59 protein-coding genes, 1 pseudogene and 1 riboswitch (1 of these 61 only partly in view) are annotated in these 57,240 nt (G+C 40.6%); of the genes and pseudogenes, 13 read left to right on the top strand and 47 right to left on the bottom strand.

Annotated elements, in window-relative coordinates; translation table 11 throughout:
• Positions 1–514, bottom strand: the 5' portion of a protein-coding gene (gene hprK / locus P7J36_RS04895; protein ID WP_408551420.1) for an HPr(Ser) kinase/phosphatase. 419 nt of this gene lie to the left of the window's left edge; only the first 514 of its 933 coding nucleotides appear in the window; its start codon is at positions 512–514; its stop codon lies beyond the left edge, outside the window.
• A gap of 221 nt (positions 515–735) precedes the next feature.
• Here hprK and manA point away from each other — a divergent pair, with 221 nt between their 5' ends.
• Complete coding sequence (gene manA / locus P7J36_RS04890; RefSeq protein ID WP_408551419.1) at positions 736–1,677, top strand: mannose-6-phosphate isomerase, class I; 942 nt, start codon at positions 736–738, stop codon at positions 1,675–1,677.
• A gap of 42 nt (positions 1,678–1,719) precedes the next feature.
• On the opposite strand, the gene P7J36_RS04885 is transcribed toward manA, so the two are convergent.
• From P7J36_RS04885 to P7J36_RS04855, 7 genes are all read right to left on the bottom strand, one after another.
• Complete coding sequence (locus P7J36_RS04885) at positions 1,720–1,992, bottom strand: PspC domain-containing protein (RefSeq protein WP_029185971.1); 273 nt, start codon at positions 1,990–1,992, stop codon at positions 1,720–1,722.
• Positions 1,982–2,743: a hypothetical protein gene (locus P7J36_RS04880; protein WP_408551418.1), complete on the bottom strand. Its 762-nt coding sequence runs from the start codon at positions 2,741–2,743 to the stop codon at positions 1,982–1,984. Before P7J36_RS04880 ends, P7J36_RS04885 begins: the two co-directional genes overlap by 11 nt.
• Positions 2,744–2,984: 241 nt before the next feature.
• A complete protein-coding gene (locus P7J36_RS04875; RefSeq protein WP_408551417.1) occupies positions 2,985–5,207 on the bottom strand; it encodes a TIM-barrel domain-containing protein in 2,223 nt (740 codons plus the stop codon).
• 8 nt (positions 5,208–5,215) lie between these two features.
• On the bottom strand, positions 5,216–5,836 hold the full coding sequence (locus P7J36_RS04870) for a DUF624 domain-containing protein (protein WP_408551416.1): 621 nt from the start codon (positions 5,834–5,836) through the stop codon (positions 5,216–5,218).
• 65 nt (positions 5,837–5,901) lie between these two features.
• Positions 5,902–7,464: a type 2 periplasmic-binding domain-containing protein gene (locus P7J36_RS04865; protein ID WP_408551415.1), complete on the bottom strand. Its 1,563-nt coding sequence runs from the start codon at positions 7,462–7,464 to the stop codon at positions 5,902–5,904.
• A 17-nt stretch (positions 7,465–7,481) separates the two neighbouring features.
• Positions 7,482–8,366, bottom strand: a complete 885-nt coding sequence (locus P7J36_RS04860; RefSeq protein ID WP_172017734.1) for a carbohydrate ABC transporter permease — start codon at positions 8,364–8,366, stop codon at positions 7,482–7,484.
• Between the two features lie 9 nt (positions 8,367–8,375).
• Positions 8,376–9,299, bottom strand: a complete 924-nt coding sequence (locus tag P7J36_RS04855) for an ABC transporter permease (RefSeq protein ID WP_408551414.1) — start codon at positions 9,297–9,299, stop codon at positions 8,376–8,378.
• A 368-nt stretch (positions 9,300–9,667) separates the two neighbouring features.
• On the opposite strand from P7J36_RS04855, the gene P7J36_RS04850 reads away from it, so the two are divergent.
• On the top strand, positions 9,668–11,362 hold the full coding sequence (locus P7J36_RS04850; RefSeq protein WP_408551413.1) for a sensor histidine kinase: 1,695 nt from the start codon (positions 9,668–9,670) through the stop codon (positions 11,360–11,362).
• Positions 11,343–12,887, top strand: coding sequence for a response regulator transcription factor (locus tag P7J36_RS04845; protein ID WP_408551412.1), 1,545 nt, complete (start codon positions 11,343–11,345; stop codon positions 12,885–12,887). The genes P7J36_RS04850 and P7J36_RS04845 overlap by 20 nt, the downstream gene beginning before the upstream one ends.
• A gap of 163 nt (positions 12,888–13,050) precedes the next feature.
• On the opposite strand, the gene P7J36_RS04840 is transcribed toward P7J36_RS04845, so the two are convergent.
• The 4 genes from P7J36_RS04840 to P7J36_RS04825 all read right to left on the bottom strand — a co-directional run bounded on the left by P7J36_RS04840 (position 13,051) and on the right by P7J36_RS04825 (position 17,182).
• Complete coding sequence (locus tag P7J36_RS04840) at positions 13,051–13,485, bottom strand: SprT family protein (RefSeq protein WP_408551411.1); 435 nt, start codon at positions 13,483–13,485, stop codon at positions 13,051–13,053.
• Positions 13,472–15,628 carry a Tex family protein gene (locus P7J36_RS04835; RefSeq protein ID WP_408551410.1) on the bottom strand — a complete coding sequence of 719 codons (2,157 nt, stop codon included), beginning with the start codon at positions 15,626–15,628 and terminating at the stop codon, positions 13,472–13,474. Before P7J36_RS04835 ends, P7J36_RS04840 begins: the two co-directional genes overlap by 14 nt.
• Positions 15,629–15,708: 80 nt before the next feature.
• Entirely contained in the window at positions 15,709–16,551 is an 843-nt protein-coding gene (locus P7J36_RS04830; protein WP_408551409.1) for an aldo/keto reductase, read from the bottom strand.
• Positions 16,552–16,666: 115 nt separating this feature from the next.
• Complete coding sequence (locus tag P7J36_RS04825) at positions 16,667–17,182, bottom strand: QueT transporter family protein (protein ID WP_408551408.1); 516 nt, start codon at positions 17,180–17,182, stop codon at positions 16,667–16,669.
• Positions 17,180–17,282: riboswitch (PreQ1 riboswitch) on the bottom strand. (Overlaps the previous gene by 3 nt.)
• 28 nt (positions 17,283–17,310) lie before the next feature.
• Here P7J36_RS04825 and P7J36_RS04820 point away from each other — a divergent pair.
• Positions 17,311–17,748: a GtrA family protein gene (locus P7J36_RS04820; protein ID WP_024384996.1), complete on the top strand. Its 438-nt coding sequence runs from the start codon at positions 17,311–17,313 to the stop codon at positions 17,746–17,748.
• 18 nt (positions 17,749–17,766) lie between these two features.
• Here P7J36_RS04820 and P7J36_RS04815 read toward each other — a convergent pair whose 3' ends face one another.
• From P7J36_RS04815 to P7J36_RS04775, 9 genes are all read right to left on the bottom strand, one after another.
• A complete protein-coding gene (locus tag P7J36_RS04815) occupies positions 17,767–18,690 on the bottom strand; it encodes a YihY/virulence factor BrkB family protein (RefSeq protein WP_398591512.1) in 924 nt (307 codons plus the stop codon).
• Positions 18,691–18,737: 47 nt separating this feature from the next.
• Positions 18,738–19,598, bottom strand: coding sequence for a methionyl aminopeptidase (locus P7J36_RS04810; protein WP_408551407.1), 861 nt, complete (start codon positions 19,596–19,598; stop codon positions 18,738–18,740).
• Positions 19,595–20,167 (bottom strand): GNAT family N-acetyltransferase, encoded by a 573-nt coding sequence (locus P7J36_RS04805; protein ID WP_408551406.1) that lies wholly within the window; start codon positions 20,165–20,167, stop codon positions 19,595–19,597. Before P7J36_RS04805 ends, P7J36_RS04810 begins: the two co-directional genes overlap by 4 nt.
• 95 nt (positions 20,168–20,262) lie before the next feature.
• Positions 20,263–21,522, bottom strand: a complete 1,260-nt coding sequence (locus P7J36_RS04800; protein ID WP_398582228.1) for a UDP-N-acetylglucosamine 1-carboxyvinyltransferase — start codon at positions 21,520–21,522, stop codon at positions 20,263–20,265.
• A 466-nt stretch (positions 21,523–21,988) separates the two neighbouring features.
• Positions 21,989–22,600 carry an NAD(P)H-dependent oxidoreductase gene (locus P7J36_RS04795; RefSeq protein WP_408551405.1) on the bottom strand — a complete coding sequence of 204 codons (612 nt, stop codon included), beginning with the start codon at positions 22,598–22,600 and terminating at the stop codon, positions 21,989–21,991.
• A 30-nt stretch (positions 22,601–22,630) separates the two neighbouring features.
• Positions 22,631–23,821 (bottom strand): methionine adenosyltransferase, encoded by a 1,191-nt coding sequence (gene metK, locus P7J36_RS04790; RefSeq protein ID WP_014638423.1) that lies wholly within the window; start codon positions 23,819–23,821, stop codon positions 22,631–22,633.
• A gap of 287 nt (positions 23,822–24,108) precedes the next feature.
• Positions 24,109–24,576, bottom strand: a complete 468-nt coding sequence (locus tag P7J36_RS04785; protein WP_172081498.1) for a deoxycytidylate deaminase — start codon at positions 24,574–24,576, stop codon at positions 24,109–24,111.
• 16 nt (positions 24,577–24,592) lie between these two features.
• Positions 24,593–25,330: a hypothetical protein gene (locus P7J36_RS04780; RefSeq protein ID WP_408551404.1), complete on the bottom strand. Its 738-nt coding sequence runs from the start codon at positions 25,328–25,330 to the stop codon at positions 24,593–24,595.
• A 1-nt stretch (position 25,331) separates the two neighbouring features.
• Entirely contained in the window at positions 25,332–26,366 is a 1,035-nt protein-coding gene (locus P7J36_RS04775) for a M42 family metallopeptidase (protein ID WP_408551403.1), read from the bottom strand.
• 64 nt (positions 26,367–26,430) lie between these two features.
• Here P7J36_RS04775 and birA point away from each other — a divergent pair, with 64 nt between their 5' ends.
• Positions 26,431–27,387: a bifunctional biotin--[acetyl-CoA-carboxylase] ligase/biotin operon repressor BirA gene (gene birA, locus P7J36_RS04770; protein ID WP_408551402.1), complete on the top strand. Its 957-nt coding sequence runs from the start codon at positions 26,431–26,433 to the stop codon at positions 27,385–27,387.
• Here the strand turns inward: birA and P7J36_RS04765 are convergent.
• From P7J36_RS04765 to udk, 6 genes are all read right to left on the bottom strand, one after another.
• Entirely contained in the window at positions 27,353–27,541 is a 189-nt protein-coding gene (locus P7J36_RS04765) for a DUF3272 family protein (RefSeq protein ID WP_408551401.1), read from the bottom strand. The two genes, birA and P7J36_RS04765, sit on opposite strands and share 35 nt — an antisense overlap.
• A gap of 191 nt (positions 27,542–27,732) precedes the next feature.
• A complete protein-coding gene (dnaX, locus tag P7J36_RS04760) occupies positions 27,733–29,400 on the bottom strand; it encodes a DNA polymerase III subunit gamma/tau (protein WP_408551400.1) in 1,668 nt (555 codons plus the stop codon).
• On the bottom strand, positions 29,400–29,897 hold the full coding sequence (locus P7J36_RS04755) for a GAF domain-containing protein (RefSeq protein WP_408551399.1): 498 nt from the start codon (positions 29,895–29,897) through the stop codon (positions 29,400–29,402). The genes dnaX and P7J36_RS04755 overlap by 1 nt, the downstream gene beginning before the upstream one ends.
• Before the next feature lie 64 nt (positions 29,898–29,961).
• A complete protein-coding gene (locus tag P7J36_RS04750; protein ID WP_408551398.1) occupies positions 29,962–30,231 on the bottom strand; it encodes a DUF1294 domain-containing protein in 270 nt (89 codons plus the stop codon).
• Between the two features lie 87 nt (positions 30,232–30,318).
• Positions 30,319–30,858 (bottom strand): PadR family transcriptional regulator, encoded by a 540-nt coding sequence (locus P7J36_RS04745; protein WP_024376722.1) that lies wholly within the window; start codon positions 30,856–30,858, stop codon positions 30,319–30,321.
• A 1-nt stretch (position 30,859) separates the two neighbouring features.
• Positions 30,860–31,489 (bottom strand): uridine kinase, encoded by a 630-nt coding sequence (gene udk, locus P7J36_RS04740; protein ID WP_002940213.1) that lies wholly within the window; start codon positions 31,487–31,489, stop codon positions 30,860–30,862.
• An 82-nt stretch (positions 31,490–31,571) separates the two neighbouring features.
• Between udk and P7J36_RS04735 the strand changes: the two genes are divergently transcribed.
• On the top strand, positions 31,572–32,558 hold the full coding sequence (locus tag P7J36_RS04735) for a Gfo/Idh/MocA family protein (RefSeq protein WP_408551397.1): 987 nt from the start codon (positions 31,572–31,574) through the stop codon (positions 32,556–32,558).
• Positions 32,548–33,630, top strand: a complete 1,083-nt coding sequence (locus P7J36_RS04730; RefSeq protein ID WP_408551396.1) for a DEAD/DEAH box helicase — start codon at positions 32,548–32,550, stop codon at positions 33,628–33,630. The genes P7J36_RS04735 and P7J36_RS04730 overlap by 11 nt, the downstream gene beginning before the upstream one ends.
• Before the next feature lie 66 nt (positions 33,631–33,696).
• On the opposite strand, the gene P7J36_RS04725 is transcribed toward P7J36_RS04730, so the two are convergent.
• The 3 genes from P7J36_RS04725 to P7J36_RS04715 all read right to left on the bottom strand — a co-directional run bounded on the left by P7J36_RS04725 (position 33,697) and on the right by P7J36_RS04715 (position 36,568).
• Positions 33,697–35,094 carry a polysaccharide deacetylase family protein gene (locus tag P7J36_RS04725; RefSeq protein ID WP_408551395.1) on the bottom strand — a complete coding sequence of 466 codons (1,398 nt, stop codon included), beginning with the start codon at positions 35,092–35,094 and terminating at the stop codon, positions 33,697–33,699.
• A 292-nt stretch (positions 35,095–35,386) separates the two neighbouring features.
• Complete coding sequence (gene gloA / locus P7J36_RS04720; protein WP_012027559.1) at positions 35,387–35,770, bottom strand: lactoylglutathione lyase; 384 nt, start codon at positions 35,768–35,770, stop codon at positions 35,387–35,389.
• 105 nt (positions 35,771–35,875) lie between these two features.
• On the bottom strand, positions 35,876–36,568 hold the full coding sequence (locus P7J36_RS04715; protein WP_408551394.1) for a phosphoglycerate mutase: 693 nt from the start codon (positions 36,566–36,568) through the stop codon (positions 35,876–35,878).
• A gap of 224 nt (positions 36,569–36,792) precedes the next feature.
• Here P7J36_RS04715 and P7J36_RS04710 point away from each other — a divergent pair, with 224 nt between their 5' ends.
• The 3 genes from P7J36_RS04710 (at position 36,793) to P7J36_RS04700 (ending at position 40,481) form a co-directional block, all read left to right on the top strand.
• Entirely contained in the window at positions 36,793–37,977 is a 1,185-nt protein-coding gene (locus P7J36_RS04710; protein WP_408551393.1) for an acetyl-CoA C-acetyltransferase, read from the top strand.
• 28 nt (positions 37,978–38,005) lie between these two features.
• Positions 38,006–39,160, top strand: a complete 1,155-nt coding sequence (locus P7J36_RS04705) for a hydroxymethylglutaryl-CoA synthase (protein WP_408551392.1) — start codon at positions 38,006–38,008, stop codon at positions 39,158–39,160.
• Between the two features lie 61 nt (positions 39,161–39,221).
• Complete coding sequence (locus tag P7J36_RS04700; RefSeq protein WP_408551391.1) at positions 39,222–40,481, top strand: hydroxymethylglutaryl-CoA reductase, degradative; 1,260 nt, start codon at positions 39,222–39,224, stop codon at positions 40,479–40,481.
• A 20-nt stretch (positions 40,482–40,501) separates the two neighbouring features.
• Here the strand turns inward: P7J36_RS04700 and P7J36_RS04695 are convergent, their stop codons facing one another.
• The 17 genes and pseudogenes from P7J36_RS04695 to P7J36_RS04615 all read right to left on the bottom strand — a co-directional run bounded on the left by P7J36_RS04695 (position 40,502) and on the right by P7J36_RS04615 (position 53,689).
• On the bottom strand, positions 40,502–40,969 hold the full coding sequence (locus tag P7J36_RS04695) for a GNAT family N-acetyltransferase (protein ID WP_205029265.1): 468 nt from the start codon (positions 40,967–40,969) through the stop codon (positions 40,502–40,504).
• Between the two features lie 664 nt (positions 40,970–41,633).
• Entirely contained in the window at positions 41,634–41,909 is a 276-nt protein-coding gene (locus tag P7J36_RS04690) for an HU family DNA-binding protein (RefSeq protein ID WP_024385016.1), read from the bottom strand.
• Positions 41,910–41,998: 89 nt separating this feature from the next.
• On the bottom strand, positions 41,999–42,595 hold the full coding sequence (locus P7J36_RS04685) for a YpmS family protein (protein ID WP_408551390.1): 597 nt from the start codon (positions 42,593–42,595) through the stop codon (positions 41,999–42,001).
• On the bottom strand, positions 42,567–43,400 hold the full coding sequence (locus P7J36_RS04680) for an SGNH/GDSL hydrolase family protein (protein WP_408551389.1): 834 nt from the start codon (positions 43,398–43,400) through the stop codon (positions 42,567–42,569). The genes P7J36_RS04685 and P7J36_RS04680 overlap by 29 nt, the downstream gene beginning before the upstream one ends.
• On the bottom strand, positions 43,393–44,226 hold the full coding sequence (locus P7J36_RS04675; protein ID WP_408551388.1) for a DegV family protein: 834 nt from the start codon (positions 44,224–44,226) through the stop codon (positions 43,393–43,395). Before P7J36_RS04675 ends, P7J36_RS04680 begins: the two co-directional genes overlap by 8 nt.
• 93 nt (positions 44,227–44,319) lie before the next feature.
• Positions 44,320–45,981: a DNA repair protein RecN gene (gene recN / locus P7J36_RS04670; RefSeq protein ID WP_408551387.1), complete on the bottom strand. Its 1,662-nt coding sequence runs from the start codon at positions 45,979–45,981 to the stop codon at positions 44,320–44,322.
• A gap of 2 nt (positions 45,982–45,983) precedes the next feature.
• The gene (locus P7J36_RS04665; RefSeq protein WP_002942941.1) at positions 45,984–46,409 is read right to left on the bottom strand and encodes an arginine repressor; all 426 of its coding nucleotides are present in this window, start codon (positions 46,407–46,409) and stop codon (positions 45,984–45,986) included.
• Complete coding sequence (locus tag P7J36_RS04660) at positions 46,402–47,223, bottom strand: TlyA family RNA methyltransferase (RefSeq protein WP_044683494.1); 822 nt, start codon at positions 47,221–47,223, stop codon at positions 46,402–46,404. Before P7J36_RS04660 ends, P7J36_RS04665 begins: the two co-directional genes overlap by 8 nt.
• Positions 47,216–48,085 carry a polyprenyl synthetase family protein gene (locus tag P7J36_RS04655; RefSeq protein ID WP_408551386.1) on the bottom strand — a complete coding sequence of 290 codons (870 nt, stop codon included), beginning with the start codon at positions 48,083–48,085 and terminating at the stop codon, positions 47,216–47,218. Before P7J36_RS04655 ends, P7J36_RS04660 begins: the two co-directional genes overlap by 8 nt.
• Positions 48,085–48,300 (bottom strand): exodeoxyribonuclease VII small subunit, encoded by a 216-nt coding sequence (locus P7J36_RS04650; protein WP_002936269.1) that lies wholly within the window; start codon positions 48,298–48,300, stop codon positions 48,085–48,087. The genes P7J36_RS04655 and P7J36_RS04650 overlap by 1 nt, the downstream gene beginning before the upstream one ends.
• On the bottom strand, positions 48,275–49,618 hold the full coding sequence (gene xseA / locus P7J36_RS04645) for an exodeoxyribonuclease VII large subunit (protein ID WP_408551385.1): 1,344 nt from the start codon (positions 49,616–49,618) through the stop codon (positions 48,275–48,277). The genes P7J36_RS04650 and xseA overlap by 26 nt, the downstream gene beginning before the upstream one ends.
• A 284-nt stretch (positions 49,619–49,902) precedes the next feature.
• Positions 49,903–50,064, bottom strand: a pseudogene (locus tag P7J36_RS04640) (helix-turn-helix domain-containing protein); the annotation flags it as partial.
• A gap of 111 nt (positions 50,065–50,175) precedes the next feature.
• The gene (locus P7J36_RS04635) at positions 50,176–50,592 is read right to left on the bottom strand and encodes a YSIRK-type signal peptide-containing protein (RefSeq protein ID WP_408551384.1); all 417 of its coding nucleotides are present in this window, start codon (positions 50,590–50,592) and stop codon (positions 50,176–50,178) included.
• 242 nt (positions 50,593–50,834) lie between these two features.
• Positions 50,835–51,683, bottom strand: coding sequence for a bifunctional methylenetetrahydrofolate dehydrogenase/methenyltetrahydrofolate cyclohydrolase (locus P7J36_RS04630; RefSeq protein ID WP_408551383.1), 849 nt, complete (start codon positions 51,681–51,683; stop codon positions 50,835–50,837).
• Positions 51,684–51,916: 233 nt separating this feature from the next.
• Entirely contained in the window at positions 51,917–52,651 is a 735-nt protein-coding gene (locus tag P7J36_RS04625) for an amino acid ABC transporter ATP-binding protein (RefSeq protein ID WP_002943067.1), read from the bottom strand.
• Positions 52,644–53,333: an amino acid ABC transporter permease gene (locus P7J36_RS04620; RefSeq protein ID WP_002938702.1), complete on the bottom strand. Its 690-nt coding sequence runs from the start codon at positions 53,331–53,333 to the stop codon at positions 52,644–52,646. Before P7J36_RS04620 ends, P7J36_RS04625 begins: the two co-directional genes overlap by 8 nt.
• Positions 53,334–53,458: 125 nt before the next feature.
• On the bottom strand, positions 53,459–53,689 hold the full coding sequence (locus tag P7J36_RS04615; RefSeq protein WP_029943265.1) for a DUF1797 family protein: 231 nt from the start codon (positions 53,687–53,689) through the stop codon (positions 53,459–53,461).
• 223 nt (positions 53,690–53,912) lie between these two features.
• Between P7J36_RS04615 and P7J36_RS04610 the strand changes: the two genes are divergently transcribed.
• The 3 genes from P7J36_RS04610 (at position 53,913) to P7J36_RS04600 (ending at position 57,150) form a co-directional block, all read left to right on the top strand.
• Entirely contained in the window at positions 53,913–56,141 is a 2,229-nt protein-coding gene (locus tag P7J36_RS04610) for an ATP-dependent Clp protease ATP-binding subunit (protein ID WP_015646546.1), read from the top strand.
• A gap of 184 nt (positions 56,142–56,325) precedes the next feature.
• Positions 56,326–56,787 carry an NUDIX hydrolase gene (locus P7J36_RS04605; RefSeq protein ID WP_002938708.1) on the top strand — a complete coding sequence of 154 codons (462 nt, stop codon included), beginning with the start codon at positions 56,326–56,328 and terminating at the stop codon, positions 56,785–56,787.
• A gap of 54 nt (positions 56,788–56,841) precedes the next feature.
• Positions 56,842–57,150 carry a DUF1827 family protein gene (locus tag P7J36_RS04600; RefSeq protein ID WP_002938710.1) on the top strand — a complete coding sequence of 103 codons (309 nt, stop codon included), beginning with the start codon at positions 56,842–56,844 and terminating at the stop codon, positions 57,148–57,150.
• Positions 57,151–57,240 lie beyond the last annotated feature (90 nt).

Raw genomic sequence — 57,240 nt, 5'->3', positions numbered from 1 at the left:
GGTGTCCTCGTTTAACCAACTCAAGACCAGTCTCACTCTTACCGATACCAGAATCGCCCTGAATAAGGACCCCCATACCGTAAATGTCCATCAAGACACCGTGTACACTCGTCCGCTGAGCCAGGCGACTATCCAAGTAAGAAGACAATTCTCCCGATAGACGACTGGTTGCTGTCTTGCTTCGACAGATAGCAATTTGTTTTTCTTTTGCAGCCTTATACATCTCCTCTGGAATTTCCAAACCACGCGCCACAATAATAACTGGTGTTTCAGGCTGGAACATTTGGGAGAGCACCTGATAGCGGTTATGTGCAGTCATGGCCATCAGGTAAGACCACTCCTTCATCCCTATCAGCTGAATCCGTTCTGGAGCATAGTAATCAAAGTAGCCAGTCATTTCCAATCCTGGACGGGTAATGTCTGCCGTTGTAATGGGCTTTTTCAGGAGCTCTTCCGTACTGTAAGCACATTCAATCCGCAGATTATCGACCAGATCTTTTACATAAACGGTCATTTGTTCCCTCACTTTCAGTTTTATTATATTATACCATAAGCAAGGGGTTGGGGGAGAATAGAAATGACTCGTTTTAGTAAAAAAAATGGGCTCATTTCAAAGTTTTCTCAGGAATATAGTTTTATTTCAATAGATTAAATATCAACCCTCGCTTTACTAACTATTTCCAATAATTCTGTTATAATTCATATAGAAGAAATCTTACTATTAAGGAGAAAAGCATGGAACCATTGTTTCTCACACCTGTCATGCAGGAAAAAATTTGGGGGGGCAATCGCCTAAGAACCAACTACCACTACGACATTCCTAGTGATAAGACTGGTGAATGCTGGGCTATTTCTGCCCACCCAAACGGCGTAACTACTGTCTCAAACGGTCAATATAAAGGAAGAGGACTGGATGACCTCTATAAGAATGAAAAACATTTATTTGGCAATCCCACAGATGATGTCTTTCCATTATTAACAAAAATCCTTGATGCAGACGATTGGCTTAGCGTCCAAGTTCATCCCGATGATAGCTATGGCTTGGCTCACGAAGGGGAACTGGGCAAGACAGAATGTTGGTACATTTTGGAAGCCGAAGACGGAGCTGAGATTATTTATGGTCACAATGCCCAATCCAAAGAAGAACTCCGTCAGCAAATCAAAGCTGGAGATTGGGACAAACTGTTGACCCATGTACCCGTCAAAAAGGGTGATTTCTTCTTCGTACCAAGCGGTACCATGCACGCCATCGGTAAGGGTATCATGATACTAGAAACCCAACAATCTAGCGATACAACCTACCGTGTCTATGACTTTGACCGCCGTGACGATGCAGGCAACCTCCGTGAACTACACATTGAGAAATCAATCGATGTCCTGACCATCGGACCTGTTGCTAACTCAACACCTGCCCACCTCAAAGCAGGCAATCTTGACTCAACAGTTCTGGTTGCCAATCCCTTCTTTACCGTATATAAATGGAATATCCAGCAAGAAATCAAAATGGAACAGACCGTTCCATACCTACTTGTCAGTGTCATTGAAGGTCAAGGTGCCATCCAAGTCGGTGAAACCAGCTACCCACTTCAAAAAGGAAGCCACTTTATCTTACCAGCCGATGTGACAGACTGGACCTTTACAGGCCAAATGGACATCATCGCAAGCCATACTAACTAAGCATAAAAAACTTGAGCCTTTAAACTCAAGTTTTTTTCCATTCTATCCAAACCAAGACTTATTTATTTTCTCCGCATCTTTTATCTTACGAGGGCCTGTTCCATAGCGTTCCGCGTCCTGATCTTCTTTATAGGGTAAAAAGTAGGCTGCTGCTACGTAAAGAGCAACCAACAAGAGAAAAGATTTTCCTAAAAGAAGACCTGCAATAAATATTGCGCGTGTCACCCAGGCTTCCCAGCCCAGTTTATGGGCTAGACCAGCAAGGACACCCGACAAAATCTTGCCCTGTCTAACTTTATACAAATCAATCGACATCTTTTATTCCTTTCACATAGAAGGCACCTTGTCCAGTCTGTGCCTTGATAAAGAGTACATCATTGCCCGATTTTTCAAATTGGTAGGGACTGGCTTTCTTTTTTCGGTTGACCAAAACCTGACCAGATTGAGACTCTATCTGCCCACGAATCCCTTGTCCCTTACTCGTTTGTAAGGTCAATGGCGCCTGGGCCAACTCTACATTCAAATGTTGGGGGTAACCACCACAGGTCGTCAAGCGGATATCCTGTTGTTTTTTATCCCTTGAACTGCGGATGGAAATATCTTCAAACGGTAAATAATCCAAGCGAGCATCGGCCTGCCCCAATTCCAAGTCCAATACGGACATCCACTCCTGTGGCAAGCTGATCGTCAAACGACAAGCCAAGCCACTGCTAAAATAGAGGCATTTTTTTTCTACATAAAGATGAGGAAGTCTATCTTCAGGTGCATCCTGATTGTAACAAATTTCCACACTAAGCTGATTGTTCTTGGATTTTGTAAAGGTCAGCCGCCCTTCAGAAAGTTTTAAAAATAGCGACTCAATCCCTTCAAATGTATAGGCTTGCTTCAACTTAGAAGAGGCAAATACTTTAAAAATTGGCAAGGAAAAATTCAATTTTTCTTTTTCTTCCACAAAAAGAAAGTCAGGTTCTTGGTTCATTTCCTTAAAACAGGCACGCGCCTCTTCCTTGGTCAAGACACCTTTTTCATATAACTCAATTAAGCGTTCTTCTCTCTTTTGCGTCATAGACTCACCTCGATTCTATTCTAGTATATCACAATCCCCACCAAAAAAATCAGCCCGAGGACTGATATTGGTAAATCAAGGATTTTCAGAAAAAAAGCCAAGAAAAATCTTGACCTTTAAATAATCTTCACTATGTTTATCCTTATCGGAAAACCGAGATTTCTATAAACAAAACTTATTGAAATTCATCAATCCGTGAATTATTTTTACATTTAATTTTTTTATTCTTGGAGGAGAAAAATCAACTAATAAATAATAATTCGGTCAGTTGTTCACGAAGTCTAGGTTCTAAACGATTTAATGAAGTTATTTTCTGTAGTAACTGTTGACTACTTTCTAATTCTCGAACGACCTGGTGCTTTGTATCATAATCAATTTCCAACCCTTGTAAACAAGCGTAAACTCTATCAATAAATGTACTATTTTTTTCAAGTGGAACAGCATCAAATGATACCCTAAAATCCACATTCTCCACTATCACATCTTCCTGTCTTATTGCATGGAAAATGAGACGATGTCTCCGGTTGGCTGGAATGATAGTAGCATCACCTGAATAAGAAAATTGAACCTCACTTTCGTCCCATCGTAATTCACATTTAGTAATGAACCGCTTCCCATTGAGGTCTTCAACTAAGTCAAATGAATTCGAGGCTCCTGGGAAAATATGCCATTCAATTAATTCCGGCAATTCCACACCTGTCTTAGCTGGTTTTGCATCCAAGGGAATAATTGCACCTTCTTTGGCGAATACAGGAATCTCTTCTTTTTTTCTATAAATAGGAAGTTTGATTGGTCCAGCATATTCGTCATCCATGAAAAAATTATACCATTTACCTTCAGGAAACCAGACTTCAACACGTCCTTTTTTATCTGAAGGGTTTGATTTTTCAGTGATTGGAGCCACCATTAATTCTGAACCAAAAAAATACTGATTCGGAACTGAATAACTTTCATCGCTATAAGGATAATTATAGTACATTGGGGTAATTAGTGGCATACCATTTTCATGGGTCCGCACATTCATTGTATAAAGGTATGGAATAAATTTATGTCGAAGTCGAAGATATTCTTTCATACTCTCAGCAATTTCTAAGCTGTAGCCCCAAGGCTCCTTACTCTGAAACGGACTATTTGAACTATGGAGGCGATTTATCGGACTAAAGACCCCAAATTGTAACCAGCGCAAGGCAAGTTCTTCATCATGATAACCGAGCATATGGCCTCCAATATCATGACTCCACCAAGAATAGCCAATATTTGAAGCTGTACTAGTAAAGTAAGGTTGAAAAGCTAAAGAAGCCCATGTTGTCACTGTATCTCCTGAAAAACCAATGGGAAATCTATGGCTTCCAGGACCTGCATACCGAGATAAAATGACACTGTTATTTCCCTCTTGCGTAATATCTTTAAAATGATAATAATTCAATAACCAAAGGGGATCTATCTGTCCCTCAGTCCCTTGTTGCCAGTCAATCCACCAAAAATCAACACCTTGTTTTTCTAATGGATGATGAACATCTTCAAAATAAGCCTTTCTAAAATCCTCATTCGACATGTCAAATAGCGCAGGTTCTTCAATTGTAGTATTGAGAGAAAGTCGTTTCGCTACCGCCGGATATGCATCCTCAAAGGCACGTATTCCATCAGCTGGATGTACATTCAATGTTGTCTTCAAACCACGTTTATGCAACTCATTCAAAAATCTCTCTGGATCAGGGAATAATTTTTTATTCCATGAATAACCTGTCCATCCGCTACCAAATCTTTTTGGTACATCATTTGTTAAATGCCAATCCATATCAATGACACTTACCGAAAGAGGCACATTCTCAGCTTCAAACTTATCCATAAGACCAAGGTATCCTTCTTCTGAATAAGCCCAATATCTACTCCACCAATTTCCAAGTGCAAAACGAGGTAGCAAAGGTGTCGAACCTGTTAAGTGATAAAAATCTTTTAAGGCCGTAAAGTAATCTCGTCCATAACCAAAAAAATATATATCAATGACCTTTTCTGGTCTTTCTACAGGATTGTACTTATTATCAAAAACAAAGCTATCTGAGTCATCTAAAATTGCAAAACCATTTTTGCTCATTATTCCATCTTCGAGTTCTATTGAGCCATCAACGAAATCCAACGTTCGAGTAGTCCCGCCCAAGTTTGAATATTGGTTCCCAAAATACCAACGATTCCCATATGCGGACAGATTGTTTTTTACATCAATGAATAATCCACTATTACTAAAAAGACTTTTATCATAGTGTAGGTGTAAAGAATCCGTAATAATTTCCAATCGATTTTCATCTTCTATTATATTAAGAGATAACTCTGACGTAAATTCTCTATTTTGTACGACTCTGGTCAACCTATCTTCAAAATAACCATTCTCTGAATACTCCAATCGAATTAACTGATTAGTTAATACTGAAATTCTGTATTTTTTTCCTTCAAAAACTGTTTGCATAACTTCTCCTATTTTGTAATACTCAAAATATGTTTCGTTAACCAAGCATTTAATCCTGCAAGAGCAGATATTCCGCCAAATGTAAACACATATAGAGCTGTAAAAAGACCAACAATATTACTAATTGAAAAATATATAACTAAGATATTTATCCAGATTAGTACGAGACTATAAAATGGTTTTTTTACTATCAGCAAAAAGCTATTTTTTATTGCTCGTACTATCCTATCCTCATATAGACAAATATATGTTAGACTCACTAATACTATTACAAACCACATGATTGAAATCACAATCAAAGCAGTCAAACCAACCCATCTAATTGGTCCTATTTGGTTGAGAAAAAAAATCAATTCGACCATTATCAACCAAGCAGTTGAGAGTAGACCAACCCAAATAATCGTAGACTGACGAAAATTTGATATAAAATAATGAAAATAGGATTTTATAATTTCATTCTCTTCTCCTCTTAAGATACGCTGCCAACTGCCATTCAATGCAGCCATCGATGCACCAATGGTTACGAGTGGCAGACTGGTTAAAATAAATAATAAATTCAGCATAAATATATCTGTTATTCTTGAAAAAATACGAAAATACCTAGATTCAATTGAAAAAATTTTTCTCATTTTACAGTCCTATTTTAACGTAAGGGGAGAATTTCTCCCCTTATGGCATTTACAGTAATTACTCTTTATTGAGCTACGGACTGATAACGTTCAAATGCAACTTCTTGAATTTGCATAAATTCATCTAGTCCCATAGCTTTTAATTGTTTAATATAGTCATCCCACTCTTTGTCAATTCCGCCTTCGACAACCCACTTAGAGGCCATTTGAGTCGCATAAGAATTAATATCAACATAGATAGCAGAAAGTCTTGTTAATTCTTCTTGTGAATAAGAAACGTTTGGGAATGCTGGTAGTGCATACTGATTGATTTCTGAATCAAGTTTCAATTTAAGACCATCTCCCTGACTTTCATCAATTTCAACTTTATCATTAAAACCATCTGCTACATACTTAGGACCAAAGTCTCTAAGTGAATTGATCCATGCCCACTCATCTGCAGATTTTCCATCTTGTGGTGGAAGTACTGCATAACCAGTTTCAGTTTTCTCGGTACCAATACCGAAAGAACCATAAAATGTTTGAATACTTGCATCATCAGTATAGAATTGGTCAGCCCATTCTAACAATTTCTCTGGATTTTTGGCACTAGTTGTAATCAGCAACTCATTGCGAGCATAATTATAATGGTCTGGATCTGAAAATACGTATCGATTACCATCAGGTCCTGCTAATGGTGTTAAGGCAACATATTCGTCTGCGTGAAGACCAAATGTAGCATCAGCAGTCCATCCACCAGAAACTCCTACACGCGCAACTTCTTTATCCATCCGCTTTGCAGAGGCCATCGACTCATCCTGAGTAAATAGTTCAGAATCAATTAAGCCAGCTTGATAAGCTTCGCTCATAGCTTTAATACCTTCTTTATAATTTTCAGTTGCGCGAAGGTAAACAGGTTTTCCATCTTTCAAACTCATTTCATAAGTATTATCAGCTCCCAATCTGTTATCAAAAGGTAGAATATAGGCAAATGTTGCATTTACATTACCTGTTCCATAAGGAATTTCATCATTCTTGTCGCCATTCCCATTTGCATCCTCGTTTTTAAACGCTTCTAATACCTTTACAAATTCATCATAGGTTTCAGGCATTTCAAGATTCAAATTATCTAGCCACTTTTTATTAATAAATAATTGGTTGCCGATAATAGGACGCATTGGGGCTTTTTTCGGAAGGCTATAAATATGACCGTCAGGTGAAGTAATCATCGCTTTCAATTTTGGATCATTTTCCAAAATCTTAGAAAGATTGGGCATATGCTCCTTAATTAAATCTTCAAGTGGGATAAACAACGATTGATTTTGTGCAATCTCTGAATCATTCAAAACATTGGATCCTAAGAAAGCATCTGGCAAATCCCCTCCTGCGAGAAGCACTGCTTTTTTATCGGTCCAATCAGCTGCAACGTACACATCCCAGTCTACATCAATTCCAGCATTTTTTTCAGCTTCCTCAAGAAATCCTTTTGTAAAATCATCTCCCCAATCAGACCAGCGTACTGTAGTGATTGTGAAATCAGTAGATTCATCACTAGTTGTGCTAGAACTACTTTCACTTGTTCCACATGCTGTTAAAGCACTGAGGACCAATCCAGACAATAACATTGATTTAAAAATTCTCTTTTTCATAAGAATGAACTCCTTTTTTATTCCTTAATAGCGCCAATCATGACACCTTTATTAAAATACTTTTGTAAAAATGGATACAACATCATAATTGGTGCTGTAGATACAACAATTGCTGCATATTTCATCATATCAGCAGTTGCTCGCAACTCAGATGCAAGTTCCCCTGTTGCTTGCGATTGAAGCATTTGGTTACTAATCAACAATCGTCTCAAAATCAATTGCAAGGGTTGTAAGTTTTCATTTGTTATATATATAAGGGAATTGAACCAAGAATTCCAAATCCCCACCGCAGTCCACAAACCGATAACTGCTAAAATGGCTTTAGATAAGGGAATGACAATATAAAAGAAGTACCGAATTGTACTACAACCATCAATTTGGGCTGCTTCCCAAAGACCATCCGGAATACTATTGTTAAAAAACGTCCGAGCCACAATAATATTATAACTTGAAACTGCAAATGGAATAACCATTACCCAAAATGTATCTAAGAGGCCGACATTCTTAACAACTAAATAGGTTGGAATCAGTCCCCCTGAAACGAACATTGGGATAATAAATAATGTGGAAACCCATTTTCTACCAAATAAATCTTTCCTTGATAAGGCATAACCTGCAGGAATATTTACAAATAGCGCCACAAATGTTCCAACTAAAGTATATAAAACGGTGTTTAAGTAACCTCTCCAAAACAAGGGTTGTTCAAAAAGTTTTTTGTAACCATCTAATCTCCATTCAGTTGGAAAGAGCCAAACATTACCATTGGCTACATCAGAAGGGTTACTAAATGAAGCTATGATTACAAACCATAATGGATATAGAATAACAAGTATCAACAAAATAGCAATACCGTAGACGAATATGTCAAAAACTCGTTCACTTGTTGATTTTCTCTTTTTCATAACTTCCTCCTAAAACAATCCTGTTTTGGTTGTTTTTCTTGATAACCAGTTAACTAGGAACAGTATTATTATATTGAACACAGTATTAAATAAACCTATAGCTGTTGAGTAACTGTATTGAAAGTTTACCATCCCCACTTTATACACATATGTTGAAATAATTTCACTACCTGATAAGTTTAGTGGATTTTGTAAAAGTAATACTTTTTCAAAACCTACACTAAGAAGACTTCCGCATCGTAAAATTAAAAGAATCATAGTTGTCGGTAACAACATCGGTAAATCAATATGAATAATTTTTTGAAGTCTGGTTGCACCGTCCATAGTAGCTGCTTCGTAATATGTCGGATCAATCGCAGACAGTGCTGCTAGATAGATAATACTATCCCAACCGACATGTTGCCAAACATCACTCCATACATAGATTCCCGCAAAGTACTTAGGGATTGATAACAATGCTGGTAACTTAATACCAACTATTTTCAATAAATTTGCAACCATTCCACTGCTTGGTGATAGGAACAGAATAAGCATTCCGCACATGACCATTGTTGAAATAAAATGTGGAAGATAGGTTGTAACTTGGAAAAATTTTTTAAATTTTTCAACTCTGATTTGATTACAGATGATAGCCAAAACAATTGGCAACGGAAAGCCAATTAGAATACTGTAAATTGAAACTTTCAATGTATTTTTTATCGTTGTCCCAAATTGGAATGATTGGAAAAACTGATTAAAATATTTGAATCCGGCCCAAGGACTTCTCAGAATACCTAATGCAGGTGAATAATCTTTAAAGGCAATAACTAACCCAGCCATTGGAACATACGCAAACATAATTAATAAAACAATTGCAGGAAAAAGTAATAAATAGAGAGAAAGAGTATCGTTTCTACTTTTCCGAATGTGAGCATTACTGACTTTTATTTTCATCTAACTTTCCTCCTTGATTGTTATTATAGAGGAAACATCTAAACTTAAATAGAAAAAATGATATCGCTTTCATGAATAATACCGACATTGTTCGTTCCAAATATGTAAAATTCCGACATCCAAAACTAAAATCGCGGAAACATACTAACAACTGCCTCAAAAAAAAGATATAATAAAATGGAAGTCACTGAAAAAGTCCGAGTAGCAAAAATGGTTACAGTAAAAAAGATTGATAATTCTTTGTCGTTTTAAAATTTTTATTAATCATTCGTTTTTTAGTTGTTAATTAATAGGAAACTAAAACCGTTGTTTGTTAAAGTTCTAACAAGAAGCACTTTTTCAGCGGGCTCATAAAATGAGGTGTTTTTATGAAATTATCCCATACATTAAATAAAATTAATGAGAACCAATCTATTGATTATCTTTCTAAATTGCTACTTACTATTTTTGGCATCGTTTTTATTATTAATTGCATTCTTAGTTTATTGTACATGAGTAGCATGAAGAAACAGAACCTTTCTCAGATTGAGAGTACCTTAAATATTTTTACACGCGCATTAAAACAAGATTTAACTGCCGAAGAAAGATTTTTATACTGGACTGTGATAAATGATGAATCATTAGATAATTTTCTGTTGAATATCGAACAGGAACAATACATAAAAAATTTACAAAAAATACGATCACACGTTCAAGAATTTGAAACCTATAACAATGTTGATTTTTCTCTATTTATTCAAGATAAACAAACGTTAGATTTGATAAATATCTCCCCGCTACACATCGCTTATTCAGAATTTTTAAAGATTGAACAATTTTTTAAAACAAGGAAACAGGAGGACTACTCCAACTACAATACTTGGAATATTGCCACAATTGATCAACAACATTATATTTACAAAGTCGTTTCCTATAAAGAAAAGACTTTATATTCTATCACACCAATTGATGCTATCCTTAAACCATTAAATGAAATAGAAGTTGGAGACAATGGAAGTATCTCAATTGATACTCCACAAAAATCGTCCATATTTGACAATACAAGTTTCTCCAAATATGAAACAGTTATTGCAAATAAAAATGTCACAAAACTACCTTTTAATATCTATGTAAACATTGATTACCAAGACGCCTTTCGGAATGTTCTCATGCTTCAATTCTCAATTTTATTACTACCTCTAATCATTTCGATTTTAGCATTCTGGAGCCTATTCTATACTCAAAAAAGAGTCATTTCCCCTATGAAGAGGTTACTCCAACATTTACAAGGAACAAATCCTGAAGATTTCGAATTTGGTAAGGAGGGTATCATAGAAATTGATGATGCAAATCATCAAATTAACCAGCTTTTCAATGAGATTCAGATACTCAAACATGACATTTTCAATTCAAAATTAAAACAAAAAAGTATCGAATTAAATCGCCTAAAAAATCAAATTCATCCCCATTTTTATTTAAATATCCTAAGTATGATTCACGGAATGATTCAAACGGAACATTATGAAGAGATTGAACAATTAACACTTTCAACATCACAATATTTTCGTTACCTTTTTCAAACGGATCAAGATTTTGTTTTATTAAAAGATGAAATCCAACATATCCAAGATTACTTACAAGTTCAAAGATTACGTTACGGAAATAATTTTTCATTTCAAGTGGAAATAGCAGAAAGAGTATATAACAATTCTATTCCTCCGCTTATCCTTCAAACATTTGTAGAAAATATTTTTAAACATTGCTTCTCAATGGACACAAAACTTTCAGTAAAGTTGACTATAGATTCAGTCACCGAGAAAAATGATTATTACCGAATCATGTTAGAAGATAATGGACCTGGATTCCCAGCCAATATTTTGTCAAAATTATTATCTCGAACATCCTTAATTACTAAAGATGGGAAACATGTCGGTTTAACAAATACATATGAACGATTGGACAGTCTTTATCAACAGAATTATTACATTCATTTTATGAATAAACCTGAAGGTGGGGCTATGATAAAATTGATACTACCGCATCAAAATAAGAAAGGAACAACAAATGAAAATCTTACTCGTTGACGACGATTCATATATTATCCAAGCACTTAATGAAAAAATAAACTGGGAAGAATTTGGTGTCGATCAAGTTTTTTCAGCATATAGTATGAGACAGGCTCAAAATTTTTTCAAAGAAACGGAGATAGACTTACTTATCAGCGATATTGAAATGCCACAAGGATCTGGTTTAGAGCTTTTAGCTTGGATTCGGCAAGAAAACTATTCAACACAAGCTATTTTTCTAACAAATTATGCCGATTTTAACTATGCTCAAAAAGCTATTGAATTACAAAGTTTTGAATATTATCTTAAGCCAATTGATTATGAAAAATTTGGACTTATTATCCAAAAAGCAATCGCTAAAATAAGAAAAAAGAAACAAGAGGCGAAAAACTTACCTGTAAACGAAGAAATATTTTGGTTTGAATATCTAAGAAAACCCGCATCTCATGATGATAAATTATTTTTAGAGGACGCCCTTTCTAAAAATATTTCAAATAATGGCTTACAACCAATCATCCTTACCTTACAGCTATCTTATGAGAATAATCAGGAAATAACATTGTCTTGGACTCGACAATTGACTCAGGCTATTCAATCATTTACAAACATACACACTCATTATCATCTAGCTACGTCCATAAAAATACCGCAATATGCTGAAAGGTATTTATTCCTATTCAAATCGGTAAATAATCTTCAGAAAAGTGAATTTTTCTCAGAACTACAAGTTTATTTAACTGAAAAATTCAATCAGCCAATTCAAATTCTGTTGGGCAAACATTCAAATCTCGAATCAATTCTAACGAATACTCAATCTCTCTACAACTTTAGTTATGAGTACATTGGGCATCAGAACGCCATATATACTATTGATAATAAAACAGATATAAGGTATTCAGATATTAGTATGCTACCAGCGGATTCTACATTATTATCTTACAATAAATTATCATCGTTTTTATTTGAACAATACCCTAGTTTAAAAAACAATCGATTGTTTCCGACTTCATGGTTAAAGAGAATGCAATTAGATATATTACAAAAAATCAGTGTCATATTAGATCAAAAAGGAATCTCAGCCCATAAACTATTTCAGACTAAAATGCATGATTATTATCAAGAACGGTGTTTTAACAGCATTGAAGATTGGCTGAAATACATTGAGTTTTATAGTAATACAGCTGGTGATTATATTAAACTACTTGAATCACAACAATCTCTTTCACAAATTATTATTGACTATATAGACCATCACTACTCCGAAGAATTAAATCGGAAGGTGCTTGCCGATTTGGTTTTCATCAGCCCAGATCATCTTGCAAGATTATTTAAACATGAAACAGGTAAAACTCTTATTAATTATATTACAGATAAGCGAATTGAAGAAGCAAAAAAACTTTTATTAAATAGCAATGCAACAGTATATATTATTGCAGATCAAGTAGGATATGATAATTATTCATATTTTTCTAAATCATTTAAAAAAAATACCGGTTTGTCACCTATTGAATTCCGGCAACAATATTCCGTATATGGCGTTTAATTGCAACAAAATAATATATAATATATGATATATGATATAATATTTAACAAAAGTTTATTCCTATTCTACCTCGTTGTTCTTGTACTGACCCCAAAACCTATACTTCAATCCCTTTCACAGAAAACCAGCCCTAAGTGAATATCTTAGGACTGGTTTTCTTGTATTAAAGTGTTTTCTCTAAAAGCCCCCTACACTTCCCACATCGGTATTTTTTTAGGTCAATGCGGCGCTTGCGCTGGTAGACTTGTCCACAGGACTGACAGGTATACAGCAGGCTAGGCTTGGCAGTTTGTTCCAGTTTGGGAGCATAGCGCAGGCCGTCCACCGCAGCCAGCAGTTCTTTGAAGTCCCTATCTCCGTGCCGATAGCCTTTCTTCTCAAAGTAGAGATGGTAATGGCAGAGCTCGTGGCGGACAATCTTCCGAAAGACTTCTAAGCCTTGCTCCTCCAGATGTTTGGGGTTAAAATCCAAATGCCCATCTCTTGGAAAAAAGCGACCACCTGTTGACCGCAGTCGCCTGTTCCAGATTGCTACATGCCGAAATTCCTTACCGAAGTCTTGCAAGGAGACTTCTTGCACATACTTATTCAGATCCATTTGGTTTCAAAAGGCTAAGACCAATACGGTTGCGTTTGATATCCACTTCAACCACCCAGACCGTTACAATTTCCCCAACGGCTAAGACTTCACTTGGATGAGGTAAGGCTTGTTGGCGTCCATTCTTATCCCGTTTGCGCTTGACCATGCGTGAAATGTGGACCAAGCCATCTTCATGGACACCGATATCCACAAAGGCTCCAAAGTCCACAATATTGCGGACTGTACCTTGCAATTCCTGTCCGACTACCAGGTCCTTAACATCCAAGACATCTTGACGAAGGACTGGTGCTTCAAAGTCATCCCGTAAATCACGACCAGGTTTGAGCAAGTCTGCAATGATATCCTTCAAGGTTTCCTGACCAACACCGATTTTTTCCGCCGTATCTGCGATTGCCACCTGCTTTAATTTTTCCTGCGCAGCCTCATCTAAGTGGTCAATCGCTAGAAGTTCTAACAGGTTTTCCACAGCCTTGTAAGACTCAGGGTGCACGCCAGTATTGTCCAAAAAGTTAGTCGCATCTGGGATGCGCAAGAAACCAGCTGCCTGCTCAAAGGCCTTGTCACCCAGACGAGGAACCTTTTTAAGCTGCTGACGAGAAGTCAGGGCACCATTTTCCTCGCGGTACTTGACGATATTCTCCGAAATGGTCTTGTTGAGACCAGCGACGTGAGCCAAAAGGGCAGGACTTGCCGTATTGACATTGACCCCGACCTGGTTGACCACCGTATCGACTACAAAGTCCAGACTTTCAGACAGAGATTTCTGGTTGACATCGTGCTGGTACTGGCCGACACCGATAGACTTGGGATCGATTTTGACCAGCTCAGCCAGAGGGTCTTGCAGACGGCGGGCGATGGAAATGGCAGAGCGTTTTTCCACAGGGAGGTCTGGGAACTCATATCTGGCCAATTCAGAAGCTGAGTAGACAGAGGCTCCGCTTTCATTGACGATGACGTAAGAAACTTCTGGGAAATCCTTGAGCAAATCAGCAACGAAAGCCTCCGATTCACGGCTGGCCGTTCCATTTCCGATAGCAATGATTTCCACTTGGTATTGCCCAATCAGGTCTGCCAGGTCTTTCTTGGCCTGAGCAATTTGACGCTGACCAGCCGGCTCAACTGGATAGATGACCTGGGTTGTCAAGAGTTTTCCAGTCTGGTCAACAACTGCCAGCTTAGCCCCTGTCCGAAAGGCAGGGTCAAAACCAAGAACAACCTTGCCTTTGAGGGGAGATACAAGGAGCAGATTTCGTAGGTTTTTAGAGAAGAGTTGGATAGCCCCTTCTTCTGCTTCTTCTGTCAATTCTGTTCGAATCCGACGCTCCATAGCAGGCAAAATTTTCTTCTTGATAGCCTGCTGGGTAACATCCTTTATGTAGCTATTAGACTGTGGAAAACGCAGTTCAAAGAAACGGATCATTTTATCCACATTGTGTTCAAAAGAAACTTTGAGAATGCCTAATTTCTCCCCACGATTGATGGCCAAGGTCTTATAACCTTGCATTTTTGCCACTTTCTCTGAGAAATCATAGTAAATCTGAAAGACTTCTTTCTCGTCAGCTTCTTGGTCTTTTAGCTCTGAAGTAAGGCTTGAATTGGTCTGTACTTCATGGTAGACCCAGGCCCGAAGTTTATTGTCTTCTGAGATTGCTTCGACCAAAATATCCACAGCCCCAGCCAAACTAGCCTGAGCAGTGTCAAAACCCTCGCAGATAAAACCAGCAGCCTGTTCTTCCAAGTCAGCCACATTCTGCAAAATTAGACGAGCCAGTGGGAAAAGTCCAGCTTCACGTGCCACCGTTGCCTTGGTCCGACGTTTTTCCTTATAAGGCAGGTAGAGTTCTTCCACATCTGCCAACTTTTCCGCTTCCTCGATAGCCTGACGGAGCTGGTCTGTCAACTTGCCCTGTTCTTCAATCTTGGCAAGGACAGTAGCCTTACGGTCAGCGAGAGCAGTCAAGGCCTTATCCCGATCAATGATAGACTTGATGACCACCTCATCCAAGTTCCCCGTCACATCCTTCCGATAACGAGCAATAAAGGGAATGGTATTACCTTCCGCTGTCAAAGCCAAGACCGTATCAATTTGTTTTAAACTAACGCCCAATTCCTGAGCAATTTTCAAATATTTTTCTTCCATAGCTTCTATTATAGCATGAAAGCGGTACAAGTGACTCAATAGAAAAAGCATGTGAGCTACACATACTTTCACTTTTCTTCTTAAAACGCTGCCAAGTCTGGGTCTAACCACCCTTTGACACCAGCTAGCTTGTCCAACTGTGCTACGGCCTCTGGACTAATGACCAGGTCATCAATATCCAAATTGGCCTTGATATTTTCTGGGTTGGTTGATTTTGGTAATGGTAGAAAGCCCTTATCTAAAGACCAAGCCAGTGCCAGCTGAGCCACGCTGCAACCTGCTTCTTTAGCCAAATCAGCTGCTTCTTGGCTTTGGAAAAGGGTCCCTGTACCAAATGGGCTATAGGCTTCCAAGAGAATGCCTTTGGCTTTGCAGTAAGCAACTAATTCTGACTGAGGAGTTCCTGGAGCTAACATAATCTGATTAGCCATCGGGATAATCTCAGCCGTTTCCAGCAAAGCTTCTAGATGGTGTTCCATAAAGTTAGAAACTCCAATTACTTTCACTTTTCCAGCACGATAGAGCTCTTCTAATGCCTTCCAAACCTGGGCATTGCGTTCCTTCCAGCCAATGCTGTCGCGAATAGCCTTGGGATTTGGCCAATGAATCAGTAACAAATCCAGATAATCCACCTGAAGTTTTTGCATGGATTCTTCTACTGAAGCAAGGGTATCTTCATAGCCAATCTTATCATTCCAAACCTTAGTTGTTAAAAAAATGTCCTCACGAGCTAGGCCACTATCAGCTATAGCTCGACCAACACTAGCTTCATTGCCATAAATCTGAGCCGTATCAATATGGCGGTAGCCCGCTTCCAATGCATAAGAAACCGCACCGTACGCCACTTCACCATCAGGTATCTGCCAAGTTCCAAAACCAATTTTAGGAACAGTTACACCATTTGAAAACGTATATCTTGTCATAAAAGACCTCCTATTTCTTCTATCCCCAGTATAAACTAAATTGTCAATCAATACAAAATAATGCGACCTAAAAATAAAAGACACCCGAAAGTGTCTGCTCACATTTATTGTATACTTACTTTTCAAAATTTATTTTCTTGGATAGTTTATCGATAACAACAGCCCCAACTAATAGAGAAAGCAATTCTCCTGCTGCTGTTGTCAACCAAGTTAGAAAGAATGGTAGATCATATAAGACTTTTAATTCTAAAGCAATGGTAAACATAGTTGCCGCAAAAAAGAATGAGAAATAAAAGAAAGCCTTGTTAAATAATCCACCGAATAGATAGTCCTTCTTGTATTTTTCAAACAGAATAACTCCCAAGGTAACGAAGATTAATGTCGAGAATCCACCTACAAAGAGGTCAATCACGCCAAAACCAATCAAGTTGGAAATCATGCAGCCAATGGTCACAGCGATAATATACTTACGATTATAAAAAGCCAAGAAATTGAGCATTTCAGACAAACGGAACTGAACAGCCCCGAAGGAAATAGCATTCAATGGCGGCATCAAGGTAAGAGCGACATAAATCGCCGCAACAAGAGCAATTTCTGCCATATCTCTGGCAGTCCATTTAGATGTATTCATAAAATTCTCCTTTAGCGAAAAAGCTTAAAATATGCTTGGGTAAAGTGAGCAAGCCCCAAGGGTCATTGAATTTGTCAACAACGTTGATTAGTATAGCATATTTTTCCTAAAAATGATAGACTAGTCCTATGAAAAAACTATTTTATCAACTCATCAATAACGAAGTTATTCTCTATTTGATTGCAGGTGTGGCAGCAACTCTTGTTTATATGATTACCCGTATGGGACTCTTTCTGTTCATCCCATCCATTCTGCTAGTAACTCTTTTAGCCAATGCAGTAGCTATCCTCTTTGCCTTTTGGACAAATGATCGCTTTGTATTTAAACAAGTAAGGGAAGGCTGGTTCCAACGCCTCATCAAATTCACTACCGCTCGAATTGTCACTCTTGTTTTGGATATGGCTTTAGCCTATATACTCGTAGCTGCCTATCCACAATTGATTGGACAATTTGTACATAACAACATCAACCTGGTCAATGCCATTGCGACACTTTTCTCGCAAGTCTTAGTTATTGTCCTAAACTACGTTTTAAGTAAATTATTTGTATTTAAAGATAAGAAATGAGGTGGGAATTCTTCCACCTCATTCTTTATCTATCGCTGTAAATCTTGCCTTGAGCCTATTCAAGATAGAAACAATATCCCCATCTCTGGCATGAAACTCTTCTACCTGCATACTTTGAACCGTAGCATTAATCATTGCACCAACGATGAGTACCTGAGCCATAAAAATGAACCAAAGCATAAAAACAAGAAAGACGACAGCTGTTACTATTCTAAAATCCAGCAACTTATTGGCATAATTATCAACATAAATCGAAAATAACTTTCCAATAGAAGTCATCGTCAACAGAACAAACAAGGTTCCTGGAAAAACATATCGAACTTTTTTTATCCGAACATTTGGTAAAAAGAAATAAAGCATAACCAAGGCGGCAAACAGAGCCATTAAACCTACTAACTGTGTTTGACTAAGAAGTCCCTTCAGCCAGGCGTCTTCAATAGGAACCAGCTTATTAATATAAGAAAAAACTGCCTGCCCGAAAGTCAAAAGCGTAATACTTAAGAGGATAATTACCTGCAGACCAATTCCTAAAAATATGCCAATCAAATGCCCAATAATAAAATCACGGTGTTCATTGATGCCATAAGCCTTATTAAAGGCCTTCTGCAAAATGGTCATACTACGTGACAGGGTCCAAAGAGTGGTCAGAATTGAAATCCCTAACCATGATGACGACGGCTTTGTTAATACAGAAGTGATAAAAGATGAAACCGAAGGATAGAGCTTGTCTGGCACAAATTCAGCTATAACCGATAAAATCATATCCACATCAAATGGATAATAGGGCAGTAAATTCGCAAGAGTTAGAAGAATAGGGAAAATAGAAATTAACAAATAGTAAGCTACTGCAACACTTGTTACATCGCTATCAGCAGAACGATAAAAAGAAAAGAAAGTTGAGCAGAATGTTTTCAAACCTTCAACTATTTTGGTTTTCTTCATTCTCTCCTCCTTCCTCATTCATCTATTATTCACGACCACACCGAGAATTAATAGGTCCCTTCTTCACCTTGACTCGTCAAAATGACTGGACCATCCTTAGTAATGACAAACTGATGCTCATATTGGCAAGATAAGCCACCATCAAGTGTTTTGTGAGCCCAACCAGTCTTCATATCCGTATCGATTTCCCAAGTCCCTGTATTAATCATAGGCTCGATAGTCAAAACCATGCCTTCACGCAAGCGAAGACCACGACCTTTAGTTCCATAATGAGGAACCATCGGCTCTTCGTGGAAGGTTGGTCCAACGCCGTGACCTACCAAGTCACGAACAACACCGTAGCCAAGACCTTCCGCATATTCTTGAATAGCAGCACCGATATCGCCGATACGATTACCAACAACGGCTTGCTCGATACCACGATACAAACATTCCTTAGTCACGTCCATCAAGTTTTGAACTTCTTCAGAGACCTGACCAACCGCATAAGCCCAGCAGGAATCCGCACAACCACCACGATAGGTCTGGGTGATTTTCTTCATAGCCTTGACATCATTAAAGTTGAGCTTAGAAACATCAATTACCGCTTTGTCTAAGGGCTCACTCAAAACCATATCGACCTTCAGTAAATCACCTGCTTTAAGTTTGTAATGACGCGGAAAGGCATGAGCGACCTCGTCATTTAATCCACAACAAGTCGCATAAGGATAGTCCATCAACTCACCGTCAACACCAATTTGAAGGGGCAAGACATTTTTTTCCTTACATGTTTTACGGACATATTCTTCTACTTCCCACATGTCCACGCCTGGCTTGATAATCTCTCGCAAACCAATATGAATACCAGCCAGAACATCTCCAGCACGGTTCATTGCATCAATTTCTCGTTGTGATTTAATGGTAATCATTCATTCTCCTCATATATTTCTAATATAAAATCTGTCTTCTTCAAGCTAAATTTTCTATAATTTCTTGTTTTGTGACTGTAACGGTCACTTCCCTTATATTGCTCGATCTGCACAAAGCCCGCTTTTCTAGCTACCATCTGATTGGCCACATTTTCCTCATGGGTGATGATGGTCAATTCCTTCAGACCGAATTCATAAAAGGCTAGAAAGACCAGATTTTTCACCGCTTCCGTCATCAGCCCTCGACTCCAGTAGTCTTTTTTTAGGAAATAGCTGAGCTCCGCAGTTAGCAAACGTTCATCTAATTTTTCAAAACAAAGCGCACCAATCATCTGCCTAGAAACCTTATCCACCAGAGCCCATTTGCCCAAAGGTGACCGCATGAATTTTCCAACCATAGTCGCAAGAGCCAGGTTCTTATCCTCCAAGGCCGGAAAAATAAAGGGAAGATTTTCTGGATTGGATACAATTTCAAAGAAATGTTCTCCATCTTCATAGGAAAATGGGCGTAAAATCAAGCGTTCTGTTTCAAAGCAAGCAAACTTTGCTAGTCTTGTCCAAAGTGTCATAGTGTACCCAAGGGGCTGAGAATTACTCCCAGCCCCAGATTGTTTCGTTTTTTAAATCGTTTACGTTTTGAGATTGTAGTTCTCAATTAGGCTCTCTAATCCTCAATCAATTGAATATCTGCACCTAATTCTGTCAGCTTATCAATAATATTTGAGTAACCACGTAGAATAAACTCAATGTTTGTAATTTCTGTACGCCCTTGAGCCATTAAACCAGCGATAACCATTGCGGCTCCCGCACGCAAATCAGTAGCTTTAACAGATGTACCTGTCAGTTGATTTGGACCTTCAAAGGCAATATGGTTGTTACGAGTAGAGATTTTTGCTCCAAGATTTGCAAGCTCCTGCACATGTCCAACACGTTTTTCATAAATCGTATCAACAATCGTACCAGTACCTTCTGCCTTAAGCAGTAAAGGTGTAATGGGTTGCTGCAAGTCTGTCGCAAAACCTGGATAAGGTGAAGTTTTCACGCTTACCGCCTTCAATTTCTCTTGCTTTTCAACAAAAATACTATCTTCAGAAATGGTCATGCGAACACCCATTTCTTCCAACTTAGCGATGTAACTCTCTAAGTGTTCATAAAGGACATTATCGATACGAATACCTTCACCAACAGCAGCAGCAAGGGCAATATAAGTCCCTGCTTCAATACGGTCTGGAATCACTTGATGACGTGTTCCTTTTAGACTGTCCACACCATCAATGGTGATAATATCTGTACCAGCACCACGGATACGTGCCCCCATATTGTTAAGCAAAGTTGCCACATCAATAATTTCAGGTTCACGCGCCGCATTTTCAATAACCGTACGACCCTCAGCCTTAACCGCAGCCAAAATGGTATTGATTGTTGCACCGACACTGACCACATCCATGAAGATATGCGCTCCCTGAATGCGTTGACCATTAGTTGCCAAACGCATGTATTCACCTTCATAAGTCGTTTCAGCACCCATGGCCGCAAAAGCCTTCAAGTGCAAATCAATCGGACGCGGTCCCAAATCACAGCCACCTGGCAGACCAACGATTGCCTGACCAAAGCGTCCAAGGAGTGACCCGTAGAAATAATAAGAAGCACGTAAACTGTTGATTTTACCAAATGGCATTGGCATATCTTGCACACCACGAGGATCAATTTCAAGCGTCTCACCATCACGCTTGACGGTCGCGCCCATTGTTTCCATAATATCAACTAAGCTATCTACATCCGAGATTGCAGGTACTCCGTCCAGAGTAACAATCCCATCTGCAAGAATAATGGCCGGAATAAGAGCAACAACTGAGTTTTTTGCACCACTAACGGTAACCGACCCTTTCAGTGTTTTTCCACCATTAATTACAATTTTTCTCATACTAACATTCACTTTCTTAATTTGCCTAAAAAGGCATACGTTTCATTCTATCATAAAGTCTTGGAAAAAGCTAGTTATATAGCAGGCAAAACACGCCGTACGCTTGAAGAAAATGCATGTAACCATTTTCTTATTACATGCATTTTTTTAATTTATTTTCATAGTTTTTTTACATTTAGTCATGAGTAATTCCTCAAACTCAGACTAATTATAGCATAAATTTTTGCTAAAAAACTGTATATAGTCTTTTAGTTTACTTTTAGTACGAGGTAATGAGCCACAGATATAACTGAAGTTAGGCAAGGCGAATTAACGAAGTAATAAAAGAAAAACTAAATGACGATAAAATATGAAAGTAAGTTTTCTGAAAACAATGTTTTCTTCTTGCGTTTGTCGTGCAGGCAAAAGGACCGAGCTAATGAACTCAGTCCTTCATATTTATATACTATTAGTGAATCTCTCTTCATCATTTATGAAAAATTCTCTGAATTTGCTCCCTTGCATCCACGAGATACAGCTCCAGCTCTTCTCTCGTTAAATAAGGTACTCGCCCATAGAAGATATGGTCAATGACTTGAGCACCGTTGCTGTTGAAAAGCCATTCTGAGGTCAGGGTTTTCATCGCTTGATCAATCGGTGTCAGACTTCCATCTGCATTTTGCGGCTGCCCTGTTGGCGTAAAGAAAATAGCTTTCTTAGTGGAAAATAATTTACGTGGTTCATCAGATTCAAAACTGTAAGCAAAGCCATGTTGAAATACACGGTCTACGTAACCTTTCATAATAGCAGGCATTCCATTCCACCAACTCGGAAATATATAGACTAGTAAGTCGCTTTCGGCAATCAAATCCATTTCAACTTGAACATTTGCTGGAAAAACAGTTGCCTGACGTACAAATTTACCATCCTCAATATGGATGGTATCTTCTCCACGTAACACGGGATCGAATCCTATTTCGTATAAATCTCGTATGACGACTTCTGCTCCATTTTCCAGCAGAGCTTCCGCCACTCTATCAACCAAAGCATGTGTAAAGCTTTCTTTTCTAGGATGTGCAAAGACAATTAACGCTTTCACAAACTTCTCACTAAATGGACAACTATTTCATTACAAAACAGCAGTTTTCAAGGCTTCCACCTTGTCCAATTTCTCCCATGGCAAGTCAATATCAGTCCGTCCCATGTGTCCGTAGGCTGCAGTTTGCTTGTAAATCGGACGTTTGAGGTCCAACATTTGAATAATTCCCGCTGGACGCAGATCAAAAATCTGACGAACAGCAGCTTCCAATTTACTTTCTGCTACTGTACTTGTACCAAAGGTATCAATGCGAACAGAAACTGGATGAGCTACACCGATGGCGTAAGCTAATTGAACTTCAGCCTTTTTAGCTAAACCAGCTGCTACGATATTTTTAGCGATGTAGCGTGCTGCATAAGATGCAGAACGGTCCACCTTGGTCGCATCCTTACCAGAGAAGGCACCGCCACCATGACGTGAATAACCACCATAGGTATCAACGATGATCTTACGACCTGTCAAACCAGAGTCCCCTTGAGGTCCACCAATAACAAAGCGACCAGTTGGGTTGATAAAGTAGTTGGTTTGGTCATCCAGATAATGAGCTGGAATGATTTCCTTAATGACACGCTCAATGACATCCTGACGAATTTGTTCCTGGCTAACTTCTGGATCATGCTGGGTCGAAATAACGACAGTATCCACACGAACAGGTTGATTGTCTTCATCGTATTCAACTGTTACCTGTGACTTAGCATCTGGACGGAGATAAGCAATTTCACCAGATTTTCTCAACTCGGCCAAACGACGCACCAACTTGTGGCTCAGTGAAATTGGCAATGGCATGAGCTCTGGCGTTTCATCTACTGCAAAACCAAACATGAGCCCCTGGTCACCTGCACCAATCAAATCCAATGGATCTTGACTAGCATCTTGACGCGTTTCCAAGGCTTCATTAACGCCTTGGGCAATATCTGGCGATTGCTCTACAAGTGACGGATGAACCCCAACCGACTCAGCTGAAAAACCATACTCACCTTTTGTATAGCCAATCTCCGCAATGGTATCCCGTACCACACGGTTAATATCCACATAGGCAGTGGTTGAAATCTCTCCAAACACATGAACACTGCCTGTATAAACAGCCGTTTCCGCCGCTACGTGCGCATCTGGATCCTCTGCTAAAATAGCATCCAAAATGGCATCTGAAATCTGGTCTGCAATCTTGTCCGGATGACCCTCCGAAACAGATTCAGACGTAAACAACTTACGTTCTGACATAAAAATGTCCCCCTTAAAATAGAATATTTGCTAGAAACTAGCGGGTTACTAAGGTTACAAAGAACTAGTCTCCGACTAGTTATTTGCGAAAGACTTTTGTCTTGAGCAAAGGGAAATTTCCAGATACTCAACGAGAAAGCAATAACTTTCAAGTATGTCTGCAAAAGTTAACTAGTCTGATAACTACCTTTTCGGGACTTAATAACGATTCTAGTATAGCATATATCATGTGACTATCCTAGTATTTTCTAAAAAATAAAGAGAGGTGTGCAAGACAACCTCCCTTACTAAATAAATTCTGCTTCTGCAATGGCCTGCTTGACTGTTTCTAGCGGTAAATGAACCAACTCACAGCCCTTTTCTTTATACAAATACTGGGCATAATCATCCATTCGGTATTCGTTTATATAGACGACACGTTGGCAACCAACCTGTAACAATTGCTTGGAGCAATTGAGACATGGAAAATGGGTCACATAGGCAGTAAAGCCATGTGGAATGCCCCTTTCTGCTCCCTGCAAGATGGCATTGACTTCCGCATGTAAGGTCCTAGCACAATGACCGTCAATCATAAGGCATTCCTGATCCAAGCAATGCTCTGTCCCTGAAACCGATCCATTGTAGCCTGTTGCCACAACCTTGTTGTCCTTGACCAAGACAGCACCGACTTTAGCACGTTTACAAGTCGCCCGATTGGCAATCAAGAGCGCCTGCGCCGCAAAATACTCATCCCAAGCTAAACGATTTGTTGACATGATTTCTCCTTTCCGCTCAATCCACCATTCCATAAATTGCTACTAAGTCTTGAGCTGTAATGATACCTACAATATCCTCTGGCGAATGAAGTTGCCCATTGGATTGACGACTGACCAAAACCGTTGTCCGTTTCTGCCCTTGGAAATGATTGATCAGCTGGTAGAGACTGGTTTGAGCTGGTAAAATGACCACTTGAATACTATCTTCCTCACAAGCCAATACATCTGCCAAACTTGCTTCCACTAATGTATCACGGATTGAGCCTACTTCCTTACTGGCTTTGGCTAACCAGTTGGCCAAACCCTTATCGGACACCAAACCTTGATAAGACCTGCCAGAAAAAATCGGAAACTTGGAAACATGCTCTCGCTCGACGATTTCCAAGGCCTTGATCAATTTATCTCGACTATCAAATATAATAGGCTTGATTTTCTGAGTTTTTTGTAAGTAAGTTTCAATGGTCATGGGTGTTTGGTACTGGGCAATGACCTTTTCCAAGACAGCAATCAATTCTGGCGAGGGCTGAGCGACCTCTTTCAAACTCGTTCGTCTTTCATGGACCATGAGATTACGGAGCTGTCTGGCTACGTAGAGATTGTCCCAATTAGCCTCAACGGGATTATGTCGCGTCAATTCCTTGGCTTTTGCTAGCATGGAGCCAACATCTGCATATTCCCCATCCGCAACTCCACAGACCTTGCGCAAGACCTTATCCAAGTCATTGAATAACTCTAAAAAACGGCTTTCATTCATCTTAGTCTACCATTGCTGATTTCAAATAGGCATCGACCATCCGCTCTGTCGCATGGACCGAATCCAAATGGGTCCGCTCGTAAGAATGGCTGGATTCAATTCCTGCACCAAGTAGGGCATGTTTGACATCTGCTCCTGCTCGCATAGCTGCTGAAGCATCTGAACCATAGTAAGGATAGATGTCCAACTTATAAGGAATGCCATCCCTTTCAGCCAAGGCTACCAAGTGTTGACGAAGTTCGTAGTGGTAGGGACCCGAGCCATCCTTGACGCAGATAGAAACTGTGTATTCGTCAGTTTGCTGGTCATCTCCCATTGCCCCCATATCGACTGCCAAATATTCAACCACCTGAGCAGGAATGCTGGAATTGGCACCGTAGCCAATCTCTTCATTATTGGAGAAATAGAAATGGGTGGTATAAGGTAGAGTGATTGCCTCTTCCTTGTAAACCTTCAAAAGATGAAGCAGGATAGCTGCGGATACCTTATCATCCAAGTGACGACTCTTGATAAAGCCAGTTTCAGTCACGACGGTCCGAGGATCAAATGATATAAAATCTCCGACTTCAATACCCAAGGCCCGCGTCTCGTCCGCATTGGTCACTTTTTCGTCCAAACGAATTTCCATATTGGTCTGATTGCGCTCAGCGGTGCTGGCATCTCGGTAGACATGGACAGAGGTCTGGTGCATGAGAATGGTACCTGTGAAGGTCTTACCATTCTTGGCACAATGAATCAAGCAGTTTTCTCCCTCAATAGAAGGGTATCCAAATCCTCCCACCAAATCCATTTTGAGTCGGCCATCTGGCTTCACTGCACGCACCATGGCCCCCAATGTGTCCAGGTGAGCAGTCACCATGCGGTGTTCCTGGTCATTTTCCCCCGGAACTGTCACCAAAACACCACCTTTAGCGGTCTTACTAGCAGCATAGCCGAAACTTTCAACCTCTGCCTTGATGTAATTCATAATATCCGTCGTAAAACCAGTTGGCGACGGAGTGTTGGTCAATTTAACAATGTAATCAAGTGTCTTCATGAAAACCTCCTTATTTGAAACTATTATATCACGTTTTAGGTGAATTTTTTGCTATAATGAAGGTATGAAAACCTATCAGAAAATATATCTCCTTTTAAAAGAGAGAGAGGATTATGTCAGCGGAGAAGATTTGGCACAGGAATTGGGCATTTCACGGACATCCATTTGGAAGGCCATTCGCCAGTTAGAAACGCATGGTTTAACTATTGAGGCTGCCCGTAATCGTGGCTATAGATTAGCCGAAGGCGATTTACTCTTACCCGAATTAATCTCTCAGGAGCTTCAACTACCTGTCCACCTGAATATGGATAGCGACTCCACCCAGCTAGATGCCAAACAAGGTATTGAATCCGGTCATACTAGTCCCGCCCTCTATCTAGCTCCCTATCAAAATAAAGCCAAGGGACGATTTGGGCGGCCATTTTATGCTTCCAAATCTGGCGGTATTTATATGTCACTCCGCCTTTCTCCCAATGTCCCCTTCCTTGAATTTAAACCCTATACCATTCTAGTCGCTGCCGCTGTGGTCAAGGCCATTCAGTCCCTCTGTGACCTAGATATCCAAATCAAGTGGGTCAATGATATTTATCTGGGGCAGAAGAAAGTGGCTGGCATCCTGACTGAAGCCATTTCTTCCATGGAAAACCAACGGGTGACTGATGTCATCATCGGAGTGGGTATCAATGTCCATATCGATGATTTTCCCAAAGAACTCCGGCAATCAGCTGGCAATCTCTTCGACGACCAACCTCCCTTTACCCGCAACCAGTTGATTACAGCCATTTGGAAAGCATTCTTCGAAACCGACGAAAAAGAATTGATTGCTCTCTATAAAGAAAAATCACTTGTTGTTGGCCAACAAGTGAGCTTTGTAGAAAATCAGGTTGAATTTAAGGGAACAGCCATCGCAGTCACCGATACAGGCAATCTAGTCATCCAACTGGATAACGGCAAGGCAAAAATCATCTCCAGCGGAGAAATCAGTCTTACTTCTTGGTCTGCTTCTCCACCAAACGAATAAAACGTGTCACCTTATAGGCAAAATGAAGATTGCGAAAGGCGATAAAGGCAAAAATACCTGCAAGTAAAAAATCCTTAGAAAGAATGGAAGTATTCATAAAATAAATAGCGATAATTGTCGAAAGAGACAAAAGAAGAAATTGTGACAGTTTCATAGATAAATTATACCAAAAAATCAGTCGACTGGCTGATTTTTTATATCCCTTCTTTCTATGTATGCTAGTTAAACAAGAAAACACCAACTCAGTCGGTGCTTTCTTAAGGAGATTATGAAAAATATTTAGGATTGACTATAGTATACCTTAGTCAAGCACGTTCCACATCAGTCCTAAGACCGATATTGCTATCAATCATTTACTATCTCAACAGTGTCTGCTAGAAAGCCAAATTCTTCTGGAACAGGGCTTTCTTCTTTTTCTCTTTCTTGCGTTTTTTGCCCCTTGGCCTTGGCTGAAAATTCGGCCCGAATGCTGACCCAATCTTCCTGAGCAATAGCCAAAATCTGTGGCGAGAAGCCTGCGGCCTTGCTGAGAATATTACCAAACATGGTATTGAGATTGTCCCGTTTCATAGTCTGTTCAGCATTGAGTGGGGATTCAAAGGCCAAGATTGCATGATTTTCATTAGCTGCGACTGGCTGAGAACCAACAAGTAAGGCCCGGTCCGCACCAGATAAACTCTCGATAATTTCTCCCCAGGCATTTTGCAAGCGAGTCAAATTTTCACGCGCCAATGCTGGATTTTCCATAGCTTCCTGCAAAATAGCATGAACCTTGCTGGTATCCAATCGGTACTTCTTCGGAGCCTGTGGCTTGCGTGAAACTGGCTTAACAGCACTCGGTTGACTTGAGAGTTGGCTTAATTGTTTCTGTAGGTCTGCTACTTGTTGCTGAAGGTTACTTAATTGACTGACCAAATCTGCTGGTAGCTCTGCCATTGCGCCCGAAGTAGAACCACTTTCAGCCAAACGAATAGTCATCATTTCAGCGTAAATCTTGGGTTGGGGGCTAGACTTGATGTCCGCCAGTCCCTTGGTCACCAACTCAATCATGGTAAAAATCCGATCCTGAGCCAGTGCTAGATTTTCCGTAAAACCAGCAGTCAGATGGGTATTCTCACCACCCGTCTGCACGATAAGGAGGTCACGCAGGTAATGCAAGAGGTCCGTCGCAAAACGGCTCATGCTCTTGCCTTGGTCAAACAAGGTCTGCAGATGACCCAGTGCCGACACGCTATCTGCCTGACGCAGACTAGCTATATAGTCATCCAGAGCACGTAAACTGATGGAACCCGTGATCTCCTCCGCAATTTCCAAGGTAACTGTCTGGTCATGGCTGAGACTGAGTGCCTGGTCGAGAATAGATAGGGCATCCCGCATCCCCCCTTCTGCCCGACGGGCAATAATGGTCAAGGCTTGGTCGTCAAAACTGATACCTTCCTTGGTCAAGATTTGAGCCAAATGAGCCTGAATATCCGTGACCTTGATGGATTTGAATTCAAAACGTTGCACCCTAGACAAAATCGTCGCAGGAATCTTATGCAACTCCGTCGTCGCAAGAATAAAGACCACATTCTCCGTCGGCTCTTCCAAGGTTTTCAAGAGGGCATTAAAAGCCCCTGTCGATAGCATGTGGACCTCGTCAATGATATAGACCTTGTAGGTCGCAAGGCTAGGTGCATAAGTTGACTTGTCCCGAATATCACGGATTTCATCGACACCATTATTGGATGCCGCGTCAATCTCAATCACATCTTCCAGACTGCCCTCGGTAGTGGCCTGACAGATATAGCAGTCATTACAAGGCTCACCGCCCACCTGATTGGGACAGTTCATGGCCTTGGCAAAAATCTTGGCTGCCGAAGTCTTACCCGTACCACGAGGCCCCGAAAAGAGGTAGGCATGGCTGATTTTCCCCTGCTCAATGGCCTGCTTGAGCGTGGTCGCCACCACCTCCTGCCCCACCATTTCTCCAAAGGTCTGGCTGCGGTATTTCCGATATAAAGCTTGGTACATTACCCTTTTTCTCCAAACATAGCAAAATTCCAGTCCGTTTTCTCCACTAAAAGGGCAACAAACTGCTCTAAATATTCTTGGTCAATAGCATCATAATCAGCTACCAATCTCGAATCCAAGTCCAAAACGCCCAATAATTGGTCGTTTTTCACCATTGGCACAACGATTTCTGATAGGGCTGTCGCATCGCAGGAAATATAGTTATCATGTAGACGAACATCGTCTACGAGAATAGTCTGGCGCTTAGCTGCAGCCTCACCGCAGACACCCTTTCCAAGTGCGATATGAACACAGGAAACGCCACCCTGAAAAGGCCCCAAAATCAATTCACTACCATCATACAAGTAAAATCCTGTAAAGACAGAGTTTGGTAGAGCTTGATTGAGCAAAGCAGAAGCATTTGATAGATTGGCTAAAGCATTGGTCTCACCATCAAGAAGAGCTTCCAATTGAGCCAATAATAGTTGATAATTTGAAATTTTTTCTTGTTTTGTCATAGGAACATTATAGCATAGTTAAGCCGACTTTTATAGTCCGAGCGATAAAGAAAAAGGCTTGCGCCTATTTCCGCATCCAGTACATAATCACTGCATCAATCAATACCCCTATAGCCCAAGCTAGTTGAAAATACTTTTTCTGTGTCTTATGCCGAAAATGGGTTCCACCTGCCCAGGCACCCAGCCCGCCACCAAAATAGGACATGAGTAATAAGGTCTTTTCTGAAATCCGATAGGCGTTCTTTCTTGCCTTCCCTTTATCCATACCATAGGTGATGAAGACAAGTAAATTCCACACTACTAGCGCCATACTAACCATCTGTTTGATTGACATACATTCCTCCAATTAAGTCACATTTCTTCTTACTCTAACATAATCCAAAACAGGACACAAGAAAAAACGATTCGGAAATCCGAATCGTTACATTTCTGCCAGTGTATCCTCTAACCATTTGAGCTGGGCACGGTTGCGTTCAATAGACCGTGTCAAAATCAAATAGTGTCCATAATTGTCTTGGATACTTTCCTTGGTTGAGAACAGCTCAACTTTACGACTGTCTAGGTGTTTTAAGTGCTTGGTGACTAGTTCAATTTGACTCTGCAACAAACCAGGAATCCGTGGGTCATCCTTTTCACGGATAAAAAACATCTTGATTGAAAACAAGTCTTTTTGCTGAGGCGTTTCTTCATTTGGAATGGATAGCCATTCGTCTAAAATCTGACGACCAGTAGCCGTCATTGCATACTGCTTTTCTTTTTCATTTCCCGGTACAGCATGACAGGTAATCAACTCCTCTTTTGTCATCCGTTTTAACTCTGGATAGACTTGACTATGGGCAACCTGCCAAAATTCGCCTAAATCACGTTGAACATAGTCGGTAATCTGTTTGCCAGTTACCATTTGACCGCTAGCACCCATAATCCCTAATATAATATGAGGTAATATTCTTTGCTTCGGCATCTTAACCACGCTCTCTTAATATACTCTCCACCTTGGTGTTAATCAAGTCGATGGCTACAACGTTGCTGACGCCTTCAGGAATGACGATATCTGCATAGCGCTTGGTTGGCTCGATAAACTGGTGATACATTGGTTTCACCACCGAGGTGTACTGCTCAATGATACTATCTAAGCTACGGCCACGCTCTTCCATGTCTCTCTTAATGCGGCGAATGATACGAATATCGTCATCAGTATCGACGAATATCTTAATATCCATTAAATCCCGCAACCGTTTGTCTTCCAATACTAAAATACCTTCCACAATAAATACATCTTGTGGTTCCTGACGATAGGTCTTCTCTGAACGTGTGTGCTGAGTGTAATCATAAATCGGAATATCCACCGAACGCCCTGCCAACAATTCACCCAGGTGGTAAATCATCAAATCTGTGTCAAAGGCTAGTGGATGGTCATAATTGGTCAATATCCGTTCTTCAAAGGTTAGGTGTGACTGATTCTTATAATAAGAATCGTGTTCAATCATAGATATACGAGCATTTGGGAAATTATCCAGAATGGCACGTGACACACTTGTCTTGCCACCCCCAGATCCGCCGGTTACGCCAATAATAATGGGTTTCTGAGTCATCATCATCTCCTTCTATTTTCAATACTATTTTACCATGAAACATGGTATAATGAAAAGGATAACACAAAAGAAATGAGAATTTATGCTTAATTTTGGTATTGTTGGCACCTCAGACATCTCTCATCGTTTTATAGAGGCGGCCCATTTAAGTGGACATTATCAGCTACAGGCTGTTTTCTCCCGTAAACTAGAAACTGCTGCTGCCTTTTCAGAGCAGTATGAAGGAGTCGATTTATACACAGAATGGATAAAATTTCTTTCCGCACCGATTGACTTGGTCTATATTGCCAGTCCAAATGCCTTGCATTTTGAGCAAGCCAAGGCAGTCCTTTCTGCTGGTAAACATGCTATTGTTGAGAAGCCTATGGTTTCTACACCTCAGGAATTAGAACAATTGCGTCGCGTTGCCCAAGAAAATAATGTTTTCCTCTTTGAGGCTGCTCGAAACTATCACGAGCAAGCTCAAACTATTATCCGTAAATTTTTGACGGATAAAACGATTTTAGGTGGTTCATTTGGGTATGCCAAATATTCTTCTAAGATGCCTGAATTATTAGCTGGGCAAATACCAAATATCTTTTCAACTGATTTTTCCGGTGGTGCTCTCATGGATTTAGGTGTCTATACGCTCTACGCCGCTATCGGCATTTTGGGAACTCCCAGAACGGCCCGCTATGTAGCACAACAGCTACCTTCTAGTATTGACTTAAATGGTTCGGGACAACTCATTTATGACAACTATATCGTCCACATTCAGGCAGGAAAAAATATTACGAGCAATCTAGCGAGCGAAATCTATACAAATGATGGAACACTAACACTCAACGCATGCCAGCATATCAGCTCTGCTATTTTCACAAAACATGACGGAGAGCAAATTGTTTTACCAATCCAAGCGGCCCAGCACCCTATGCTCGAAGAAGCGCTAAAAATTGCACAGGCAATCAATCAACAAAACCGCGAGCTTGTGGACCAGTGGCTGGCTGTGGCAGAAAGCGTCCATCAAACACTTTACACCATGCGTCAAGACGCAGGAATAATCTTTAAGGCGGATAACAATGAAATCTAAATTTCCCTCCAGCTGGACGGACCAGCTCACCCTACTTGGCTTTGAGGACTTTACTCCTATCCAAGTCCAGGCCTTTGAGCCTATTGCAAACGGCAAGTCCCTTCTAGCTATCAGCCCAACAGGTACAGGAAAAACCCTTGCCTACCTCTGGCCTAGCCTATTAGCCCTAACTCCTAAAAAAGCCCAACAATTGCTCATCCTCGCACCAAATACAGAGCTGGCTGGCCAAATATTTGATGTTTGTAAGACTTGGTCGGAGACAATTGGGTTGACTGCTCAACTATTCTTATCTGGTTCCAGTCAAAAACGCCAGATTGAGCGACTAAAAAAAGGACCAGAAATCCTGATTGGAACACCTGGTCGTATTTTCGAGTTGATTAAATTGAAAAAAATCAAGATGATGAATATCAACACCATCATCCTAGATGAATTTGATCAGCTATTCTCCGATTCTCAATACCAGTTTGTGGAAAAAATTATCCACTATGTACCTCGGGATCATCAATTGATTTATATGAGTGCAACGGCTAAGTTTGACCGCCAAAAGATTGCTCAAGACATTGATACCATTGATTTATCTGAGCAGAAATTGGATAATATCCAGCATTGCTATATGATGGTAGATAAGCGTGAACGTTTGGAAACTCTACGTAAGTTTGCCAATATCTCTGATTTTCGTGCCCTTGCATTTTTTAACAGCCTATCAGACCTTGGTGCAAGCGAAGATAAACTACTCTATAATGGAGTGAATGCAGTTTCATTGGCCTCTGATGTCAATGTCAAATTCCGCAAGGTCATCATTGAACGTTTCAAAAACCACGAGCTCAATCTCTTGCTTGCAACCGATATGGTCGCGCGTGGGATTGATATTGATCAATTGGAATGCGTTCTTAACTTTGAAGTTCCATTCGATCAAGAGGCCTATACCCACCGTGCCGGACGAACAGGACGCATGGGCAAGGACGGGCTAGTCATTACCTTGGTATCCAGTCCTAGCGAATTAAAACAATTGAAAAAGTATGCCTCCGTCCAAGAAGTCATTCTCAAGAATCAAGAGCTCTACAAAATATAATGGACAATATACAAAAGGCTTAGAACCAGTGTTTCTACTAACATGATTCTAAGCCTTTTATCATTCTTACTGGGCTGGACCAGATAATTCCTGTGAATAATAGATTAATTGAGGATTGAGAGGACTGGCGAGTAAGTCTGTTACAGTAACCATATTGTAGCCCTCACCTGTTAAGTATTGCAATACAGACTCGAGGCTATCAACTGTTGACTGATGAATATCATGCATTAGGATAATACTTCCTGGACAAGTCTGTTCTTTTATTTCTTTCAAAATGGCTTGGGGATTGCGACTCTTCCAATCTTTAGAATCGACCGACCAATAAATCGATGGAAGTCCCATCTGATTGACAACAGCCTGATTAACCGAACCATACGGAGGGCGAACCATTGTTGGTACAATACCTGTAGCTTCAGCAATAGCTACCTGTGTATCTTGAATTTCTCTCTGTACTTGCTCCCCAGAAATAGTGACCAGATTAGGATGATTCCACGTATGGTTGGCGATGACGTGCCCTTCTGCTACCATTCTACGGAGAATAGCTTCATTCCCAGCTACAGCCTTACCAACTACAAAGAAAGTTGCTTTGGCATTATATTTTTTCAGTAAATCTAAAACTACCGGTGTTGTGTTCGGATTTGGTCCATCATCAAAGGTTAGAGCTACCTGTCTCAAATGTTTCTTATCCACAACTTGTGCAGCCATATACTCATCATAACCAACCTTATCAGCATCTACTAGGTAATCACTCTTCACTACTGGGTACAAATCTGAAATTGGTAGAACCAACTGGTTGATGCCGTAACCATCTGGTAATTGTAAGTTTAATTGGCTGTCTCCATAACTAAAGGAGATAGCATTTAAGTCTATTGTTTCAAACTTTTTGACAATCGCTTCTACATCAGTCTCTTCCATTCCTTGAGCAAGTAAGGCTTCTCTTAGATGATCAACAATAATACTTGCTGCAGAGGATAAATTAGGTAATAAATCTTCTAGGGTAAACAATTCATTGTCCTGCGTCAACAACACACGCTCAGACGGAAGTTTATCCTGCTTTTTAATTTGCAAGTTGTCTACTTTATAGTGCTCCGCTTGAATTTCACGAGCTGTTACATTTTTAAAATTAGTTTTTCCCTCTATTGACGAAACAAAGACCAGTTTTTGAATTTTTCCTGCCGGTTTTTTATGACCAAAGCGTCTTTGAACATAAGAAATCATTCGACTTTCTACAGGTCCTAAGACTTGACCTGCATCATCTGTAGGTAGGGCAGCCACAACATGGGTCGTATCAATATTTCCCTCTTGAATTTTGCCCTTGCCTTTAGCGAGGATGGTTTGTTGTTTTTCCTCGATAAACTGACTAACCTGTCTTTCTTGAAGTCCTGCAAATAACCATAAAGCCAAACTTACCATCATGCCGAGCAAGGCGATGTTGATTCCCAACCAAAAACTAACTTTTTTCATATCCAGCCTCCCATTCAAAACATATATAAACTATGCTAAATCATTTAAAAGCTCTTGTCAAGACAGTTCTATAAAAACTCATAAAAAGATTAGGTAATGCTCTTCGAAAATCAAAATTATCCGTTGTCAACTTGCCTTGATGAACTCCAGTTCTATCTTCGGCTTCGTTTCCTAGGCTACTTTTGATTTTCATTGAGTATAAATAATTGATTTACTTCCTAATGCCCTCCCTTCTGCCATTTTCTGATTTTTTTCTGAAAAGAAAAAGACTGCCTAGGCAATCTTTTCTAAATTAATCTGCACGAATGACTTCCACACGGTAGCCATCTGGATCTGTCACAAAATAATAACGACCTGGACTTCCTGGCAAGCCCTTGATGTCTGTCGTTGGATAGCCCAATTCTTTATGTTTCGCATTGTCCCCTTCTAAGTCATCCGAAGAAAGCGCTAGATGCGAGAAGCCATCCCCTACGATATAGGGACCATGATCATAATTGTAGGTCAATTCAATCTCAAAGTCATCCCCTTCAAGTGCTAAGTAAACCAAGGTAAACTTGTGCTCTGGATAGTCCTTGCGACGGGTTTCCTTAAATCCAAATGCTTCTTCATAAAATTTTTGAGATGCTTCTAAGTTCTCAACACGCAAACATGCATGTAGCATTTTTTTACTTGCCATAATAAACTCCTCCTACCTTTTAATACCACCAGTATACCATACTCTCTATGAAAAATCCGATATTCAAAACTAAAAAAGCCTGAGCGAACCCAGGCCTTAAATGAATTATGCTTCCAAGTAGTACTCTTTCACAATATTCAAGTTTTCATCCAATTCGAATACAAGTGGTGGGAAGTTTGGAATTTCCACATCCATGATTTCGTCATCAGACAATTGTTTGATGTGTTTTACAAGGGCACGGATTGAGTTACCGTGTGCACCTACGAATACGTTTTTACCGTCTTTCAATGCTGGAGCAATTTTATCTTCCCAGAATGGAAGGGCACGCTCAAGCGTTACTTTCAAGTTTTCTGCATCTGGAATAACTGAATCATCAAGGTGTGCATAGCGACGGTCAGTGTGTGCTGAATACTCATGATCTTTAGCCATTTCTGGTGGCAAAGTATCATAAGAACGACGCCAGATGTGAACTTGCTCATCACCAAATTCAGCAGCTGCTTCAGCTTTGTTCAAGCCAGTCAAACCACCGTAGTGACGTTCGTTCAAACGCCATGATTTTTCAACTGGTACCCACAATTGATTTGCAGCTTCAAGAGCCAAGTTTGTAGTCTTGATAGCGCGTTTCAATACAGATGTGAAAGCAAGGTCAAATTCGATACCTGCTTCTTTGATCAATTTACCTGCATCGATTGCTTGTTGTGTACCTTTTTCAGACAAATCAACATCAGCCCAACCAGTGAAAAGGTTAGCTTTGTTCCATTCAGACTCACCGTGGCGAGCAAAAACCAATTTTACCATTTATGGATTCTCCTTTTCTTTTGAGGTTCCCCTCTTATACTTCTCTATTTTACACGAAAAGGTAAAAAAATGCCAGCCTTTCCACAATCTGTGTACGCTTTCATTACTCTTTCATGTAAATTCAGTCTCTAGACCTATCTTTCTTCTTAGAAAAAAGACAAAATAATGGTATAATAGTAAGGCTGAACACGACAGTTCAAAACGATACCACTATAGGAGTTATCATGAAAAAAGTAGCTATCGTGTCTGCCTATCGTTCTGCCATCGGCAGTTTCGGAGGTAGTCTGAAAGATATTGAAATCGCTGATTTAGGGGCGCAAGTCCTCGAAATAGCCTTAGCTAATAAAAACATCCCTGCAGACAGCGTTGATGAAGTTATCTTCGGAAATGTTCTCTCAGCAGGACAAGGACAAAATATTGCCCGTCAAATCGCCCTAAAAGCTGGACTTCCAGAAACCACCTCCGCTTACTGTGTCAATAAAGTCTGTGGTTCTGGTCTCAAATCAGTCCTTCTTGCCACACAATCAATCCTTCTCGGTGACAATGATGTAGTTGTGGCTGGAGGCATTGAAATCATGAGCCAGGCACCTTATCTATCCAAAACTAGCCGGTTTGGTAGTAAATTAGGGCATATTAGTCTGGAAGATTCCATGTTAACAGATGGTTTGACAGACGCCTTCAACGACTATCACATGGGCATTACTGCAGAAAATGTTGCTGAACGCTATCAAGTCAGTCGCGCAGAGCAAGATGCTTTTGCATACAGTAGCCAAGAGAAGGCTGCAAAAGCTATTGCTGAGGGAAGATTTGTTGACGAAATTGTTCCTATTAGACTAAAAAATCGGAAAGGCGAAACTATGTTTGCCACAGATGAGTATCCTCGTCTGACGCCAATTGAAAAATTGGCAACACTCCGTCCAGCTTTCAAAAAAGATGGAACCGTCACCGCAGCCAATGCTTCTGGCATCAACGACGGCTGTGCTGTCTTGGTACTCATGTCTGATGAAAAAGCCAGTGAGCTAAATATCCAGCCACTCGCCTATATTGAGGCCTATGCAACAAGCGGTTTAGATCCTGCCTATATGGGGTTAGGTCCTATAACAGCTAGTCAAAAAGCCCTTGAAAAAATCGGCAAATCCGTCGAAGATATTGACTTATTTGAACTCAACGAAGCCTTCGCAGCCCAATCAATTCCAGTTGTCAAACAACTCGGCATTAATCCTGCAAAAGTCAATATCAATGGTGGTGCTATCGCCCTTGGACATCCAATCGGAGCTAGTGGTAGTCGAATCCTAGTCACTCTGATTCACGAATTAATCAAGCAAGAAAAAGAGCTTGGTCTTTGCTCACTTTGTATCGGAGGCGGTCAGGGCATCTCCCTAATCGTTTCCAATGCGCAAACAAGTTAACCTATCATTTGTACACAAAGGATATATTATGAACATCGGTATTGATAAAATCGGATTTGCGGCACCCGATTATGTTTTAGATTTGGCTGATTTAGCCCAAGCCCGCAATGTGGACCCAAATAAATTTAAGATTGGTCTTCTTCAGTCTGAAATGGCTGTAGCTCCTATCACTCAAGATATTATCAGTCTTGGGGCAAAGGCTGCCGAAGCCATTCTGACAGAAGAAGATAAACAAACCATTGACATGGTTATTGTCGGTACAGAATCTAGCGTAGATCAAAGTAAGGCTGCTGCCGTCACCATTCATGGATTACTCGGTATTCAGCCCTTCGCTCGCTCCATCGAGATGAAGGAGGCTTGTTACGGTGCAACGGCTGGACTAAGTCTTGCCAAAAGCCATATCGCTCAATTCCCAGAATCAAAAGTCCTAGTCATTGCTAGTGATATTGCAAAGTATGGAGTCGCTTCTGGCGGTGAACCTACCCAAGGTGCTGGTGCAGTTGCCATGTTGGTAACCGCAAACCCACGAATTTTGGTCCTCAACAATGATAATGTCTGCCAGACACGTGACATCTACGACTTCTGGCGTCCTAACTACGACAAATATCCACGTGTTGATGGTAAATTTTCAACTGAACAGTACACCGATTGCTTGACGACAACTTTCGACTACTATCAACAAAAAACAGGCAAAACCCTCAACGATTTTGCTGCCATGTGCTTACACATTCCTTTCTCCAAACAAGGTCTTAAAGGACTGCAAGCCATTGCTCAGGATGAAGAAACTCTTAGTCGCTTGACAGAACGTTTCCAGGAAGCTATCGTCTATAATAAAGTCGTCGGCAACATCTACACTGGCTCTATCTTCCTCTCTCTTCTTTCCCTTTTGGAAAATAGCAGAGCGTTAGAGACAGGGGATCAAATCCTCTTTTATAGCTATGGTAGCGGCGCTGTCTGTGAAATTTTCAGCGGTCAACTCGTTGAAGGTTATCGCGACCACTTACAAGAAAATCGTTTAGAACAACTCAATCAACGTACAAAACTCAGCGTTAAGGAATACGAACAAGTCTTCTTTGAAGAAATTACCCTTGATGAAACTGGTTCATCCCTTGACCTACCAGAAGACCAAAGTCCCTTTGCCCTTATCAAAGTGGACAATCACAAACGTATCTATCGTAAATAGAAGCCAAAACGGCGCCCTTTGGCTCTCACCAAGGGGCGCTTTCCTATAGAAAGAGGAAACTATGTCAACTTTTTCCGGATTTTATAAAAAATCACGCCAAGAGCGCATTGATATTCTCCGTCAGAATCGTTCCCTATCGGAAGATAGCTTAGACGTTCTATACAAAGACAAAAACCTGCCAGAAGCAATTGCGGGAAAGATGGCAGAAAATCATCTAGGAACGTTTTCCTTACCTTTTTCTGTACTTCCAGAACTTCTAGTGGATGGACAAACTTATTCTGTACCGATGGTTACTGAAGAACCTTCTGTGGTTGCAGCTGCGTCTTTCGGAGCCAAAATCATCGCTAAATCTGGCGGTTTTACAACGACTATTCACAACCGTATCATGATTGGACAAGTTGCTCTCTACGATATTTCGGACCATAGCAGAGCGACACAGGCGATTCTTGACCAGAAGGAGAGTATTTTAGAAACTGCCAATCAAGCACACCCTTCTATTGTTAAACGAGGGGGCGGTGCAAGAGAATTGACTGTTGAGAGTAAGGATGAGTTTTTGATTGTCTATCTTCAAGTTGATGTACAAGAAGCCATGGGAGCCAATATCCTCAATAACATGTTAGAAGCTGTTAAGGATGACTTAGAAGAGCTCAGCAAGGGACAGGCTTTGATGGGAATACTCTCCAACTATGCAACGGAGTCACTGGTCACCGCCCAATGCCATATTGCCATCTCTAGTCTGGCTACCAGCTCTGCCATTGCTCAAGAAACTGCTCAAAAAATAGCCCTGGCAAGCAAACTGGCGCAAGTGGACCCTTATCGTGCTGCGACACATAACAAAGGAATTTTTAATGGTATAGATGCTGTCGTTATCGCTACAGGAAATGACTGGCGGGCAGTCGAAGCCGGGGCCCATGCTTATGCCAGCTGTGATGGGCAATACAAGGGGCTTTCTACTTGGTCCATTGATGGCGAGTACTTGGTCGGCTCCATCACCCTACCTCTTCCGATCGCCTCCGTCGGTGGCTCTATCGGGCTCAATCCAAAGGTAGCAGTCGCTTTTGACCTTCTCCAACAACCAAAGGCACGCCAATTAGCTTCTATCATCGCTTCTGTCGGTCTCTGTCAGAACTTTGCTGCCCTGCGCGCTCTTGTTACTTCAGGGATTCAGGCTGGTCATATGAAGCTCCAGGCAAAATCCCTAGCGCTACTTGCTGGTGCCGAGGAGCATGAAGTAGACCAACTAGCCCAACTCCTGCGGAAAGAAAAGCACAGCAACCTAGAAACTGCTCAAAACTTATTAGCAAAAATGAGAGAACATTAAAAAGAGGGACTCCCTCTTTTTTAATTTATTATTTGCTCCATACGGAACTTCTGCGGTTTCATTCCTTGGCGTTCATAAAAACGGACAGCTCCTGCATTGTCAGCCCATACATCCAAGGTAAGATTGTGGCAACCCTGCTCCTTAGCATAGGAAAGAGCAAATTCATAAAGTTGCTCGCCAATTTTTTGACCACGCGCCGAATTGGCTACACACAAATCATCAATAAACAAGGTTTTAACTGGTTCTAAAACATCGCCTGTTGCGGTAGATAATTCACAAAAAAGATGCCCAACCACTTGTCCCTCTAGCTCAAAGACAAAAATAGGCTTATCTGGATTTTCCAAAAGTGCTACTAATTCAGCCTCAGAAAATTTTTGACCTGCACTTTTAAAAATATCTGGTCGTGCCTGGTGATGCACCTGTAAAATATCTTGAAGCAATTCATTTAAAACTGGAATATCAGATTGTCTAGCTTTACGGATTGTCATAAAAAATCTTCCCTTTTTTATTTTTTCTATTATAACACATGTTTATTTTTTAACAAAATAGGTCTACAGACCGATGAAGAATCTGAAAATTCGAGTATACTATAGGTGTATCCTAAAATTTTTCATAAATCTCCTAAAAAATCAGCTGGCCAAGGCTGGTTTTTTTGTTGTCTTAAAACGAGAATATGTACTGTAGAAAACTACTAATACTCTTCGAAAATCAAAATTATCCGTTGTCAAGAGCCTTGATGAGTGAAAAGCTCCAGTGGAGGTTTTCAGCCTGTTACCTTGAAATAAGAAAGTAACAGAGTTCTATCTTCGGCTTCGTTTCCTAGGCTACTTTTGATTTTCATTGAGTATAAAGCTTCTCCCTCTTTGACGCAAAATGTTTTTGCTTCATTTCCAACCTCCCAGAGTCACTCCCCTGACTCTTTGACGCAAAATGTTTTTGCTTCATTTCCAACCTCCCAGAGTCACTTCCCTGACTCTGGGAGCCCCAAAATACAGAAAAAAGCCTACTGCACAACGTAGAAACGTTGATACAATAGGCTTTTTCACGTTATTCCTCGCTCTTTTATTTCTAGGCGAGGGATAAAACAGTCTATCCCCAGTTTTGCTCTCCCGTTTTCAAGCAAAAGATAAAAAGGTCCACTGGACCTTTTTATTATTTTACAGCGTCTTTAAGAGCTTTACCAGCTTTGAATGCTGGAACTTTTGAAGCTGCGATTTCGATTTCTTTACCAGTTTGTGGGTTGCGACCTTTACGTGCTGAACGCTCACGAACTTCAAAGTTACCAAAACCAATCAATTGTACTTTTTCACCAGCTGCAAGGTAGTCTGCTACTGCTCCGAATACTGCATCAACAGCTGCTGCTGAGTCTTTTTTAGTCAATGAAGTTGCTTCTGCAACTTTTGCAATCAAATCTTGTTTATTAGCCATTTGCTAAGTCCTCCAATAATTTTCTGAGTTATTACTCACTTCTATATAGTACCGAATTTTAGGCGTTTGGTCAAGTTTTTAACGCTATTTTACTGTCTTTTTCTGTAGATATCAACAATGAATTGGTCGTTGTACAAATCAATCGTATTCGCCTTTCCATACAGACCAAATTTGTTCTTCAGTTCTGTCAGTTGAACCTGTACTTGCGCTTGTTCTGAGTCTATTTTTACAAAGGCAGGTAGTTTATAATTTTTTTGTAAATAGGCTAATACCTCTGCTTTCGGCAAGGATAAACTGCCAGCTGATATTTCTATTATCCGTAACAAAATACTGCCATCTTCCATTTTGCTAGGTTGAAAATAAATATAGAGTGGGATAGTCACACCAAAAATCTGATAGCTGCCTTCAAAAACAACTTGCTGACTCGTTACGAATAATTGATAGGAAAACTCTTCCGTCTGATAATCTTTTAGATAGTTAGTGAGGGTTTGGTTGAGCTGTTCCCTATTAGTGGAGAAGATCCCAACCTTGGTATCTTCTGTACTAGTCTGAACGAGCTTTGTTAAATCCTCTCTATCTGTTTGAATCCGTGTATAGAGGACTATTCCGCAACCAATCAACAAAGCCAACTGGGCTAAAAATAGCCATTTCCAAATATTAAGGTTCCCAGCTTTCCGTGGTCTCATTCATTCTCTCCAATATCGCTTTTTTCATAATCTCATATCCAGTATTATTGGGATGGAAACTGTCTTCCTCATACAGTAAATTATTGGTAACTTGGCTACCATTTTGACTAATACCTGCCTCCCCTTCCAATCCTTTATAGAGCAAATCATTGATCGGAACAAAATAGACATGTTGAGATTTTTCAGTTATCTGTTCTGTCATAGTATTCCAATTATCAACAATTGTCTGCATTTCTGTCAATTCAGGAAAATTGAGGTAGAGTGGATTGTAAATCCCGACAACATAGATGGGAAGATTTGGATTATTCTTACGCGCTGTCTTAATAATTGTATCCAATCGTTTTCCGTAATCTTTTGCGGGCTTATCAAAAGTTGAAACTTTGAGATTGGCAATGTTTTTAATAATAGCCTTGCGCAAATCGTTGCCACCAACTGTCAGAGTTAACAAATCTGCTGTTTTTAAGTAGCTTATCAGCTCTCCATCTTCCTTCATTCGCTTAAGAATCTGATTACTGGTATTCCCAGAAACTCCGAAATTTTTATAATCTACTTCATAACCATAATCGTTAGTTAGAGATTGAGCCAACAAGGGAACAAAGCCCCCCTGTCCAGTTGTATCTCCAACACCTTCTGTCAAAGAATCACCAAGTGCCACATATCGAAAACTGATTTTTTCTGATACGGTAAGCTCTTGTCTGGAGATGCGAGATGAGGCAACAGGAAGGAGTTGATGAAATAGAAAAATCGACCCTAGAATTGCCAGAAAAAAGAAAACAAAGCCTTGAATCAACTTCCTGTTATTCATAACGAATCAAAATAGCCCAGGCATCCTCACCGGTATGAGTTTGAATAATGGAACCTGTCTCTAAGACAGAAATTTCTTTTGAGACGTACTCTTGTAATTGACTCTTCATTTCATTTGCAAAATCTGCCGTTCCTGAATAGGAAATACCAATCTCGGCTACTTTTTTATCTGCTAGAGTTGCCGTGAACTCTTCCAGCCATTTTTTAAAGGTCTTATTGCCTCGTCCTTTGACAATCGGAGTCAGCTGATGGTCTTTCATTTCCATGATGACACGGATATTGAGTAGGCTACTCAACATCCCTTGAACACGTCCAATACGACCTCCCTTGACTAGATTTTCTAGGGTTGATACACCGATGTATAATTCCGTTTTTTCTTTGACTGCTTCAATAGCTGCAAGGATTTCTTCTTTGCTGGCACCAGCTTGTGCCATGCGTGCTGCTTCTACAACTTGGAATTTTTCAGCCTGATCTGTAAAACTTGAGTCCACAACAGTTACATCGGCACCAGAAAGGGTTGCTCCTTGTCTAGCAGCTTCTACTGTCCCTGACAAGGCATGCGACAAGAGAATGGTGATAATCTGACTGCCGTCTTTAGCTAAGTCAGCAAAAGTTTCCGCAAAGAGACCTACTGGGGGCTGACTTGTTTTTGGCAAGTTTTTTGACCCACGCATGAGCTCCAAGAATTCTCCTTCTTTTAAATCACTGTCAGAGTAAACAACTCCGTCAACCATTACAGATAATGGAACAACTGTTATATTCAATTCTTCGACCAAACTGGGTTCGATAGTCGTACTTGAATCCGTAACAATCTTAATCTTTGACATATTTCATCCTACAATTCTCTTCAATTTTGCCATCTATTATAACAAATTTTGACTAAAAAATAAACTTTGGACATAAGCAAAAAGGCTAGTCGCCTAACCTTTTTCTACTAATTCTTTTGCTTGACTACGAGCCGCATCTGTAATCTTATCACCGGCTAACATCTTGGCAATTTCCTCAATACGCTCTTCTTTGGTCAAGAGACGGACACGAGAAACGGTCGAATGTTCGTCGGATATTTTCTCAATAAAGAACTGATAATCCGCGATGGCAATGACCTGTGGCAAATGTGAGATAGCCAAGACCTGACCATATTGACCGATTTTATAGATTTTCTGGGCAATTGCCTGAGCCACACGTCCAGAAACACCTGTATCCACCTCATCAAAGACAATAGAAGTTTTACCTTCTTTACGGGCAAAGGCTGACTTAATGGCCAACATCAATCGAGATAATTCTCCACCAGAGGCAACCTTGACCAGAGGCTTGAAGTCTTCACCTGGGTTGGTCGAGATGTAAAATTCTACCGTTTCATTTCCTTCTCGATTAAACTTGCCCTTGGTAAATCGAACTTGGAAACGAGCTTTCTCCATATACAAGTCTTGCAATTCTTGGCGGATGATATCTTCTAAAACAACAGCCAATTCATGACGTGATTGGCTGAGCTGACCTGCTCGTTCAACCAATTCTTTCTCTAAGTTCTTAAGTTGAACTTCCAAATCATCACCTGATAAATCATTGCCAGTCAATAGATTGTATTCTTCGCTGATTTTAACAAAATAATCCAAAACATCATCGACAGTTCCACCATATTTCTTCGTAATGGTATTGAGCAAATCCAGGCGACTTTCCAATTGCAAGAGACGATTGCCATCAAAATCTAGATTGTCCACCACATCACTGAGACGCTTGGTCACATCTTCAACGACATAATAAGCTTCTGTCAGGCTAGAAGAGAGCTGTTTGTAGTCTGGATCAAATTCTTCCAAACTTTGCAAGTCACTCATAGCTGAGCGTAGGTTGTTCAAGCTTGAAAAATCTTCATTATCTAACAGTGCATAGGCATTGGTCAGTGTATCTGCAATTTGTTTGTGGTTGAGCAGTTTATCGCGTTCCTGATTGAGTTGAATATCTTCGCCAGACTTCAAATCTGCTGCTTCGATTTCAGCAATTTGATATTCCAACATCTCAATCCGCGCCTTGTGTTCTTGCTCATTTTTTTGCTTTTCAAGAACTCGTTTGCGAAGACTACGATAGGCATCAAAGGTTGTCTGATAACGGTCTTTAAGACTCCAAAATTCATCTTCTCCGAAACTGTCCAAAAGACGGATATGGTGCTGGGATTTCATCAATTCTTCCTGGTCATGTTGACCATGAATATCTACTAAATATTGCCCAATCTGTTTCAAGACAGATAAATTGACCATTTGTCCATTGACACGGCTGACCGAACGGCCATTTTGCAGGATTTCACGACGGATAATGAGCTCGTCAGCTACTTCAATCCCCTGTTCAAGCAAAATCTGCTCGAGAGCTCTGCTATTTTCAAAGGAAAAAAGCCCTTCAATCTCAGCCTTGGCGGCCCCATGTCTGATAACATCTGTCGTCGCACGCGCCCCTAGCATCAGGTTCATGGCGTCGATGATAATGGATTTACCTGCACCTGTTTCACCAGATAGGATGGTCATCCCGTTTTCAAAATTCAGTGATACCTGCTCAATAATGGCGAAGTTTTTAATGGACACTTCTAGTAACATGGCTACCACCCTCTAACCGTCTGTTCGATTTGCGAAATAATGCCTTCGTTTGTAACAATGAGCAGAATACTGTCATCATCAGCAATCACTGAAAAAACATGTTCTTGAAATTGTTCCAAAATCCGGCGTTTGACCACAGCAGAGCTTCCAGGTACCAGACGGAGATTAATCATTTTATCCATCACTGAGACTTCAAAAACATTCTGCGATTTTACCTTAACAAGACCTGCCTTTGGTAAACCATAAATATATCCTTTATCCGCTGATGGAACCTTAATAATGCCAAGTTCCTTGATATCACGTGAAACCGTTGCTTGTGTCGCATTGACACCCATTGCTTCTAGACGTTCAACAATTTCTTCCTGTGTATCAATAGGAAATCGAACTACCAAATCTTTAATGACTTCTAATCGTTCTCGTTTATTCATCCTTTTTAAATTCCTCATGTGCTTGATAGACTGTAGTTGTTATGACCTCTTTATCAATCTGGTTTGGTTGTGTTGATTTTTCTAAGTGCGCTAAAAATTCGATATTGCCATGACCGCCTTGAACAGGAGAAAAGCTAAGGGCTTTGACTGAGAAGCCTGTTTCCACGGCCATTTTTGTCACATCTTCCAATACTTTCAAGTGAACGGATTTATCTTTGACAATGCCATTTTTCCCAATCTGTTCACGTCCAGCCTCGAATTGAGGTTTGACAAGGGCAACAACCTGGCCACCCTCCGCTAAAATACGGTGGAGTGCTGGCAAAATCAGACTCAAGGAGATAAAGCTGACGTCAATGGATGCAAAACTTGGTTGACCAAGTTCGAAATCTCCCAGCTCAGCATAGCGAAAATTGTACTGTTCCATGCTGATCACACGCTCATCCTGACGTAATTTCCAAGCCAATTGATTGGTCCCTACATCCACAGCATAGACCTGCTTGGCACCAGCCTGCAACATAACATCCGTGAAACCGCCTGTCGAAGCCCCAATATCAATCGTCGTTTGACCCTCAACTGATAATTGGAAAACCTGCAAGGCCTTCTCCAATTTGAGACCGCCACGGCTGACATACTTGAGTTTTTCCCCCTTGAGTTTGAGTTCAATTCCCTCATCAATTTTCTCGCCGGGTTTGTCATAACGTTCGCCATTGATGACCGACACAACCAGTCCAGCCATGACGCCGCGTTTGGCCTGCTCCCGCGTCTCGAAAAGCCCCTGTTTATAAGCTAATACATCTACTCTTTCCTTAGCCATTGATTTGTAAACTTTCTATGATTTCTTTGATTTTTTCTGTTGAAAATGGGACTTGTTTAGCCACTTGATCTAGCTCGTTGATTGCTTGATTCAAGCTATCTTCTAGAAATACTTTTGAGGCTTCCAAGCCCATTAGGGCAGGGTAGGTAGACTTCTCAGCCACTACATCTTTTTGGGGAGTTTTTCCGATTTCCTCAAAAGTGGCTGTCACATCCAAAATATCATCCCGAACTTGAAAGGCCAGACCGACTAACTGACCTGTTTGTCGCAAATGGCTGATTACCGAGTCCGATTGTCCTGCGATCAAACCTGCTGCTACAAAGGGAAAGGTCAATAATTTCCCTGTCTTATTGGCATGAATGATTTGTAATTGCTCTAAGGAAAGTGATTGCCCTTCTCCTGCCATGTCTAGGACCTGCCCTGCAACCATTCCAAAGGTCCCAGAAGCCTGGGAAAGCTCTCTCACGAGAGCAAGGATGGTCTCAGCTGGTAAATCAACTTGGGCTAGGAAACCAAATGGATCTAGAAAGAGACTGTCCCCTGCTAAAATAGCTGTTGCTTCATCGTAAACCTTGTGGTTGGTCAAGCGACCACGGCGGTAATCATCATTATCCATAGCAGGCAGGTCATCGTGAATCAAACTTCCCGTATGGATCAACTCAACACAGGCTGCCACTTGGTAATGAGCTTGTTTTAATTCCATTCCAAAGGACTCTAAGATAGTCAATAAAAGCAAGGGACGGATTCGCTTCCCGCCAGCCTGTAGCGAATAAAGAACCGATTGGTTGAGGCGTTCAGCTACCTGAGGTTGGTAAAAGTCTGCCATGGTTTCCTCAAGTCGCTGCAATTTACTGGCAACCATTAGTCCATCTCCGCTTCACTGCCATCCGCCTGCATGACCTTGACCAAGGTCTTTTCAGCTTCTGCAAGTGTCTTTTGTAGGTCTTTCGATAGGACCATTCCTTTTTGAAACTCAGCAAGTGCTTCTTCCAGAGCCACATCGCCTCGCTCCAATTTAGTTACGATTCCTTCTAATTCAGCTAAGTTTTCTTCAAATGTTTTCGTCTGTTTGGACATGTTTTACCTCCACATCTAGTTGACCATCCTTCATCTGGATGGTTAGGTTTTCACCCATTTGTACATTTTCTACACTATCAATCACCCGACCATCATGACGAATCATGGCATAGCCACGGGCCACAATGCGACTAGTATCCAGCATGGTCAAGGCCTCAATCAGCTTGTCCGCCTTGGCCATCTTATTGTCATAGATATTGGCCATATTGCTCTTCAAGAGTCGTTCCTGCTGGATAATTCTCTCTAGGAAACTCTCTACTTTACGACCTGGATGCACACCTTGTAATCGTTGCTGTAGTAGAAGACTAGCCTGTTTCTGCTGACCATAAATTTCTTTTATCCGTGTCTGCAACTGATTGGTCAAGCGGTCTAATTTTTGTAAATAGCCATCGTATAAGCGTTCAGGCTGGCGGAACATGACTGACTGGCTAATTTTTTCAAGCTGACCTCTCAGGAATTTCAAACGATTGGTCATGGCCTGATAGGCTCTATTTTCCTGCTGATTGAGGTAGCCTAGTAAGTCTGCCTTGGTCACAGGTGTTGCTAATTCTGCGGCAGCTGTTGGGGTAGCCGCTCGTCTATCTGCCACAAAGTCAGCCAAGGTCGTATCGGTTTCATGACCTACGCTGGAAATGATAGGAATTCTGGATTCAAAAATTGCCCGAACCACAATTTCCTCATTGAAGGCCCACAGGTCTTCGATGGAACCACCACCTCGACCAACAATCAGAACATCCAAGTCATCCCGTTCATTGGCTCTTTGGATATTGGCAACAACCTCTTGAGCAGCACCATCTCCTTGCACCTTGGTCGGATAGAGAACAATCTCTACGCCTGGAAAACGTCGGCTAACGGTTGTAATAATATCCTGAATAACAGCTCCACTCGGACTGGTAATGACACCGATTTTCTTGGTAAACCGAGGGAGGGTCTGTTTGAATTCTTCTTTAAATAAACCTTCCTGGGTCAGAGCTTGTTTGAGCTGTTCAAACTTGATAGCCAAGGCTCCAATACCATCTGGCTCTGCTTTTTCAATGACAATGGAATAGGATCCACTTGGTTCGTATAGCTGCACACGACCAACCGCATTGATTTTCATTCCCTCTTCAAGCTCAAAGCCCAGATTTTTATAGACGCCTGCCCACATGGTCGCTTGAATGACCGCCTTATCATCCTTGAGCGAAAAATATTGATGGCTAGGACGCTTACGGAAATTGGACACTTGCCCAGTCAAATAGACCCTCTCCAAATACGGATCGCGGTCAAATTTTAATTTTAAATACTTGGTTAGATGACTAACCGATAAATATTCAACCATGTCCACTCCTTCTATATTGTATCCCTACTATTATACCAAATTTTGCACTTTTATACAGAACTAGGCCTATTATTTCCGATAGCTTTCCTGTGTTTTTTCAACAATTTGCTATATAATAGTTTGTGAGAATATAAGAACCTGGATTCACAGTCCAATGCGTAAAAACACTTTACTTGTGAATACGGGTTCTAAGAATCATTATGCAGATTCTAAGGAGATTTATATGAAAATTGACGATTTACGAAAAAGTTCTAATATAGTTGTTTAGTTTTAAAATAGTATTCCAAACCTTTTCCACGACGGTCGAGGAGACCGTGAGACCCCTCCTTCTCGAACTTTCTAACCCAAGAATAGACCTGTTGGTAGGAAACACCATACTTCTCAACAGCCCCTTGGTAATCTTTCTCGTGGGCAAGGGGAAAATTGACAATCTCAACCCGTTCTTCACCTTCACCTTCGCCCTCAGACTCTTCTTCAGATTCTTTCGGAAATGAACTAATCTCAACCACTTGGTTATAGCCCAATGGCTTCTCTAAAGAACGTTTAAACTTACCTTCTTAATCCGCTTCTAGACTATTATCAATGGAAGTAATCGCTTCACCGTCCACAGAAATAAATACATATCCTCCAGGAATAGTCTGACCTGAAATTTGCTTATCACCAGCATGAACAGGATCGATTTTCAAGATGCTTTCTTTAGCCTTTTTCTCGCTGTCAGGAAGACTAGCATCCGTCGGTTTCACTTCTACCTCAGTAGCTTCTTCCTTTTCTGTTTTTCTATCCGAATCTTCTATCAGCTCTTCTTCAATAGCAAGTGGCGTTTCCGTTACCTTGGCTTCGATTTCTGTACTCAGAATAGCTGTTTCATCAGCTTTTGCAACTGCTCCAACACCTGTTCCAAACCACATAAGCGCAATCATAACAGAAGCTAATCCAACCTTACTCTTTCTCAACGAAACAGTCTGTCTATTCATTTTTTCTCCTTGTTTTCTATCATTTAATACTCAACACACACAGTTCCTACTCTAATTATAGAAAACCAATCTCACATAGTATTATGTTTCGTTTGTTTTTTATCTAATCTGCCCATGCTCATTCCTAAGAATAAACCTCAAAACGAAGCTTGGCTCAAGACCAGCACCACTTCTCTGATTTCGTCTTCCCACTCCCAAAATAAAAAATACCAGCTACACCACATAGCTGATATTTCAGATAATTATTTTGCACTTCTGACACAAGCTTCATAGGTTTGTTCCATCAACATGGTAATAGTCATCGGACCAACACCACCTGGAACTGGGGTAATATAACTTGCTACTTCTGATACTTCATCGTATTTGACATCACCGATTAGCTTGCCATTTTCATCACGATTCATACCAACATCAATCACCACGGCACCTGGCTTAACAAATTCCTTGGTCACAAAATGACCACGACCAATGGCAACAACAAGAATATCGGCCTGACGAGCAAGATCTGGCAAGTTTTTGGTACGAGAATGCGCAATCGTTACAGTAGCATTGGCATCCAATAGCAGCTGTGCCATCGGTTTACCAACAATATTAGAACGACCAATAACTAAAGCAGACTTCCCTTCCAGCTCAATCTGATATTCCTTGAACATTTCCATAATTCCTGCTGGAGTAGATGGAATCATGACAGGATGACCTGACCAGAATTTTCCCATGTTAGTCGGATGAAAACCATCCACATCCTTATCTGGGTCAATAGCCAACAAGACCTTCTCCTCGCTGATGTGGGCAGGTAAGGGCAATTGCACCAAAATACCATGCCATGCATCATCTTGATTGTAGCCTGCAATCAAATCCAACAAGTCTGACTCAGAAATCGTATCTGGAACGCGAACAACCTCACTCTTGAATCCAGCAGCTAGAGCTGACCGCTCCTTATTCCGTACATAAACCTGACTAGCAGGATTTTCGCCAACTAAAATAACTACAAGACCTGGTACCAAACCCTTTTCTTCTTTTAATCGAGCAGTTTTCTCCGCCAAGGCAGCCTGCATTTTTACACCTAGTGCTTTCCCATCAATGACCGTCATACCTACACTCCTTTTGTTTTTTCTATTATACCCTAAAATTCTCCGACTGACTATACTTGTACAAAGTAGAATATAGCATATAGCAAAAAACTCCGAACAATATCGGAGTCGTACTTATTTGTTCATTTATAGTCTTTTAGTTTACTTTTAGTACTAGGCAACGAGCTGCAGACAGTACTGGAGTACGGCAAAGCGAGTTAACGAAGTAATAAAAGAAAAACTAAATGACTATATTACAAGACCTTAGACAAGAAATCCTTAGTCCGTTCTTCCTTGGTATGTTCAAAGACTTCTTCAGGCGTTCCATCCTCCACGATGACACCACCATCCATAAAGATAACCCTGTCAGCTACCTCACGCGCAAATCCCATCTCATGAGTCACGATAACCATGGTCATCCCTGACTTAGCCAAATCCTGCATAACAGCAAGAACTTCACCAACCATTTCAGGGTCTAGCGCAGAGGTCGGTTCATCAAAAAGTAGGACATCTGGGTCCATGGCCAGACCACGTGCAATAGCGATCCGCTGTTGCTGACCACCTGAAAGGCTTTGTGGATAGGCATTCGCCTTATCTGGCAATCCTACCTTTTCAAGTAATTCCTTAGCCTTCTTCTCAGCCTCATCCTTTGCAATTCCCTTTGTTTTAATAGGTGATAAAGTAATATTATCTAATACCGTCATATTCGGAAAAAGATTGAACTGTTGAAAAACCATTCCCATCTTTTCACGCATCTTGAAAATATCATTTGACTTATCAGTAATATCAACACCTTCAAATGTAACAGTCCCCTTGGTCGGTACTTCTAAGAGGTTCATTGTACGTAAGAAAGTCGATTTCCCTGACCCTGATGGACCGATAATAACGACTACCTGACCTTGTTGAATATCTAAATCAATTCCTTTTAGAACCTCATTCTTTCCGAAGTACTTATGTAAATCCTTGATAGAAATAATTGCATTAGACATGGAACTGCCCTCCCTTGTTCAACTTTTTCTCAAACGACTGAATAATCACTGTTAGCACCGTTGTCATAATTAGATAATAGCTCGCTGCAAATACAAGTGGTGTTAAAGGAATATAAGAAGTGGATTGAACTGTCTGAGCACCGTTCCATAATTCCATTACACCGATGGTTGATAAAAGTGAACTATCCTTAACAATAGTCACAAATTCATTTCCCAAGGCTGGAAGGATATTCTTGATAGCCTGTGGCATGATAACGTAACGCATGGCCTGCTTTGGTCTAATACCAAGCGAATAAGCAGCTTCCAACTGTCCTTTTGGTACAGCATTAATACCTGCACGAACAGTTTCAGATACATAGGCACCCGAGTTCATCGAAATAACAATGATACCTGGAATCAAGCGTGTCAAATCTACCGTCAAAATTCCTAGCTGAAAAGTTGGTGCTACAAAATGTGTCATCGCAAAAGCAATCATAATCTGAACAATCATCGGTGTCCCACGAAAAATCCAGACATAGATATTGGCAGTCCAAGCTAAAACTTTATACTTACTACGCTGAGCAAAAGCAAGCAACACACCTAAAATACTACCAAAAAATACTGAGAAAAATGCAATAATGAGGGTAACAATTGCCCCATAATTAAAATAAGCCCAATACTCAGGCAAAAAAGAAAAATTCATTCATCTTACTCCAATTCTGTCATTTAGAGTCTATTATACCATTTTTGAATATTTATGCAATACTTTTGTTTATAATATTCATTTCACATAAGAAAAAAGCACCCTTAGGTGCCTCTCACTTCTTCTTAGTACAATAGCTCATAGATTTCCATTGCAATCAAGTCGATGCTATCAAACGTGTACGTTTCACGAGCAGCGACATCACGCAAGGTAAATACTGAACCATTTTCCTCGTCATAGCTATAAGCCACTTCTGCAACAACAATACCATCACGTTCGAAATTACGTTTCAACGTACCGCCGTCATTAGCCATAGCTTCCAGACGATTGATAATTCTCACCAAATGTGATTCCATATTCGTTCTCCTAATCCTTTTTATAGGAATATTTTACCACATATTGCCAAAAAAGTCTTATTTTTTCCCTATTTTCTTCCTATCGCCCTATTTTTCATAGAAAGTTTTTCCAAGCGTAGCAGTTTCTTGATTTTTCTATGAATCTTGTTATAATAAAGCTAGAACTGACCTTTTTTGACTATTTAACAATAGGTCACATTTTTTCACAGAAAGAGGTAGAATTATGCTCTGCAAAAATTGTAATATCAACGACGCAACGATCCATCTCTACACCAACTTAAACGGTAAACAGCAGCAGGTAGACCTCTGTCACAACTGCTACCAAATCATGAAAACAGACCCTAATAATGCCATCCTACGTGGGTTGGGAGATTTAACAAATCCTAACAATATGGATCCCTTTAGTGAATTCTTCAATCACCTAGGTGGCTATCCTGGCAATACCCCTGCCGGAAAAAATCGCGAACAGACTCCTCCCACTCAAGCCGGTGGGCATAATGGACGTGGTGGACAAACCCCTCCTCCGCAACAACCCCAACAACCAAATGGACTCCTTGAAGAATTTGGTATCAACGTTACCGAAATTGCCCGTCGTGGGGATATTGATCCAGTAATCGGTCGCGATCAAGAAATTACCCGTGTCATCGAAATTCTCAACCGTCGTACAAAAAACAACCCTGTTCTTATCGGTGAGCCTGGTGTAGGTAAAACAGCGGTTGTTGAAGGCTTGGCTCAAAAAATTGTCGATGGCGATGTCCCACAAAAATTACGAGACAAGGAAGTCATTCGTCTAGATGTTGTCAGCCTCGTACAAGGAACAGGTATCCGTGGACAATTTGAAGAACGCATGCAAAAACTCATGGAAGAAATCCGTAATCGTCGCGAAATCATTCTTTTTATTGACGAGATTCACGAAATTGTCGGTGCTGGATCTGCAGGCGATGGTAACATGGATGCAGGCAATATCCTCAAACCAGCCCTCGCACGTGGTGAAATGCAACTAGTCGGTGCAACAACGCTCAACGAGTACCGTATTATCGAAAAAGATGCCGCCCTAGAACGCCGTATGCAACCTGTAAAAGTTGAAGAACCAAGTGTCGAAGAAACCATTACCATCCTCAAAGGTATCCAAAATAAATACCAGGATTACCATCATGTTAAATACTCTGATGCTGCTATCGAAGCTGCCGCAGTACTGTCCAACCGCTACATTCAAGACCGTTTCCTACCAGACAAGGCTATTGACCTTCTGGATGAAGCTGGTTCAAAAATGAATTTGACCCTCAACTTTATTGATCCAAAGGAAATTGACCAACGCCTGATTGATGCCGAAAATCGTAAGGCACAAGCTACACGGGATGAGGACTATGAAAAAGCAGCCTATTTCCGTGACCAAATTGCTAAGTACAAGGAGATGCAAAAGGCAACTATCAGCGAAGAAGATATTCCACTCATTACTGAAAAAGAAATTGAGGCCATCGTTGAGCAAAAAACAAATATCCCTGTTGGTGATTTAAAAGAAAAGGAACAGTCCCAGCTTGTGAACCTCGCTAGTGACTTAAAAGCCCATGTTATCGGACAAGATGAAGCCGTTGACAAGATTGCTAAAGCCATCCGCCGTAATCGTGTCGGTCTCGGTGCTCCAAATCGTCCCATTGGCTCCTTCCTCTTTGTCGGACCAACAGGTGTCGGTAAAACCGAATTGTCTAAACAATTAGCTATCGAACTCTTCGGTTCGGCTGACAGCATGATCCGCTTCGACATGTCCGAATACATGGAAAAACACGCTGTAGCTAAACTCGTCGGAGCTCCTCCAGGCTATGTAGGCTATGAGGAGGCTGGACAATTGACTGAAAAAGTCCGTCGTAATCCTTACTCACTCATCCTCCTTGACGAAGTTGAAAAAGCCCACCCAGATGTCATGCACATGTTCCTTCAGGTCTTAGACGATGGGCGTCTGACAGATGGACAAGGGCGGACAGTCAGCTTCAAAGATACCATCATCATCATGACATCAAATGCTGGTACTGGAAAAGTTGAAGCAAGTGTCGGTTTTGGTGCGGCTATGGAAGGTCGGACTCAATCAGTCCTTGGCCAACTTAGCAATTTCTTCACACCTGAATTTATGAACCGATTTGACGGCATTATTGAGTTCCAACCACTGAGCAAGGAAAACCTACTTGAAATCGTCAGCCTCATGCTAGACGATGTAAACAAACGCCTTTCTCACAATGGCATCAGCCTCCATGTAACAGATAAAGTTAAGGAGAAATTAGTGGACCTTGGCTACGATCCTAAGATGGGAGCTCGTCCACTCCGCAGAACCATTCAAGATCAGATTGAAGATGCAATCACAGACTTCTACTTAGAACATCCAGCAGAAAAAGACCTACGTGCTGTCATGTCAAGTAAAGGTACAATTCAAATCAAAGCACAAACAAAGACAAAATAAGAAAATAGAGCTGCTCCCTACGAGTAGCCTATTTTACTGTTTTGATACTCTATTTTTCTAAATTTTCCCCATCTCCATCCTATAAAAAAACTTTACTTTGTAAAGCCTATCACAAGGAAAAATAATAAAAAAGTGGTATAATGTATACAACTCATTCCAATTATGAAAGAGGATAGAATTGCCTATGGAGAAAATCGCTGTATTTGGAGAAAAGAAGGCTGGCGTCAGCTACCAGAGTCGCTTTGGTGTTTACGCAGTTATCCCAGATGAAAAGAAAGAACAAATCATACTCGTTCAAGCACCAAACGGAGCTTGGTTTCTTCCTGGTGGAGAAATTGAAAAGGGAGAAAATCACCTCATTGCCTTGGAGCGCGAATTGATGGAAGAGCTTGGATTCACCGCTGAAATCGGAAAATACTTTGGTCAGGCTGACGAATACTTCTACTCTAGCCACCGCGATACCCATTTCTATAATCCAGCCTACATCTATGAAGTAACTAGCTACCATCAAATAGGACAACCACTAGAAGATTTCAACCATATTGCCTGGTTCCCAGTCAATGAAGCCATCGATAAACTCAAACGTGGTAGTCACAAATGGGGCATTGAACAATGGAAATTGCAAGAAAATTCATTCAATAACTAGTAAAAACACTCTAATCGTGCTATAATGTAGCCAAAGAGATAGAGGAGGTTCCACATGAAAATCATTAACACGACAAATAGTCATCCCAATCTTGTCCAAAGCCAGTTGGCTAATACTGATGCTTTCCTAGTAGAGACTTATTCTGCAGGGAATACAGACGTTATTTTCACACAGGCACCCCGTCATTATGAACTCTTGATCAGTAATAAATACCGTGCAGTACAACAAAATGAAATCGAGCAAATTCGTGATTTCTTCCTTCATCGAAAAATTGATGAACGAACTATTAACAAGGCTGCCATTCAAACGATTCACACAGACCGTTTGATTGAAATGTCTATTCCCATTATCGCAGAAGTGTAAGAAGCCAATTGGCCAATGTCATTAAGTTAAGGATCCTACTCCAATTTTTATTGGATAGGGTCTTTTTATTTTTCGATAAAGTGATAGACT

It is taken from the genome of Streptococcus suis, assembly GCF_046032115.1.
In the GTDB taxonomy this organism is placed as follows: Bacteria; Bacillota; Bacilli; order Lactobacillales; family Streptococcaceae; genus Streptococcus; species Streptococcus suis_AJ.
This window is presented reverse-complemented; position numbering and strand designations above follow the sequence as displayed.

What these genes read in the sequence shown, in the direction of transcription:
- manA (WP_408551419.1), top strand. Translation starts at nt 736, where the DNA reads ATGGAACCATTGTTTCTCACACCTGTCATGCAGGAAAAAATTTGGGGG.
- P7J36_RS04885 (WP_029185971.1), bottom strand. Translation starts at nt 1,992, where the DNA reads ATGTCGATTGATTTGTATAAAGTTAGACAGGGCAAGATTTTGTCGGGT.
- P7J36_RS04880 (WP_408551418.1), bottom strand. Translation starts at nt 2,743, where the DNA reads ATGACGCAAAAGAGAGAAGAACGCTTAATTGAGTTATATGAAAAAGGT.
- P7J36_RS04875 (WP_408551417.1), bottom strand. Translation starts at nt 5,207, where the DNA reads ATGCAAACAGTTTTTGAAGGAAAAAAATACAGAATTTCAGTATTAACT.
- P7J36_RS04870 (WP_408551416.1), bottom strand. Translation starts at nt 5,836, where the DNA reads ATGAGAAAAATTTTTTCAATTGAATCTAGGTATTTTCGTATTTTTTCA.
- P7J36_RS04865 (WP_408551415.1), bottom strand. Translation starts at nt 7,464, where the DNA reads ATGAAAAAGAGAATTTTTAAATCAATGTTATTGTCTGGATTGGTCCTC.
- P7J36_RS04860 (WP_172017734.1), bottom strand. Translation starts at nt 8,366, where the DNA reads ATGAAAAAGAGAAAATCAACAAGTGAACGAGTTTTTGACATATTCGTC.
- P7J36_RS04855 (WP_408551414.1), bottom strand. Translation starts at nt 9,299, where the DNA reads ATGAAAATAAAAGTCAGTAATGCTCACATTCGGAAAAGTAGAAACGAT.
- P7J36_RS04850 (WP_408551413.1), top strand. Translation starts at nt 9,668, where the DNA reads ATGAAATTATCCCATACATTAAATAAAATTAATGAGAACCAATCTATT.
- P7J36_RS04845 (WP_408551412.1), top strand. Translation starts at nt 11,343, where the DNA reads ATGAAAATCTTACTCGTTGACGACGATTCATATATTATCCAAGCACTT.
- P7J36_RS04840 (WP_408551411.1), bottom strand. Translation starts at nt 13,485, where the DNA reads ATGGATCTGAATAAGTATGTGCAAGAAGTCTCCTTGCAAGACTTCGGT.
- P7J36_RS04835 (WP_408551410.1), bottom strand. Translation starts at nt 15,628, where the DNA reads ATGGAAGAAAAATATTTGAAAATTGCTCAGGAATTGGGCGTTAGTTTA.
- P7J36_RS04830 (WP_408551409.1), bottom strand. Translation starts at nt 16,551, where the DNA reads ATGACAAGATATACGTTTTCAAATGGTGTAACTGTTCCTAAAATTGGT.
- P7J36_RS04825 (WP_408551408.1), bottom strand. Translation starts at nt 17,182, where the DNA reads ATGAATACATCTAAATGGACTGCCAGAGATATGGCAGAAATTGCTCTT.
- P7J36_RS04820 (WP_024384996.1), top strand. Translation starts at nt 17,311, where the DNA reads ATGAAAAAACTATTTTATCAACTCATCAATAACGAAGTTATTCTCTAT.
- P7J36_RS04815 (WP_398591512.1), bottom strand. Translation starts at nt 18,690, where the DNA reads ATGAAGAAAACCAAAATAGTTGAAGGTTTGAAAACATTCTGCTCAACT.
- P7J36_RS04810 (WP_408551407.1), bottom strand. Translation starts at nt 19,598, where the DNA reads ATGATTACCATTAAATCACAACGAGAAATTGATGCAATGAACCGTGCT.
- P7J36_RS04805 (WP_408551406.1), bottom strand. Translation starts at nt 20,167, where the DNA reads ATGACACTTTGGACAAGACTAGCAAAGTTTGCTTGCTTTGAAACAGAA.
- P7J36_RS04800 (WP_398582228.1), bottom strand. Translation starts at nt 21,522, where the DNA reads ATGAGAAAAATTGTAATTAATGGTGGAAAAACACTGAAAGGGTCGGTT.
- metK (WP_014638423.1), bottom strand. Translation starts at nt 23,821, where the DNA reads ATGTCAGAACGTAAGTTGTTTACGTCTGAATCTGTTTCGGAGGGTCAT.
- P7J36_RS04785 (WP_172081498.1), bottom strand. Translation starts at nt 24,576, where the DNA reads ATGTCAACAAATCGTTTAGCTTGGGATGAGTATTTTGCGGCGCAGGCG.
- P7J36_RS04780 (WP_408551404.1), bottom strand. Translation starts at nt 25,330, where the DNA reads ATGAATGAAAGCCGTTTTTTAGAGTTATTCAATGACTTGGATAAGGTC.
- P7J36_RS04775 (WP_408551403.1), bottom strand. Translation starts at nt 26,366, where the DNA reads ATGAAGACACTTGATTACATTGTTAAATTGACCAACACTCCGTCGCCA.
- birA (WP_408551402.1), top strand. Translation starts at nt 26,431, where the DNA reads ATGAAAACCTATCAGAAAATATATCTCCTTTTAAAAGAGAGAGAGGAT.
- P7J36_RS04765 (WP_408551401.1), bottom strand. Translation starts at nt 27,541, where the DNA reads ATGAAACTGTCACAATTTCTTCTTTTGTCTCTTTCGACAATTATCGCT.
- dnaX (WP_408551400.1), bottom strand. Translation starts at nt 29,400, where the DNA reads ATGTACCAAGCTTTATATCGGAAATACCGCAGCCAGACCTTTGGAGAA.
- P7J36_RS04755 (WP_408551399.1), bottom strand. Translation starts at nt 29,897, where the DNA reads ATGACAAAACAAGAAAAAATTTCAAATTATCAACTATTATTGGCTCAA.
- P7J36_RS04750 (WP_408551398.1), bottom strand. Translation starts at nt 30,231, where the DNA reads ATGTCAATCAAACAGATGGTTAGTATGGCGCTAGTAGTGTGGAATTTA.
- P7J36_RS04745 (WP_024376722.1), bottom strand. Translation starts at nt 30,858, where the DNA reads ATGCCGAAGCAAAGAATATTACCTCATATTATATTAGGGATTATGGGT.
- udk (WP_002940213.1), bottom strand. Translation starts at nt 31,489, where the DNA reads ATGACTCAGAAACCCATTATTATTGGCGTAACCGGCGGATCTGGGGGT.
- P7J36_RS04735 (WP_408551397.1), top strand. Translation starts at nt 31,572, where the DNA reads ATGCTTAATTTTGGTATTGTTGGCACCTCAGACATCTCTCATCGTTTT.
- P7J36_RS04730 (WP_408551396.1), top strand. Translation starts at nt 32,548, where the DNA reads ATGAAATCTAAATTTCCCTCCAGCTGGACGGACCAGCTCACCCTACTT.
- P7J36_RS04725 (WP_408551395.1), bottom strand. Translation starts at nt 35,094, where the DNA reads ATGAAAAAAGTTAGTTTTTGGTTGGGAATCAACATCGCCTTGCTCGGC.
- gloA (WP_012027559.1), bottom strand. Translation starts at nt 35,770, where the DNA reads ATGGCAAGTAAAAAAATGCTACATGCATGTTTGCGTGTTGAGAACTTA.
- P7J36_RS04715 (WP_408551394.1), bottom strand. Translation starts at nt 36,568, where the DNA reads ATGGTAAAATTGGTTTTTGCTCGCCACGGTGAGTCTGAATGGAACAAA.
- P7J36_RS04710 (WP_408551393.1), top strand. Translation starts at nt 36,793, where the DNA reads ATGAAAAAAGTAGCTATCGTGTCTGCCTATCGTTCTGCCATCGGCAGT.
- P7J36_RS04705 (WP_408551392.1), top strand. Translation starts at nt 38,006, where the DNA reads ATGAACATCGGTATTGATAAAATCGGATTTGCGGCACCCGATTATGTT.
- P7J36_RS04700 (WP_408551391.1), top strand. Translation starts at nt 39,222, where the DNA reads ATGTCAACTTTTTCCGGATTTTATAAAAAATCACGCCAAGAGCGCATT.
- P7J36_RS04695 (WP_205029265.1), bottom strand. Translation starts at nt 40,969, where the DNA reads ATGACAATCCGTAAAGCTAGACAATCTGATATTCCAGTTTTAAATGAA.
- P7J36_RS04690 (WP_024385016.1), bottom strand. Translation starts at nt 41,909, where the DNA reads ATGGCTAATAAACAAGATTTGATTGCAAAAGTTGCAGAAGCAACTTCA.
- P7J36_RS04685 (WP_408551390.1), bottom strand. Translation starts at nt 42,595, where the DNA reads ATGAGACCACGGAAAGCTGGGAACCTTAATATTTGGAAATGGCTATTT.
- P7J36_RS04680 (WP_408551389.1), bottom strand. Translation starts at nt 43,400, where the DNA reads ATGAATAACAGGAAGTTGATTCAAGGCTTTGTTTTCTTTTTTCTGGCA.
- P7J36_RS04675 (WP_408551388.1), bottom strand. Translation starts at nt 44,226, where the DNA reads ATGTCAAAGATTAAGATTGTTACGGATTCAAGTACGACTATCGAACCC.
- recN (WP_408551387.1), bottom strand. Translation starts at nt 45,981, where the DNA reads ATGTTACTAGAAGTGTCCATTAAAAACTTCGCCATTATTGAGCAGGTA.
- P7J36_RS04665 (WP_002942941.1), bottom strand. Translation starts at nt 46,409, where the DNA reads ATGAATAAACGAGAACGATTAGAAGTCATTAAAGATTTGGTAGTTCGA.
- P7J36_RS04660 (WP_044683494.1), bottom strand. Translation starts at nt 47,223, where the DNA reads ATGGCTAAGGAAAGAGTAGATGTATTAGCTTATAAACAGGGGCTTTTC.
- P7J36_RS04655 (WP_408551386.1), bottom strand. Translation starts at nt 48,085, where the DNA reads ATGGTTGCCAGTAAATTGCAGCGACTTGAGGAAACCATGGCAGACTTT.
- P7J36_RS04650 (WP_002936269.1), bottom strand. Translation starts at nt 48,300, where the DNA reads ATGTCCAAACAGACGAAAACATTTGAAGAAAACTTAGCTGAATTAGAA.
- xseA (WP_408551385.1), bottom strand. Translation starts at nt 49,618, where the DNA reads ATGGTTGAATATTTATCGGTTAGTCATCTAACCAAGTATTTAAAATTA.
- P7J36_RS04635 (WP_408551384.1), bottom strand. Translation starts at nt 50,592, where the DNA reads ATGAATAGACAGACTGTTTCGTTGAGAAAGAGTAAGGTTGGATTAGCT.
- P7J36_RS04630 (WP_408551383.1), bottom strand. Translation starts at nt 51,683, where the DNA reads ATGACGGTCATTGATGGGAAAGCACTAGGTGTAAAAATGCAGGCTGCC.
- P7J36_RS04625 (WP_002943067.1), bottom strand. Translation starts at nt 52,651, where the DNA reads ATGTCTAATGCAATTATTTCTATCAAGGATTTACATAAGTACTTCGGA.
- P7J36_RS04620 (WP_002938702.1), bottom strand. Translation starts at nt 53,333, where the DNA reads ATGAATTTTTCTTTTTTGCCTGAGTATTGGGCTTATTTTAATTATGGG.
- P7J36_RS04615 (WP_029943265.1), bottom strand. Translation starts at nt 53,689, where the DNA reads ATGGAATCACATTTGGTGAGAATTATCAATCGTCTGGAAGCTATGGCT.
- P7J36_RS04610 (WP_015646546.1), top strand. Translation starts at nt 53,913, where the DNA reads ATGCTCTGCAAAAATTGTAATATCAACGACGCAACGATCCATCTCTAC.
- P7J36_RS04605 (WP_002938708.1), top strand. Translation starts at nt 56,326, where the DNA reads ATGGAGAAAATCGCTGTATTTGGAGAAAAGAAGGCTGGCGTCAGCTAC.
- P7J36_RS04600 (WP_002938710.1), top strand. Translation starts at nt 56,842, where the DNA reads ATGAAAATCATTAACACGACAAATAGTCATCCCAATCTTGTCCAAAGC.